We start from the raw sequence: 56,508 nt of genomic DNA on the forward strand, positions 1-56,508 counted from the left end.
CCGCGGGTGCGGCTGCGCAGGCGGCTGGCGTGGGAAACCAGATGTTCCATGCCTGCGTAGATAAAACCCATGAACTGGATTTCCGCCACGGGTTTGAGCCCCTGTGCGGCCATGCCCACGGCAATGCCGGTGATCAGCGTTTCGGCCAGCGGCGTATCCATCACCCGGCGAAAGCCGAAGCGCTCATGCAGACCGACCGTGGCGCGGAATACACCGCCATTGGGGCCGACATCCTCCCCCAGCACCACCACATCCGGATCGTCAGCCATGGCCCGGTGCAGCGCCAGGTTGATCGCCTCCACCATGCAGACAGGTTTGCGTTCAGTCATGGGCCGACCCTCCCAGGGCAGCTGCCCGAATCAGCAATTCATCGCGCTGTTGCCGGTAGCGCTCCGGCAACTCGGCAAACAGGTGGTCAAAGGCGGCGCCCGGATCAGCCTCAGGCAAACTGCGGAACGCCTCCACGGCGGCATTGATCCGCTCGCCGAGGTCCCGCTGCAGTTGCTGCTCCTTCTCCTCGTCCCACAGGCCCTCGCCATGCAGAAAGCGCTGCAGGCGACCGACCGGCTCGTGCTTCCAGGCCTCGCTCAGCTCATCGGCGTCGCGGTAGCGGCTGGCATCATCCGAGGTGGTGTGGTCGCCCAGCCGGTAGGTTACGCACTCCACCAGCGTCGGCCCCTTGCCCGCCCGGGCGCGCTCGATGGCGATACTGATGCGGTCATACACGGCCAGCACGTCATTGCCATCCACCTGCTCACCGGGAATGCCTGCCGCCAATGCCTTGTGCGCCAGCGTCGGCGCAGCGGACTGCAGGCTGCGCGGCACCGAGATCGCCCACTGGTTGTTGTTCACCACGAACACCACGGGCAACTGCCAGACACCGGCCAGGTTCAGGCTTTCCAGAAAATCGCCCTTGCTGGTCGCACCATCGCCGCAGGTGGTCACCGCCACCCGTGGTTGCTGGCGGATACGGAAGGCCGAGGCCACCCCGCAGGCATGGCAGGCCTGAGTCGCAATCGGTACACAGATGGGGAAGTCTTCCAGCGCCCCGGGTGCGGTCCAGGCGCTGCCGCGCTCATCACCGCCCCAGTACGCCAGGATGTCCTGCATCGCAACCCCACGCTGCAGCTGCGTGGCGGTGTCGCGGTAATAGGGAATCAGCACATCGGCCTCGGTCATCGCCCGCCCCAGCGCAGTGCCAATGGCTTCCTGACCGAGGGTCGAGGCATAGGTGCCGATCTGGCCAGTGCGCTGCAGAGCGACGCATTTCTGATCGAAGGCACGGACCAGGGTCATCTGACGATGAAAGTCGAGCAGCAGTTGGGGATCATCGACCCAGCCGGGTAGTTCACCTGATGGCTGGCCGTGATCATCAAGATAACGGGTATAGGGAATGGGTACGGATAAGGGCATGGCTATCCTCCTGACCATTGTGGACGGCCGGCTTGTGACCGGTCTCCCCGCTACCGCCCGGGTAGGGCGGCGACGCTGACGGCGCGAATGCGCTCGTCAGCAGTATAGGTCAGGTTTCGCAGCGGCAAGGTTGCCTCAACGCGGCTCGCTGTTCCCGGCCGCGGTTTGGCGCAGGGCCCTGCGGTTGCGCTGCACGTGGCGCAGCCCCTCGAACACCAGCACGCCCACGGCTATCCAGATTGCCCCATAGGTGAGCCATTCATTCGGTGCAATGCTCTCGCCCAGCAACAGTGCCACCAGTACCAGCAACACCGGCTCGACGTAGCCAAGCAGGCCGAACAGGGTAAAGGTCAGCAGCCGGCTGGCGAGAATGTAGGTCACCAGCGCCAGAGCGCTGAAGGCGCCGAGCAACCCCACCAGCGGATACAGCCGAGGAAACTCGCTGAACAGCGAGGGCGCCGTTCCACCGGCCCAGGCGAACCAGCCGGCGACCGGCAGCAGCAACAGCATGTCGAACCAGAAACCGCCGAGGTTATCGGTGCCCGTCAACCGGCGCAGCACGAAGTAGGCAGGGTAACCCACGGCCACCAGCAGCGTCTCCCAGGCAATGTTACCGGCCTGCAGCAATGCATGGCCGACACCCAGTACGGCGAAGACGATGGCCAGTTTCTGCAGGCGCGAGGGATGCTCGCGGAAGACCAGATACCCCGCCGCCACCATGCTCAGTGGTAGCAGGAAATACCCCAGCGATACTTCCAGCGCCCGACCATTGACCGGAGCCCACATGAATATCCACAGCTGGAGGCCAACCAGCAGGGCGCTCAGCAATTGCACCAGAATCAGCACCGGGCGCCGCCGTATCCGCCTCGCCAACTCCCGCGCCAGCGGCCAGTAACCGGCCAGCAACATGAACAGGGTGACGAAGGGAAAGGTCAGCAACATCCGCCAGCCGAAGATCTGCTCGCCGTCGAGGGGCATCAGCAGGGTGGAGAAGTAATACAGCCCCCCGAATAGCACCGATGCCGACACCGACAGGATTACCCCGATAGACATGTCACCTCCCGGCATATGAGAAAAAAGTGTTGCCCCAGTCCTGCGGGCGGACACAATGCACGCCGGCAAGGCAATTGTCGATCCCTGCCTCTGCTGTCATTCTGACGCTCTTGGACAATGAGTGAGACTGTCGTGCCTGAGTCTGTTGCCGTCAAGGTGGGTATCATCGGTCTGCCGGATGCTTCCCTCTGCAAAATACTGGAAAAGCAGCTGGAGCTGGTGCCGCAGCTCCAGTTGCAAGCGTGCCTGTCGGCAATCAACGGGCTCATCGTGTCGCCGGACAACCACACCAGTGATGGGATCGACGCCACTACATTGGCCTTGGCGCGGCCCGACCTGCCCATCGAAACAGCCGGCGCATTGGCCGATCCGGCGCAGCTGGTGCATTTTCTCATGCGGGTCCACGCCCATGCGGCGTGGCAGGCATTGCACGCCGCGGGGCTGTCGCGCAGCGCACTGGTGGATTTCCACTCCCGCTACAAATACCAGCTCATGGCCTGTTCGCCCCGCGCCTACCGCGCACTCGGTCGCCAGCTCGGTCAGAGCGCAGACCAGCCGCTGCAGCCCTTTGCCAATGACTATTTCCACGCACTGATGGAAGCGTTGCGCACGCCGCCAACGCCGGGGCTGCATTGCAATGTGCTGATGCACCTGAGCGGCTATTTCACCCGTCAGCTGGACGGCACCCAACGGCAGCGGTTGGCACGCAGCATCCTGGCGTATCGTCACGGAGCCGCTTCTCTGACTGAACCTCTGGGATTGCTCCGACAGCATCTGCGCGAACATCCCAACCCGTATCTGTCCCGGCAGGTCTATCTGCAGCCCTATCTCGATGACCTTTGAACAAAGAGCCCTTCACGTAACGGAATCTCCCATGCAACTGATCTGGTTTCGCAATGACCTGCGGGTGCACGACAACACCGCCCTGACCGCTGCACTGGAACAAGGGCCGACCATCGCCCTGTTCCTGCTCAGCCCCGCCCAGTGGCAGGCCCATGATGACGCGCCAGCCAAGGTCGACTTTCGGCTGAGCAACCTGCAGGCGCTGGCCGCCGAACTCCAGCAACTGAAGGTTCCGCTGTTGATCCGTACCGCAGACCACTGGGCGTCGGCGCCGGAGGTGCTGGCCCAACTCTGTGGCCAATACCGTATCGAGCAGGTACACGCCAATGAGGAGTATGGCGTCGATGAAGCCGCGCGGGATGAGGCCGTGGCCAGGCGGCTGGCCGAACAGGGGACCAGGTTTCGAGCCTGTCTTGATCAACTGCTGTTTCGCCCGGGCACTCTGCTGACGCGCTCGGGTGGCTATTTCAAGGTCTTCAGCCAGTTCCGCAAGGCCTGCCTGCAGCAGCTGCGGCTGGCGCCGCCCCGCTGCCTGCCCCGGCCGCAATCCCAACCCGCCCTGACTATCGACAGCGACCCACTACCCACCAGCGTGGCCGGCTATGCTTTTGCGGACGAATCATTGCGCGCCCTGTGGCCCGCAGGCGAAGCGGTAGCGCGGCAGCGCCTTGAGCTGTTTGCCGAGGATCATCTGCACGATTATGCCGAGCGCCGCGACCTCCCGGCCGAGCCCGGTACCAGCCAGCTCTCGCCTTATCTGACCACCGGGGTGCTCTCGCCGCGCCAATGTCTGCATGCCGCGCTGATGTCCAATCAGGGTGAGTTCGACAGCGGCAACGTCGGCGTGACCACCTGGGTCGATGAGCTGCTGTGGCGGGAGTTTTACAAGCACATTCTGGTCGGCTTCCCGCGGGTATCCCGTCATCGAGCGTTCCGTCCGCATACCGAAGCAGTGCCCTGGCGCGACGCACCGGATGAGCTGATGGCGTGGCAGCAGGGGCGCACCGGTTTTCCGTTGATCGACGCAGCCATGCGCCAACTGCTGGCTACCGGCTGGATGCACAATCGCCTGCGCATGGTGGTGGCCATGTTCCTGAGCAAGAATCTGTTGATCGACTGGCGCGAAGGCGAGCGCTATTTCATGCGGCACCTGATCGATGGTGATCTGGCGGCGAACAATGGCGGTTGGCAATGGAGCGCCTCCACCGGAACCGACGCGGTGCCCTGGTTTCGCCTGTTCAATCCGATCACTCAATCCCAGCGCTTCGACCCACAGGGGCGCTTTATAAAGTACTGGCTACCGGAGTTACGCGAGCTGGATCGGCGTGACATTCATGACCCGTCGCCCTTCTCCCGGACGATGTGCGACTACCCTGCTCCGATCATCGATCTGGCGGACAGCCGAGCACGGGCCTTGGCGGCGTTCAGGAATCTGCCACCAGCGGGTTCTGGTCTGGATTGAGAGGTGGGGTGTGGCGCGGTACAAAGGCGAATTGGTCTCTGTACCGCGCCAGAAGGGCACAGCTGCTTAGAAGATGTTCATCGGGAAGTCGACGAAGATGCGCACTTCGTTGCCATCTTGGACGTAACTATTCGACGCACGCAATACCGAACTGCGCAGGCGAACGCTGAGGTCCTTGGCAGCACCGCTCTGAACAACATATTTGAACTGGTTGAATATTTCACGCTCGCTAGCATTGTTATCTACGCGAGCATTGGTCACAGAATCACGGACAGTGATATCAGTACCGCGAACATAAGCGAAGTTATAGCTCAGACCCGGAATACCAAACTGAGTAAAGTCCAGACCATAGCCCAGTTGCCAGGAACGCTCGTCTTCCCCGTTAAAGTCGGACCAGAAGGAGTTGGCCACCCAGATGGTGGTGCCGCCATCGCCTACAGCATCTTGATTCTGGTAGAAGCCATAGTTGTAACCGGTGTCACCGCTGCTGCGCTGGTAGGCCAGAGTGAAATCATGTGGGCCAGTGGCGTAGTTGGCGGACAGGCTCCACAGGTTGTTGCGATCACCCCTGCCATCCCAGTCCTTGTCCTGCTTGGTGCGGTAGCCGCTGAAGCCCATGGTCAGCGTATCGCCGCTGTTCAGCGGACGAATGTAGTTCAGGTTGGCATACTGACGCTTGAGCACATCTTCAACATCAGAGGCGTACAGCGCAGCGCGGACATTGTCGTTGAACTGGTAGCTACCACCCAGTACTTCGATGGAGTTCAGCCCGCCGCTGTCGCGACCCTCATCGCTTTTGCGATGTTGAGCATGGAAACGACCGGCATGTACGGTCAGGCCATCAATCTCGTTGGAGGTGATCATGGTACCGGTATAGGCTTCCGGCAGCAGACGGGAGTCATCGTGACTCAGTACCGGCAGCGACGGACGCTGGTCACCATAGGCCAGGACGGTCTTGGAGAAACGCGCCTTGACCGCAGCACCGGCATGGGCCATGTCACGCTCAACATCACCATTGTTGTCGATCATGAAGAAATCGATACCGCCGGCGCCAGCACGACCATTGCCGCTATCCAGACGCAGTCCGTACATACCAAAGGCGTCCACACCAAAACCCACAGCGCCCTGGGTAAAGCCAGAGTTGAAGGTCAACACTGCGCCCTGACCCCACTCGGCCTTGTCATCGTCACCGTCGCGGTAGTCACGGTTCATATAAGCGTTGCGCAAGAACAGATCAAGACTGCTGTCTTCAACAAAACCATTGGAGTCCGCCTGGCTGGCAGCCAGTGCGGGAGCGGAGGTCATCAGAGCCAGTGCGATGGCGCTCAGTTTGTATTTAGTCATTTGGATGCCATAGATGCTGTTGTATTTAGTGTTGGACCCATCACCGGCCGATGACCGTTGTAACGGGATGGTCACGCATTATCCATATTCTGGAACGTTTTCCTAGCGCGACGAAAAGCCACATTCATGACCAGGTGAGGCGTTGGGGCTAACTGTCCGGCGACCTTCAGTACCCAGGCGGCAGCAGTGGTAACCAGAGCGCCAACGCTACCAGCGTGGCCAGCAGCACTGGCGGCGTGATCAACAGGCCGATTTTCATGTACTGGCCCCAGCCGATCCGGTAACCCTTGCCTGCCAGCACATGCAGCCATAACAGCGTCGCCAGGCTGCCTATCGGGGTGAATTTCGGCCCCAGATCATTGCCGATGACGTTGGCATAGATCATCAGCTCCCGGGTGGCTGCCGGTACCTGGGCCTGGTCGATGGCCAGCGCACCGATCAGGGTCGAAGGCATGTTGTTCATGAGCGATGCAACCAACGCCGAGAGAAAGCCGGTGCCGACGGTAGCGGTGAACTGGCCCTGTTGTGCCAGCCATTCCAGCGCCCGGGCCCCGTAGCTCGTCAGCCCGGCGTTGCCCAGGCCATAGACCACCAGATACATACCGATCGAAAACAGCACTATCTGCCAGGGCGCCCCCCGCAAGGCGGCTGTTACCGGCACCACCGCGCCGCGCCCGAGCCGCCACCAGCGCCCAGCGATGGCCATCAGCAGCACTGCCGCGGTGCCAGTAACCAGGGAGATGGGTACTCCCAGCGGCGCGGTGATGAAGTAGGCGAGCAACAGCAGCGCCAGCAGCGGGAAGGTGGCGCGGAATATCAGCGGGTCTCTGATCGCCGAGCGCGGCGGGTCGAGTTCGGCAATCGAGTAGCGCAGCGGGATCCGCCGGCCGAAGGCGAACCAGAGCGCGACCAGGGTCGCTGCCAGCGAGACCAGGTTGACCGGCACCATGACGGCGGCATAGCGGTCGAAGCCGATATCAAAATAGTTGGCGCTGACGATATTCACCAGGTTGGAGATGACCAGTGGCAGACTGGCGGTGTCAGCCACGAAGCCGGTGGCGATGATGAACGCCAGGGCCGCCGGCGGTGAAAAATTCAGCCGCAGCAGAATGGCAACCACGATGGGGGTCAGCAGCAGCGCCGCGCCATCATTGGCAAAGAACGCCGCCATGACCGCGCCCAGCACCACGATCAGCGGAAACAGCAGATGTCCGCGACCATTGCCCCAGCGGGCCACGTGCAACGCCGCCCAGGTAAAGAAGCCCGCCTCATCCAGAATCAGCGAGATGATGATCAGCGCGACAAAGGTGAAGGTCGCGTCCCAGACGATGTCCCACACCACGCCGAGATCCGACCAGTGCACCACGCCGGCTACCAGCGCTACCAGCGCACCGGCCAGGGCGCTCCAACCAATACCCAGCCCCTTGGGCTGCCAGATCACCAGGATCAGGGTGACGACGAAGATAGCGAATGCCAGCATTGAATCGGTCTGCTCAGAGGGTGTTCTGGTTAACGCGTCGGGATACCGCTTCGGCGCTTTCGACACGCTCCGAATAGCGGTCGGTAAGGTAACTGGAGCGTCCGCGCACCAGCCAGGTGAACTTCACCAGTTCCTCACAGACATCGACGACACGCATATAGAGTGGCGACGGCTTCATGCGTCCGGCTGCATCGAATTCGGTAAACGCCTTCGGTACGGAGGACTGGTTGGGGATGGTGACCATCCGCATCCATCTGCCGAGGATCCGCAGCTGATTGACTGCATTGAAGCTCTGGCTCCCGCCAGACACTTCCATGATGGCCAGCGTCTTTCCCTGGGTGGGCCGAACACCACCCAACGCCAGGGGAATCCAGTCGATCTGCGCCTTCATGATGCCGGTCATCGCGCCATGCCGCTCCGGACTCACCCAGAGCATGCCTTCGGACCACTCCGCCAGATCGCGCAGCTCCCTGACCTTGGGATGATCCGCCTCGGCATCATCAGGCAGGGGCAGGCCGGACGGATTGAACGTGCGCACGTCACAGCCATACCAACGCAACAATCTGGCCGCTTCCTCGGAGAGCAGACGCGAGAAGGAAACCGCGCGCAGCGAGCCATAGAGAATGAGGATTCTGGGGGGATGCCGGGGCGCATCCGGGCCGACCAGGGCGCCGACATCTATCGGCTGCAGCTGCTCCGGATCGATATTGGGCAGGTCAGCGGCGACTGACTCGCTCATTGCGCGCCTCCGGCGTAGCGAATGATTTCACCATCTTCCTTGGTGAAGAGCGCTACCGGGTTGGCCAGCAGGTCAAGTACCCGCTCCGATGGGCGGCACAGACGCGCGCCCCGGTCGGTGACGACGATGGGACGATTGATCAGGATCGGATGCTCCATCATGGCATCGACCAGTTGGTCGTCAGTCAGGGCGGGGTCGCCAAGATTCAGCTCGTCATAAGGCGTCCCCTTGTGGCGCAGCAGCTCGCGCGGCGTGATGCCCATCATGGAGATCAGCTCGATCAGGCGTTGCCGTGACGGTGGCGTGACCAGGTATTCAATCACCTCCGGCGTCTCGCCGGATGCTTCAAGCATCGCCAGCGTATTACGCGATGTCCCACAGTTGGGGTTGTGGTAGATCAACGGTTTCATGAAGTCTTTCTCTCTGCATTGATGGTGGAACAGGCGCCTGGCAGCGTCAGCGATGGCTCGCAGATCTCCGGGTGACCGCCGCAGCAATCGCGCACCAGAAACCGGAGCACGTCCTGCATGTGAGCAAGATCCGCGCGATAGATGATCGAGCGGCTCTGTCGACGCGAGGAAACCCAACCCGCACGCGCCAGCACCGCAAGATGTGCCGACATGGTGTTGTGCGGCACCGCCAGCTGGCGGGCGATTTCACCCGCCGCAAGCCCCTCTGGCTCATGGCGTACGAGCAGCCGGAATGCCTCCAGGCGTGTTTCCTGGGAGAGCGCGGCGAAACTGTCAATGGCACTTTTTATTTCCATGAGTCCAAACATATAGACATATTTAAACCTCGTCAACGAATTGCAGCGCAGCGCGCCTCCCGCCGAGAGCCGGCACGGAAAAATCCCGTAGCAATTGCCCTTCACCACCTTCTTCCAATCGACCTGCGGTCATGTCAGTTTGAATCAGCTCATTCATACTCAGGCGATGGGAAACCTGCTCCCCTTCGTCTTCCAAAGAGGTTTCGGTTCATGTGGTACAACGGTTTGCTCGATCCCTCCGGCTGGCAGCTGCTGGCAATCATCCTGGTGCTGACGCATATCACCATCGTCAGCGTGACGGTCTACCTGCATCGCTATTCGGCGCATCGCTCGCTGGAACTGCATCCGGCGCTGAAACATTTCTTCCGCTTCTGGCTATGGCTGACGACCAGCATGAATACCCGGGAGTGGACCGCCATCCACCGCAAGCACCACGCCAAATGCGAGACGCCGGACGACCCTCATAGCCCGGTGCAGAAAGGCCTATCGACGGTGCTGCGCAAGGGCGCCGAACTCTACATGGAGGAAGCGAAGAACGAGGACACGCTGCGGATCTATGGCAAGAACTGCCCTGACGACTGGATCGAACGCAATCTGTACGGGCGCTTTCGCAATGCCGGGATCATCAGCATGCTGGTGATCGATCTGGCACTGTTCGGCGTGCTCGGTCTGACCGTCTGGGCCGTGCAGATGATCTGGATTCCGCTGCTGGCCGCCGGGGTGGTCAATGGCCTGGGCCATGCGGTGGGCTATCGTAATTTCGAATGCAAGGATGCGGCGACCAACATTCTGCCCTGGGGCATCCTGATTGGCGGTGAGGAGCTGCATAACAACCACCATACCTATCCCAACTCGGCCAAGCTGTCGGTAAAGAAATGGGAGTTCGATATGGGCTGGCTATGGATTCGCCTCTTTAGTGCGCTGGGCCTGGCCACCGTACGGCGCACCGCGCCGATTGCCCACCGCATCGAAGGCAAGCAAACCATGGATATGGACACCGCCATGGCCATTCTCAATAACCGCTTCCAGATCATGGCGCAGTACCGCAAGCAGGTGATCAAGCCCCTGGCGCAGCAGGAGATGCAGCGGGTGGATGAGTCTGTGCGGCATCTGTTCCGCCGGGCCAAGCGCCTGCTCAGTCGCGAAACCAGCCTGCTCGAACCGCAGCAGGAAGCGAAGATCCAGACCATTCTGGAGCAGAGCCAGTCGTTACGCATCATCTATGAAAAGCGCCTGGCATTGCAACAGATCTGGACCCGCACCAGCAGCAACGGCCATGAGATGCTGCAGGCCCTGAGCGACTGGTGCATCCAGGCCGAGGCCACGGGCATCAAGGCGTTGCGCGACTTCGCCGCGCAATTGCGCACCTATTCACTGCAGCCGGCAGTCCCGGCCTGACCAGCATTTTCCGATCCGGGCGCCTGGCAGGGGCGCCCGTATGGATCGAACCGCTTCGCTAGCCAGCGCAGACGGGTGAACTATACTCCGGCAGTATGCCTCCGATTTCCCCGATTCCAGAGCGGGACTCGGCGACCGGATTTCGCTCGCTCAACGAAGAGGAACCCCTCCCGATGGCTACTGTCGACCGAACCTATCTGTATGCTCCCCACCCCCTGCACGCGATACTACTCGCCGGACCCATTCCCCTGTTTCTAGGCGCTCTTCTGAGCGACATAGCCTATTCGTCGAGCCACCACATACAGTGGAATAACTTCTCCTCCTGGCTGATCGCCGGCGGTCTGGTCTTTGCCGGCCTGGCTATTCTGTGCGGGATCATCGGATTGTTCCGGGCCGATGGCCGTCATCGTCACGCCCTGTTGTCATTGTTGCTGCTCGTGGTCACCTGGATTGTCGGCTTCATCAACGCGCTGATTCATGCCAAAGACGCCTGGGCGAGCATGCCGATGGGCCTGGTACTCTCGGTGGTGGTCACACTATTGGCCTGTGCCGCCGCCTGGTTCGGGCTGGCCACTGCACATGGGGGTGACGCATGAAGTATTTCAACCTGTCCCCGGTTTTCCCGCTCTGCACCCTGGCAATTCTGCTCAGCGCCTGTGGTGGCAATGAGGGCGATCAGCAGCAGACATACGGCACGGTCGATGAGTTACCCAAAGCCCAGCGCGGCCTGCTCCCCGACATGACCATTGCCGAGCCGACCGAATGGGGCGACCAGGTTCCCACCGTGCCTGAAGGCTATACCGTCACGGCCATTGCCACCGACCTGAAGATTCCACGCCAGACACTGGTATTACCCAATGGCGACATCCTGGTGGCTGAAGGCCGCGGCGGTAACGCCCAAGCGCTGAAACCCAAGGACGTGATCGCCGGCTACATCAAGGCCCAAGGCAATACCCAGGTGGAAAGCGGTAATCGTCTGACTCTCCTGCGCGATGCCAATGGCGATGGAACCTATGAGGAGCAGACGGTATTCGCTGAAGATCTCAATGCGCCCTACGGGCTGGCGTTGGTGGATAACAATCTGTACGTCGCCAATCAGGATGCCCTGGTGCGCTTCGACTACGAGGAAGGTCAGACCCGGGCCAGCGGGCCGCCGGAAAAAATCACCGACCTGCCGTCTGCGATCAACCACCACTGGACCAAGGCCATGACTGCCAGTGAGGATGGGCGCTTCCTCTATGTGGGCATTGGTTCCAACAGCAACATCACCGAACGGGGCATGGCGGCGGAAGTGAACCGCGCCGAGGTTTGGCAGATCGATGCCGAAACGGGGATGCACAAGCCCTATGCCACCGGCCTGCGCAACCCCACGGCGTTAGCCGTGCAACCGGGTACCGGCGTGCTCTGGTCGGTGGTGAACGAGCGCGACGAGATGGGCCCGGACTTGGTGCCCGACTATCTCACCTCCGTTCAGGAAGGCGGCTTCTACGGCTGGCCCTACAGCTACTGGGGCCAGAATGTGGATCCTCGCGTAAAACCGGGGGATCCGGAGAAGGTCGCCTCGGCAATCGTGCCGGATTACGCCCTGGGTTCCCACGTGGCAGCACTGGGCCTGGATTTCTCCAGCCCGGCGATGGGCGCTGAATATGCCGACGGCGTATTTATCGGCGAGCATGGCAGCTGGAACCGCAAGAACCCGGTCGGTTACAAGGTGATCTTCGTGCCGTTCAGTAATGGTCGGCCGTCTGGCCCGCCGGTCGATTTCGTCTATGACTTCCGTACGGCCGATGGCAAGACCCGTGGCCGGCCAGTAGGCGTGACCGTTGATCCCGAGGGTGCGCTGATCGTGGCGGATGACCTGGCCAATATCATCTGGCGAGTGACGCCTGCCCAGTAACGGCAGGCTTCCGACGAACGTAGCGGCTCGCGCGCCCTAACCTATTTGCGCGGGTCGCTTTCGCGCGCGTCACGGTTTATCCTTGGCGCTCGATCATGATTGACGGTTGCAACGGATGCGTACCTTTTTTCTGGGGGCTGTCCTGCTGCTGGCCAGCCCAGCCCTGCTTGGCTCCACCATCTACAAGTACACCGACGCGAACGGCGTCGTTACCTACACCGATCAGCGTGTGCAGGGCGCCCAGGTGTTCGTGTTCCGCGACCGGATGGTCGAGGACAATGACCGTCAGGTGTATGTCACCACGCGCAAGCATGCCGGCGGCGATACGCTGGTAGTCAACAATGACCTGTACGTGCCGGTCGAAATCGAACTGTCCATCATCGCTGCCGAACATGTGCTGGGCGCACCCGACGCGCCAGTGCGCTGGGTTCTGCCGCCGCGCGGCAATATCCGTCTGCTGACCCTGGCTCCGACTGGCACCGGCACCCCGCGCTACCAGCACAAGTTGCGTTACGCGCTGGGCGACCCCCGCGCCAAACCCAGCCCGCTCGCCTACCCACTGCCCTGGCGCGGCGGCCCCTTCCGCATGACCCAGGGCCCGGGTGGACGCTACAGTCATACCGGTCCGAAAGGGCGCTACGCGGTGGACATCGCCATGCCAGTCGGCACACCCATCGTCGCCGCCCGCGGCGGACTGGTGGTCAAGACCGAGAACCAGCAAAGCGGCCGCGGCACCAACCCGGCCGGCAATTTCGTCCGGCTGCTGCATGACGACGGCACCATGGGCGTCTATCTGCACCTGAAACAGGGGTCGGTCAATGTGCGGGAAGGTCAGCGGGTGCGCGCCGGCGAGCTGCTGGCGCTGTCCGGTAATACCGGCAACAGCACCGGCCCGCATTTGCACTTCGTGGTGCAGAAGAACGTCGGTCTGAACACCGTGTCCATTCCCTTCGAATTCGCCCAGCCCGTGAACAGCATGCCCAACTTTGCGGTGGGTGGGGAGCGCTAGATTACAGGCAACAAAAAACCCGCCGAAGCGGGTTTCTTGTCAGTCAGGCGGATCTTATTTGATCTTGCCTTCCTTGTACATCACGTGCTTGCGTACAACCGGATCGAATTTCTTGATTTCGATCTTGTCGGGAGTAGTACGCTTGTTCTTGTCGGTAGTGTAGAAATGACCAGTACCGGCAGAGGAGATCAGACGAATCAATTCACGCATGGTGCTGCTCCTTAAACTTTAATGCCGCGACCGCGGATTTCAGCCAGAACGGCGTCAATACCACGCTTGTCGATGATACGCATGCCCTTGGCGGACGTGCGCAGACGGACAAAACGCTTTTCGGATTCTACCCAGAAACGATGGTACTGCAGGTTAGGCAGAAAACGACGCTTGGTTCTGTTGTTAGCGTGGGAAACATTGTTCCCAGTCACCGGGCCTTTGCCGGTCACTTGACATACTCGAGACATGGTTAACCCTCTCCAACCACTTGCCCAACCCGAACTGGTTGGAAGTCAAAATAAGAATCTGTTGTCCAGCCGGGGCAACCCATCACGCTTCACTGTAATGTATGGATTACAGGTGCAGCCCCGAGAAGAGCGGAGCTTTATACCAAAATGTGCCACCCCAGGCAATGATTTTTGATGTAACCGCCTCATAAAAGCCCGCGTTCGGCAAAGGACACCGGGTCACCATCACCCACCACCAAATGGTCAAGCACGCGGATATCCACCAGCGCCAGCGACTCCTTCAGCCGCCGGGTCAGCAGCAGGTCGGCCTGGCTCGGCTCGGCCACTCCCGACGGATGGTTGTGGGTCAGGATCAGCGCTGCGGCATTGTGTGACAAGGCGCGCTTGATCACCTCACGGGGATAGACACTGGCACTGTCCAGGGTGCCGCGAAACAGCTCCTCGAAGGCAATCACCCGATGCTGATTGTCGAGATACAGGCAGGCAAAGACCTCGTGGGGCAGCGCCATCAACTTGCTGCGCAGAAAGTTGCGCACCGCACCGGGCGAGGTCAGCGCATCGCCGCGCTTCAGGTCCTCGAACAGATGCCGCCGGGCCATTTCCATGACGGCTTGCAACTGCACGAACTTGGCCGGACCCAAACCCCGATGGCGACAAAAGTCCTGCTGCTCGGCGTGCAGCAGGGCACGCAGGCTGCCAAAGCCCTGCAGCAGATCGCGGGCCAGATCCACGGCGCTGCGCCCCGGCAGGCCCGTGCGCAGGAAGATCGCCAGCAGCTCGGCATCGGATAGGGCAGCAGCCCCTTGCAGCAACAGTTTCTCCCGGGGGCGTTCAGCCTCCGGCCAATCGGTAATGGGCATGACATGCACTCCTTGCGTTCATCAATGCACGTACTGCCCTTTTCGTGCTGGCAAAACCCCGAGTATAGGGTGGGCTCGCATCGATGGTCGAGTCGCGCAGGGGGAGCGCGTGACAGGGTCGCCATATGGTATCGTTAGCGCCATTTGCCAGGCACTCTGGAGTCGATGATGCAGCGGTTGTTGAACAAGCAGGTGGTACTGGGAATCAGCGGCGGGATCGCTGCCTATAAAAGCGCCGAGCTGGTGCGCCGGTTGAAGGACGCCGGGGCCGATGTGCGTGTGGTGATGACCCGCGCTGCCCACGAGTTCATCACGCCCCTGACCCTGCAGGCGCTGTCCGGCAACCCGGTACATGGCGACCTGCTGGACCCCGCGGCGGAAGCAGCCATGGGGCATATCGAACTGGCGCGCTGGGCGGATCTGGTGCTGATCGCGCCGGCCACCGCCGACCTGATGGCACGGCTGGCCACTGGTCGCGGCGATGATCTGCTGACTACCCTGGTATTGGCCACCGATGCCCCGATCGCCCTGGCGCCGGCCATGAACCAGGCCATGTGGCGCGACCCGGCGACCCAGGCCAACCTGCAAACGCTGTTGCAGCGCGACATCAAGGTCTACGGCCCCGCTGCCGGCGAGCAGGCCTGCGGCGATATCGGCCCCGGCCGCATGCTCGAACCCACCGAGATCGCCGCGCGCTGCGCCGAATGCTTCGAGCGCGGGCTGCTGACCGGCCGCCATGTGCTGATCAACGCCGGCCCGACCCGCGAGGCGATCGACCCGGTCCGCTACCTGTCCAATCACAGCTCCGGCAAGATGGGCTTTGCCCTGGCCGAGGCAGCCGCCGAGGCCGGTGCCCGGGTTACTCTGGTGGCCGGCCCGGTCAACCTGCCAACCCCGCCCCGGGTCGACCGGGTGGATGTGACCAGCGCCGCCGAGATGCTGGCTGCCTGCGAAGCCGCCCTGCCCGCCGATCTGTTCATTGCCTCGGCGGCGGTGGCGGATTACCGGCCCGCCAGTTGTGCTCCGGGCAAATTGAAGAAAGAAACCGACAGCGACGCCGGCCTGACCCTGACCCTGATACGCAACCCGGATATCCTGGCGACCCTCGCCGGCCATGCCCAGCGCCCCGGCTTCTGTGTCGGCTTCGCCGCCGAGACCGATGATGTGCTCGGTTATGCCAGTGACAAGCTCACCCGCAAGAACCTGGACCTGATCGTTGCCAATGATGTCAGCCAGCCGGGGATCGGCTTCAATGCCGATGACAACGCCGTCACCCTGATCGACCGCAGCCTGGCTCCACAGCCGCTGCCCCGCGCCAGCAAGCACAAGCTGGCCCGCCAGCTCATCGCTGTCATTGCCGATCGCCTGACTACTTCAGCCTGAGGAAACACCATGCACGCCCTGCAAGTCCGCATTCTCGACCCCCGCCTCGGCCAACAATGGCCGCTGCCCACCTACGCCACCACAGGCTCCGCCGGGCTGGATCTGCGGGCCATGATCGACGCGCCGCTGACGCTGGAGCCTGGCCAGACCACGCTGCTGCCCAGCGGCATGGCCATCCACATCGCCGATCCCGGGCTGGCGGCGATGATCCTGCCACGCTCGGGGCTGGGCCATAAACATGGCATTGTGCTGGGCAACCTGGTCGGATTGATCGATTCGGATTACCAGGGCGAGCTGATGGTGTCCTGCTGGAACCGCGGGCAGCAGGCTTTCACCATCGAGCCGGGCGAACGCATCGCCCAGCTGGTACTGGTCCCGGTGGTCCAGGCGCAGCTGGAGATCGTCAGCGAATTCGACGACAGCCAGCGCGGCGCAGGTGGGTTCGGACACACCGGCAGCCACTGATTTCTTTGATTTGCAGGGAGGCAATACACAAAGATGAAACTGACGAAACCATCCATGACCCGACAGCCCAGCACCGTACCGGGCACCCTGGCACCGCTGCTGGTGATGCTCGCCAGCCTGGCCGCCGCGCTGACGCTGCTGTGGCTGCTGCTGTTCGCCCCGGCGGCGGACAGCTATCGCAGCGACCTCAGTCAGGCCTATGCCATTCAGCAGCAGAGCGCGCTCAATCGCGCGCTGGCGCAGCTCGATACGGATGTGGCCCGGGCTGCCGCCAATCCCCAGCTGCAGGCCCTTCTGCAGCAGCAGGGCAGCCTCCGTCCCGCAGGCACACTGGTTCACCAGTTGGCAACCTACCTGCACCGTCCCGGCGCTGCACGTCACATCAATGATGCGCAGGCGCCGCTGAGCTTTGCGGCGCTGGACATGATCCGCCGCGCCGAACGTGGCCTGCCGGTCCCGGCCGAAGCGCACAAGGTCGGCGAGCACTGGCGGCTGTATCTGGTTGAACCGCTGCGCACCGCGCCCACAGCGCCGATTGCCGGCACCCTGTTGGTAGTATTCGAGTTGCAGCGCCTGACTGCGGCATTGCCGCAGCTGCCCCAGGATGCCGGCAAGGTCGCGCTGATCCAGCAATTCCCGGCTGGGCCGGCACAACCGCTGTATCAGGCCGGTAGCGGCCATGGCGACGTTCTCAGCCTGGCTACTGACAATCCCGCCTGGCGCCTGGAATTCCAGGCCGGGAGCGCCATGGGCGCAGGGGCACCCAATCCGCTGGTACTGCTCGCCGCAGTGCTGCTGGCGCTGGCCGGCGCCCTGGCCAGCCTGCTGTTGCTGCAACGCAGCTGGAACCAGGCACTGGCCGCCGATGCCCAGACCCTCGAGCAACTGACCCAGGGCCACAAGGCCGCTGGCTTGCGGCTGGGCCCGCTGGAGCCTCTGGCGCAGAGCATCATGCAGCTGGTCAGCCGCGGCAGGCAGGCACCGGTAGCGCCTGCTGCCAGTCAACCGGTACGGCCAACGCCACCCGTTGCCGATTCCGCCGCCGCGCCCCTGCCGCCGCTGGAAGATGTACTGGATATCGATATTCTCGATGACCTGCCCGACGAGCCGATGGCCGGCGCGCCTTCCCTGCCGGCAGAAATCTTCCGCGCCTATGACATCCGCGGTGTAGTCGGCCGCACCCTGAGCGCCGAGTACGTCTATTGGCTGGGACGGGCGATCGGCAGCGAATCGCTGGATGCCGGCCAACCCCGGGTTGCCGTGGCCCGTGATGGTCGGCTGTCCGGCCCGGAGTTGCTGGAACAACTGATCCGCGGTCTGACCGACTGTGGCTGTCAGGTGGTCGATCTGGGCATGGTGCCGACTCCGGTGCTCTACTACGCCACCCACACCACCGAGGCCACTTCGGGAGTGATGCTCACCGGCAGTCACAATCCGCCGGACTACAATGGATTGAAGATCGTCATTGCCGGTCAGACCCTGTCTGGCGAGCGTATCAGTGCGCTGCGCCAGCGGCTGGAGCAGAACCTCCTGCATGAGGGCAATGGCGAATGCCAGCCGCTGGACATCCTGGACTCCTATACCCATCGCATCGTCGACGACGTACTGCTGGCCCGCCCACTTAAAGTGGTGGTTGATTGCGGCAATGGCGTGGGCGGAGTGATTGCCCAGAACCTGCTGGAGCAGCTTGGCTGCGAGGTGGTGGCGCTGTACTGCGAGGTCGATGGCAACTTCCCCAACCATCATCCAGACCCGGGCAAACCCGAGAACCTGCGCGACCTGCAATTGATCGTCAAACAACACAACGCCGACCTGGGGCTGGCCTTCGATGGCGATGCCGACCGCCTGGGCGTGGTAATGGCCAATGGCGAAATCATCTGCGCCGACCGGCTGCTGATGTTGTTTGCCGAGGATATAGTGACTCGCAACCCCGGTGCCGATATCGTATTTGACGTGAAATGCACCCGCCAGCTACCACAGTTGATCAGCCGCCTGGGTGGTCGCCCGGTGATGTGGAAATCCGGCCACTCACTGATCAAGGTCAAGATGCAGGAAACCCAGGCCCTGCTCGGTGGCGAGATGAGCGGCCATGTGTTCTTCCAGGAACGCTGGTACGGCTTCGATGACGGTCTGTACAGCGCCTGCCGACTGCTGGAACTGGTCTCGATGCTGACTCAGGATCGCGAGCAGATCAACGCGATGTTCGACCGCTACCCGACCGGCCTGAGCACACCAGAGCTGCATGTCGAGGTTGGCGAAAAGCGCAAGTTCGCGTTGATGAACGACCTGGAAAACACTGCCGAATGGGGCGAGCAGGCCCGCGTCACCACGATCGACGGGCTGCGCGTGGACTACCCTGATGGCTGGGGCCTGGTACGGGCGTCCAATACCACCCCGGTGCTGGTGCTGCGGTTCGAGGCCGAAGACGCCGGTGGGCTGGAGCGCATCCGCCAGCGATTCCGCGAGCAGCTGACCCGCGTCGCGCCCGACCTGACATTGAACAATCTGTAATATCCACAGCCGGGGTTGCCCCGGCGCTGACGATTCCGATCAGGAGAAGAGAACCACCATGTTGAACCGTGACGCCGCTACCCAGGTATCCATGATCCTGACCGAGGCTCTGCCCTATATCCAGCGCTTCACCGGCAAGACCATCGTCATCAAGTACGGCGGCAACGCCATGGAGAGCGAAGAGCTGCAGGCCAGCTTCGCCAAGGATATCGTGCTGATGAAGACCGTTGGCATCAATCCGGTGGTAGTGCATGGCGGTGGTCCACAGATCGGTGACCTGCTCAAGCGCCTGAACATCACCAGCGAGTTCATCGAAGGCATGCGCGTGACCGACGGCGCGACCATGGATGTGGTGGAAATGGTTCTCGGCGGCCAGGTGAACAAGAATATCGTCAACCTGATCAACCAGCATGGCGGCCAGGCGCTCGGCCTGACCGGCAAGGATGCCAACCTGATTCGCGCGCGCAAGCTCAAGGTCACCCGCCGCACCCCGGGCATGGACAAGCCGGAGATCATCGATGTGGGGCAGGTCGGTGAAGTCAGCGAGGTCAATGTGAAGCTGATCAACCGACTGATTTCCGATGACTACATTCCGGTGATCGCGCCCATCGGCGTCGGTGCCGACGGCACCTCCTACAACATCAACGCTGACCTGGTCGCCGGCAAGGTGGCCGAGGCGCTGGGCGCCGAGAAGCTGATGCTGCTGACCAATATTGCCGGGCTGATGGACAAGACAGGCAAGGTGCTGACCGGCCTGACCACCGCACAGGTCGACGAGCTGATCGCCGATGGCACCATCTACGGCGGCATGTTGCCGAAGATCCGCTGCGCACTGGATGCGGTGCAGGGCGGGGTTGGCAGCGCCATCATCGTCGATGGCCGGGTACCCAATGCGGTACTGCTGGAAGTCTTCACCGACACCGGTGTTGGCACTCTGATCACCAATCAGCAGCCGGAGTGAACCACATGCAGCAGAGCGACTTCCGGTTCAGCTGCCCGCTGCGCGTGCGCTGGGCCGAAGCCGACCCCCAGGGCATCGTGTTCAATGGTCATTATCTGACCTATGCCGATGTGGGCATTACCGAGTATTTCCGTGCTCTGCGGGAGGTGCACCCTGACACCGGTGTCAGCGGCAGCGACTTCTTTGCCGTACGGACCTTGCTGGAGTATCAGGCGCCAGCCTGCTTCGACGATGTGTTGCAGATTCATGTGCGTATCGCCCGGCTGGGCAACAGCAGCATGCAGTTCGCCATCGGTATCTACCGCGAACAGCAACTGCTGGTAACCGGGGAAATCGTCTACGTGCATGCGGATATGACAACCCGGCGGCCGCAAGCCATCCCGCAAGCGTTCCGCGAGGCCATCGCTGCCTTCGAGAAAACCAGCGTTCAGCTATAACTTGCGCTGGCAGCTTGAAGCGCTGAATCGCCTCAGTCTGCCAGCAACAACTGCAACCGCTGACGGCGATTGGCGAAGGTGTCATTGACCGTCGCGATATCCTGACGGTTGTTATTGATCAGCCGCTGCAGGCGCTGCTGCTCCGCTTCTACTTCCGCCAACTCCCGGAGAATCTGCGGGTCTACCTTGCGACCAGCCCGCTCCTGCACCGCCGCCCGGCTCAGCAAGTCTTCGCGCTGGTTGTTCAGGGTGAGAATGCCCGTTTCGGAAGTGGCAATCAGGTTCTCGATCTGCTGGACCTGGCGACTGTAGGCACGGTCGAGGTCTTCCACACTGGAATACAACCGCAGCAGGGTCTCGTCGGCGCTGCGGCGCTGCTGCTGCTCGCGCTCGGCGGCCCGCGCCGCCTCCCGTTCCTCGGGCGTGAGCGCCGCCGGCACCACCTGCTTTACCCGGCCATCGCCATCGAGCACCTCATAACCGCGACTGACATGCTGGGGCGGCACGCTGCGGTCCAGCACCGTGATGCCCTTGTCATTGACGTAGCGATACAGGTCGGCGGACTGGGCCTCGGCGGCAAGCGCAATACTGCCGAGAACCACGGCCATAGCTCGATACCCAATCCTTTTCTGCATAACTGGACCACCCTGTCCTGGCTTGGTTGACGGCCTCCGTTCAGATGCCGTACTGCTCGCGATACGCCTGCACTGCAGGCAGGTATTTGCGCAATTGCGCGTCGTCTTCAAGAAACGCAAGAATCTGGGTCAGCGACACGATGCTCACCACCGGGATGCCGAAATCACGCTCGACTTCCTGAATAGCTGACAGCTCGCCCTGGCCCCGCTCCTGGCGATCCAGCGCTACCATCACCGCGGCCGGCTCGGCGCCTGCCGCCTGGATAATCTGCATGACCTCGCGGATCGCGGTCCCGGCGGTGATGACATCATCGACGATTACCACCCGACCCTGCAGCGGCGCGCCCACCAGAGAACCACCTTCACCGTGGTCCTTGGCTTCCTTGCGATTGAAACAGTATGGCAGATCGATATCAAAGCTGTCAGCCAGGGAAACGGCCGTAGCCGCCGCCAGCGGAATACCCTTGTAGGCCGGCCCGAAGATCATGTCGAACTCCTTCGGACCATTGTGGATCAGCGCCTGGGCATAGTAGCGCCCCAACCGGGCCAGCGAACTGCCAGTATTGAACAAGCCGGCATTGAAGAAGTAAGGGCTCTGGCGTCCGGACTTGAGGGTAAATTCACCGAAGCGCAAAACATTGCGATCCAGCGCAAACCGAATAAATTCCCACTGATACTCATGCATCTATTCTATTACCCTCATCTATAACAAAATTCCTTTCAGCTCGGGTATCATACACGCACGAATTTGAGGGAGCCATGTATGCGAATAATCAGTCTTAATGTCAACGGTGTCGAGGCCGCTGCGGCCCGGGGTCTGTTTGACTGGCTGCGCACGCAGGATGCGGACGTCATCTGCCTTCAGGACATACGCGTCACCGCTCCCGAGCTGGAACAGGACCCCTATTGGCTTGAAGGCTACTGGCAATATTGCTTCGAAGCGGAAGTGCCCAGCCAGGGCGGCGTAGCCATTTATACCAAGACCGCACCCAAGGCGATCATCATGGGGCTCGGCTTCGAGCTGGCCGATCGTTACGGGCGCTATATCCAGGCGGATTTCGACAAGGTCAGCATCGGTTGCCTGCTGCTGCCGTCGGGCCGGGACGGGGATGCCAGTCTGAACCAGAAATTCAAGTTCATGAATGACTTCACCACCTACCTGACCAAGCAGCGCCGCAAGCGCCGCGAGTTCATCTATTGCAGCTCGCTGCACACCGCACATCTGAAACTGGACGTGAAGAACTGGCGCGACTGTCAGCACCAGCCTGGCTTCATGGCGCCGGAGCGGGCCTGGATGGATGAAATCTTCGGCACCCTGGGCTATGTCGATGCCCTGCGCGAAGTCACCCGCGAGTCCGATCTGTACAGCTGGTGGCCGGATAGCGAACAGGCCCAGGACCTGAATCTCGGCCTGCGCATGGACTACCAGATCCTGACCCCCGGCCTGCGCCGTTTCGTGAAGCATGCGGCAATTCCGCGCAAGGTGCGCTTCTCGGAGCATGCTCCGGTCATCATCGACTACGATTGGGTGCTGAGCATCTGATCGCTGGCGGGCGCTGTCTCGGCGCCCGTTTCCCCTGCCTGCCGTTCTTGATATTGATCAATTACTGATCATTTCGCTCGCGCTAAACTCAATCCGGCTTATTACCACTTCCCCTTATATGAATGCATCTGGCTGCCCTGTGCGGCTGTCTTGCATTTCACAGGAATTGTCGTATGTCCGAATCGTTGAAGCAGGATTGGGACCCCCGGTCCGATAGCGTTCTGCGTGACCAGCGCGCCGCCTATGACGCCATGCGCGAGCACTGCCCCGTCGCTCACAGCGACTATGCGGGCTGGAGCCTGTTTCGCCATGCCGATGTCAGCCGCGTTCTGCTCGATCATGTCAGCTTCAGCAACCGGGTATCGCGTCACGTGTCCGTACCCAACGGCATGGACCCGCCGGAACATACAGCCTATCGGAAAATCATCGAGCCCTACTTCAACGCCGAACGCATGGCCGAGTTCGAGCCCATTTGCCGGGCGATCGCCGAGGACCTGGCGACCAGCGTCCTGCACCAGGACCACATCGAGGTGATGGCTGGCTTCGCCCAGCCCTTCGCCCTGCGCATTCAGTGCGCCTTCATGGGCTGGCCGCTGAACCTGCAGGACCCGCTGCTCAGTTGGGCTACCCGCAACGCCCGGGCCACCCTGGCTCGTGACCGTGCGGCACTGGAAGAACTGGCGCAGGAGTTCGATGCACTGATCGCGAATCTGCTGAGCATGCGCCGCCAGGCTGGCAGCGAAGCCGATGACGATGTCACCACCGCGCTGATGCAAGAGCAGATCGATGGCCGGCCGCTGAGCGATCAGGAAATTGTCAGCATCCTGCGCAACTGGACGGTCGGCGAAGTCGGTACCATCGCCGCCTCGGTCGGTATCCTGGCGCAGTTTCTGGCTGTGCATCCCGAGGTCCAGCAGCAACTGCGCGACAACCCCGAACTGTTGTGGCAGGCCAACGATGAGATCCTGCGCCTGCACGGCCCGCTGGTCGATAACCGCCGGCGCACCACTTGTCCGGTTGAGTTTGACGGCCAACACATCGAGGCAAAGCAAGCCATCACCATCAACTGGATCGCCGCCAACCGAGACCCTGCCGTGTTCACCCAGCCGGAACGCTTTTCCCTGGACCGCGACCCGTCGCTGAACCTGCTGTATGGCGCAGGCATACATGTGTGCCCCGGCGCGCCGCTGGCCCGCATGGAGCTGGTCATCATCATGCGCAGCCTGTTACAGCACAGCCGTGAACTCAGCCTGGTCGCCGGGCAATCCGCAGTGCTGGCAACCTACCCTTCGAGCGGTTACGCTCGCCTGCCGCTGCGCCTGCGCTGACCCCACTCCTCCCGATCTGATGCCGGGCGCGACAGATTGCCGCCCGGGCAGCGCCTTCAAAGGGGCGACAGCCGCTACGCATAGGCGTATGATGCGATTGATATTACTTCCCATTATCATAAAAACCTCACCATTGGCAGCAACGAGTCAGCGACTCTTGCCGCAGCCCCCGTGGACCTCACTCTCTTTCAGTGCAGCAGTCAGGCACCGTCAGACCGCGTCACTATCCATCCATGAACGGGCCGCAGCAGCCTTGCCGGTGTGGTTGAGAATGCATCGATCAGGACAATGGTAAAAACTGCAATCAATCTGCCCACACACCAGTGGGCGCTGCTGGCAACCGGTGCCGCCCTACTCACCGCTCTGCTCATGCTGTCCATGGCCACCGGCGCGGGCGTGTATGGCGCCGCGCAGGTATTCGGCTATTTCCGTGGCGACGCCGCCCTGCTCGCCGATGACAAACTGGCAATGATTATCCATACCCTGCGCATGCCGCGTACCCTGGCCGCACTGTTGGTGGGGGGTAGCCTGGCGGTAGCAGCCAGCCTGCTGCAGAGTGCCACGCGCAACCCCCTGGCCGAGCCGGGTCTGTTGGGGGTCAACGCCGGAGCGGTCATGGGGCTGGTGATCGGGCTGATCTATTTCGGAGTCGAATCGACCCAGGGCTATCTGGTGTGGTCAAGCGCCGGCGCACTGCTCGGCAACCTGGTGGTGTTGGGCATCGGGTTGATGTTGGGGCAGGCCAGTCCACTGAAACTGATCCTCGCCGGAGTGGCGCTCAGCGCGGTTTTCGGCGGGCTGTCGAACTATCTGCTGCTGGCCAACCAGACGGCGCTGGAGCAATTCCGCTTCTGGAACCTGGGCTCGCTATCCGCCTCCGAGCTGGATGCAGTGCGCATCATCACCCCCGTCGTCCTCGTCGCACTGGGTCTGGCGGCCATGCTCTGTCGGCAACTGACCTTGATGCAAATGGGCGACTCGCAGGCCAAGGCGTTGGGCATCCATACCACCCGGGTGCGCATCGGCGTGCTGGTGGCGTCCACTCTGTTCACCGCCTGCGCTATTTCCCTGGCCGGCCCGATCGGCTTCGTCGGCTTCCTGGCGGCCTACTGCGCGCGCCTGGTGGAACCGGTGAAACTGATCACCCAGATGGTATTTTCCGCCCTGTTCGGCATGTTGTTCCTGCTGGCCGCCGACATCCTGGCGCGCTGGGTGATCCAGCCCTTCGAGATGCCGGTGGGTACGCTGTTGGCGGTGATCGGCGCGCCGGTGCTGATTGCCATTGTGTTGCGCGGCGGCTTCCGCTCGCTGTTGACGGTGAGGTGACGATGAACACAAGCATCCCTTCCGGCGTATGGCGTCTGCAGCTGGGCAAGGCCACCGTGCTGCTGCACCGCCGCACCTGGCTGATGACCTTGCTGATGCTGGTCACCCTGCTGTTGTTATTCGTCCTGTCGGTGAGTATCGGCTCGGCAGACATGAGCATGCGCGAGGTCATTGCCACCCTGAGCGGTCAGGGCAGCAAGCTGCATGAGATCATGGTGTACAAGATCCGCCTGCCACGGGTCACCGGGGTGGTAGTGGCCGGGCTGGCGATGGGTATGGCCGGCAGCCTGATCCAGACGCTGGTGCGCAACCGGCTGGCGACCCCGGACATGGTTGGGGTCAACGAGGGCGCTTCGCTGGCAGTCATCGTATTCGCTCTCTATCTCACCCTGGGCAGCTGGCCTTGGTGGGCATCGCCGCTGGGTGCGGCATTGGCCGCGGTGGCGCTGTTCGTACTGTGCCGTCGGCCGGGGGAGCAGGGCTATCTGTTCATCATCATTGGCATCGCGATTTCCGAGCTGTTCAATGCCGTCGGCGAGTTCGCTATGTCCACCCAGCCCCTGACTCACCTGGGCAGCGTCTATCTATGGACCATGGGGCACTTCGCCCATGTCAGCTACCAGACCACCCAGCCCATCACCCTGATTCTGCTGGCGCTGTGCCCGCTCATGGCACTGATCAACCGACCGCTGGCGCTGCTGCGCTTCGGCGACGCCACGGCGCGTAATCTGGGCGTGAACGTGCCGCTGGTACAGCTGGGCATACTCGGGCTGGCGATCCTGGTGGCCTCGCTGGGCACCGCGATCGGCGGGCCGGTAATCTTCGTGGCGATGGCCGCGCCCATCCTGGCCTCCTGGCTTACCCGCGATAATCTGGCGCCGATCTGGCTGGCGGCGCTGTGCGGCGCCGTAATGCTCATGGGCAGCGACATTCTGGTACGGGTGCTGGCCCAGCCCAATGAAATTCCGACCGGCATCATGACCCGCATCCTGGGCGGCTTCCTGCTGCTCTTCCTCCTGATCAAAGACAGACAGTGGTCCGACTGATGACAGTTCTGCAAGTACGCAATCTGCAATTTGGCTATCACCAGAAACCGGTTCTGCACGATGTATCTTTCAGCCTGCCCCGGGGCAAGCTGATTGGCATCGTCGGGCCAAATGGCAGTGGCAAATCCACCCTGCTCAAATTGCTGGCGGGACAACTGCCGCTGCAGCAAGGCGAGGTGGATATCCAGGGCCAGGCGCTGGCCAGTTTCTCCACCAAGGCACTGGCCCGGCAACTGGCATTCCTGCCCCAGCGGCCGGTAATGGCCGAGGGTATACGGGTAGAGCAACTGGTGCAGTACGGTCGCCACCCGCATCAGGGGTGGTTCAACCAATGGAGCGCAGAGGATGCCCGGCAGGTGGCCCGCGCCCGGGACATCATGCAGCTGGAGCCTTTATGGCAGCGCATTGCCTCTTCCCTGTCCGGCGGCCAGGCCCAGCGCGCCTGGCTGGGCATGATCCTGGCGCAGAATACCAACCTGATCCTGCTGGACGAGCCCACCAGCGCGCTGGATATCGGCCTGCAGACCGAAGTGATGGAGTCGATCCGCCACATCACCACCGAGAACCGCACGGTACTGATCGTGATCCATGACCTGGGCATGGCGGCGCGCTACTGCGATGAGCTGATCGCCCTTGATGAAGGGCGGGTCGCCGCCATGGGTCCTGCGCGGGAGGTCATCACAAAGGCATTGGTGGATCGGCTGTACAACACCAATGTGGATATTCTCGCCGCGCCGGATGACGGTGCGCCGGTGATCGTACCGCGTCGGCGGACGTCCTGACGTGGGTGAGACAATTTGACCCTTTAATGAGAATCGTTATTAATATCAACAAGTGATATCATCCCCTCACTTTCCCCGTCACAGGACATTCCCATGACCACATCAATCTATCGCAGCGCCCTGGCGCTGCTGCTGGCCGGGCTGGCCAGCGTCGGTGCCTTGGCCGAGACCCGTCAGGTCGAAGACGCCCAGGGCAACCAATTAACGGTCCCCGCCGAGCCCAAGCGTATCGTGACCCTCAGTGAACTGGACCTCGATACCGCGCTGGCTCTGGGTATCACCCCGGTGGGCACCACCGATGGCCGTGGCCAGGCGTCGCCACCACGCTATCTGGAAGGCAAGGTACCGGCGCAGACCCGCTCGGTCGGCCTCCTCAACGATCCCAACCTGGAAGCCCTGCTGGAGCTGCAGCCGGACCTGATCCTCACCGGCCCGCAGAAACCCGAGCAGCTGGCGATTCTCAATGAAATCGCACCGACCGCCGTGTCCTATGCGCTGGGAGAATACTGGATGGACGCCACGCTGCGCGTCGCCAATATCCTCAACCGAGAAGCCGAAGGCCAGCAACTGCTTGAGCGCTACAAGGCCCGCGCCGCCGAGGGCCGCGACAAGCTCAGCGAGCATCAGGGCGAAACGATCAGCATTGCACGCTGGAACCCCAAAGGGCCGGCCTACATGCTCAAGGATTCCTTCGCCAGTACCGTTGCCCATGACCTGGGTCTGGTGCGCCCGGCTCATCAGCAGGAGCCGGGCACCACCCACTCCATGTCGCTGAGCCTGGAATCACTGGCCATGCTGGACGCGGATTGGCTGGTCGTCGGCACCCTGGCCACCACTGGCGATGCGGTAAACGCCATGCGTCAGGCGGAGCAAACCCCCATGTTCCTGCAAATGGAATCGGTCAAGGCCAATCAGTACAGCGCCGTCGACGGTTCCGTGTGGACCTCCACTGGCGGCCCGCTGGCTGCATTGCAGGTGATCGAGGATATTGAAACCATGGTGCTGGACAGCGAAGCGAACGCCACCGCGGTCGCCGCTACCCCCTGATCCGCCCTGCCACGCCCGGCTCGTTCAGCAAGATCGGGCCGGCGCGATCAGCAAGCGCCGCAAGAATCGAGGGAATCGGATAACACTGGAAAAGCCGACCACCGGGCGGTGGCCGGCCAGGCCTTACTTGATCAAGCGCAGGCAGAACGGATAACGATAGGCCGTACCTTCGTTGGCCTTGATCGCGGCGATGATCATCAGCACGATCGCACCGATCCCCACCACCCAGATCAGCAGAAAGCCGATCGCCACGATCATCAGCAGCAGGCAGACCAGCACCGCGATGGCGACCGTAATCTGGAAATTGAGCGCCTCCTTGCCCTGGTCATCGACAAAGGGATGCAGCTCCTTCTTCATCTGCCAGATGATCAGCGGGCCGATCAGGCTGCCGATTACCGGAAGGAAATAACCGAGAAACCCGGCCAGATGCGCAATCATCGCCCACAGGCGAGCATCCTTATCCGGTTCCAGCGTCTCGATGCGCGACTCATCATCAATCATGCTCGCGGCTCCTCATAGTATTGATGGGTATCATGCTTAGCGTCAGGATAGTCGAACACCACAAGACTGTCTTAACGCCGGTCAAGAATCAGTCCGCCAACGCTACCAGCTGCGCCGCGAAGAGGTCGTTGATGCCCGCGGTGGCCAGCTCCAGCATGGCAGTCAGCTCCTGGGGCGTGAACGGCGCCGCCTCGGCAGTACCCTGCACCTCGATAAAGCCGCCTTTATCGGTCATGACCACGTTCAGATCGGTATCGGCTGCGGAATCTTCCGGGTAGTCCAGATCCAGTACCGGCGAGCCCTGGTAGATACCCACCGAAATCGCCGCGATCATCTGCACCGAAGGTACCTTCTTGATTGCGCCACGCTGCTTCATTGACCGCAGCGCATCGACCAGCGCCACGCAGGCTCCGGTAATGGACGCAGTGCGGGTGCCACCGTCGGCCTGGATCACGTCACAATCGATATAAATGGTGTTTTCACCCAGCGCCTTCAAATCCACCGCCGCGCGCAGCGAACGTCCTATCAGCCGCTGGATCTCCAGGGTCCGCCCACCCTGTTTGCCCTTGCTCGCCTCCCGTTGCATGCGCTCACCGGTCGCTCGCGGCAACATGCCGTATTCAGCAGTGATCCACCCCTGGCCGGTGCCGCGCAGAAAACGCGGCACGCCGCCTTCCACGCTGGCCGTACAGATCACCTTGGTATCGCCGAACTCAACCAGCACCGAACCTTCGGCATGCTTGGTGTAATGGCGGGTCAGGGTTACCTGACGCATCTGGTCTGCCGCGCGGCCGCTGGGTCGTATCATCTGTTCAATTCCTTACTGCATGTGTGAGCGGCGATTATACGGAGCCTGCCCGGCGGTACAACAGCAGCCTGTACCCCCGAGCCGACTGGCGGAGTACAATGCCCGCCGCCGAGCAATAAATAGACAAATTGGAGTGGACCCATGGTATTCAGCATGACGGCCTTCGCCCGCAGCGAACTCAGCACCGATCAGGGGAATCTGGCCTGGGAGTTGCGTTCGGTGAATCATCGCTACCTGGAATCCACCCTGCGCCTGCCCGACGCCTTTCGCGATCTGGAAGGCCCGCTGCGCGAACGCCTGCGCAAACACATCGCCCGCGGCAAAGTGGAATGCACCCTGCGCTTCAACCCGGCCACAGACGCCGCACCCGACCTGAGCCTCAACCAGCCCCTGCTTGATCAACTGATCGAGGCTGCCGGGCGCATCGGCAAGCAACTGGACAATCCGGCGCCCATCAACCCGCTGGAACTGCTGTCCTGGCCAGGCGTGCTCGGTGGCGAGGGCCGTGACCAGGTAGACCTCAAGGCGCAGGCCGACCAGTTGTTCAATCAGGCGCTGGAAGAACTCAAAGCGCACCGCGCCCGCGAAGGCGCCGAACTGCGCGAGCTGATCGAAAGCCGCCTCGACAGCATGGCCGAACGGGTCATTACCCTACGCGAGATGATGCCCACCCTACTCGCCGCCCACCGCCAGAAGCTGATCGATCGCTTCAATGAAGCCAAGCTGGAATTGGACAGCACCCGCATCGAACAGGAGCTGGTGATACTGGCGCAGAAGATCGACGTCGCCGAAGAGCTCGACCGCATCGACACCCACATCAACGAAACCCGCCATGTACTCGACAGCAAGGCCGCCATCGGCCGCCGCCTGGACTTCCTGATGCAGGAATTCAACCGCGAAGCCAACACCCTGGGCTCCAAGGCCATCGACGCCCGCAGCACCCAGGCAGCGGTGGATCTGAAGGTGTATATCGAGCAGATGAGAGAGCAGGTTCAGAATATCGAGTGAGCCAAGCGGCCTGACCTGATGCCCTCGAAAAGGGTGATATCACTAGATACATCCTGGTAATGACCCCGCAACACCAGGCCAGGCCGACGTTTGCTCCGATCACCCCCTTCCCTTTCCTGAAACTTCTCCAGGCCAGCTCCCTTCCTTATAGCCACCTGCCTTGACACCTCCCCGGCATCAATCGTAGCGTGAAGCTGACAGCTGTCAGGAAAGCAAGATGAGCTCTTCTCTCCGGCTAAACCTGTACCCCCTCCCATTGCCGGCGGAACCATATCTGAATGAGTCGATTCCCATCGGCCCCGAACCAAAGCCGTGCTACCGATATCCCAAGGAGAACTGCACGTGAATAATGACAATAACCGTGATGACCTCAATAACCTCGCCATATCAGAGAAGGCCAAGCCGCTGCTTGAAGCTGTAATCAAGCATGTGCGCGAGAACGTGGATCCGATACTGGAAGAATACGATCGGCTGGGCGAAGGTCGGGCAGATCGTTTCAGTTATGTGCCGGGACAGTTGGAGTTGATCGAAGGTGCCAAGGCCAAGGCAAAGGCCGCCGGGCTCTGGAATTTCTTTCTGCCTAATGCGGAAACCGGTGAAGGGCTATCCAACCTCGACTATGCCTATATCGCGTTCGAGCTGGGTAAGAACCCTCTGGCTTCCCAGACGCTGAACTGCTCTGCGCCCGATACCGGCAATATGGAAGTCCTGGAGCGGGTCGGGACCCCGGAGCAAAAGGAAAAATGGCTGAAGCCGCTACTGGCTGGCGAGATCCGTTCCTGCTTTGCGATGACCGAGCCGGATGTAGCATCGTCCGATGCGCGCAATATTGGCACCACCGCTGTATTAGAGGGCGATGAGTGGGTCATCAATGGCGACAAGTACTATATTTCCGGGGCAGGCGATCCGCGCTGCAAGATAATGATCTGCATGGTCAAGACCAGCCCAGACGCAGAGGCGTTCCGGCAACAGTCGCAGATCCTGGTGCCCATGGATACCCCTGGCGTCCAGATACTGGGGCCCATGAACGTGTTCGGCCATGACGACGCTCCCCACGGCCATATGCACATCAAACTAGACAATGTCAGGGTGCCCAAAGAGAACATTCTGTGGGGTGAGGGCCGGGGTTTCGAGATATCTCAGGTCCGCCTGGGGCCAGGTCGCATCCACCACTGCATGCGCTCCATCGGTGCCGCCGAAAAGGCGCTGGACCTGACTCTGGAACGCGGTATCTCGCGCGAGGCTTTCGGCAAACGCATTATCGATCTCGGCAAGAACATGGAGACCGTTTCCCGGGCCAGAATCGAGATCGAGGCGATGCGCCTTATGGTCCTGAAGGCAGCAAAAGCCATGGATGTGCTGGGCAACAAAGAAGCCCGTATCTGGGTCTCCATGGCCAAGGCGATGGTCCCGGAGAAATGCTGCAAAATCATCGACGAGGCCATTCAGATTCACGGCGCAACAGGCGTGAGCCAGTGGTCACCACTGACCGAAATGTATATGAAGCAGCGCACCCTGCGGCTGGCCGATGGACCAGACGAGGTGCATCATAATGTTGTTGCACGGGCTGAGGTGAAACGCGTCGAAAATCTCGGCTAATTCTGAGAGAAATCGGAGCGGCCGCCGACCAGCCAGATAGCCCACCGTCTGTTGCGAGCACGCCGGACAGGCGGACAAGGCTCGCTTCAGCGGCCAATCCATTTCGACAAACAAATCAAATAACAGGATTATCAACCATGGATATAAGAGGTCGTATTGTCGTCGTTACCGGCGCGGCTGGTGGTATTGGCCGGGCCCTGGCTCTGCGTTTCCACGAGGCCGGAGCCAAGCGCATCATTTGTGCAGATATTGATGGTGCGGGAGCAGCCGCTACCGCCGAAGCCGTTGACGGCATAGCCCGGCAGGTCAACGTCGCCTCCGAGCAGGAGATAAAGGCACTGATTGATGACGTCGAGACGCAGGAAGGTCCTATCGACCTGTTCTGCTCCAACGCGGGCATCTTGCTGCGGGGCGGTCCGGAAGTTCCCAACGATGATTGGCAGCGTATTTGGGACATCAACGTCATGTCCCATATCTATGCCGCACGACATCTCGCGCCCCGCATGAAAGCACGCGGCGGCGGTTATTTGCTCAATACGGCTTCCGCCGCGGGCCTGCTTTCGCAGGTCGGCTCCGCTCCCTACGCAGTAACCAAGCATGCCGCGGTTGGTTTCGCCGAATGGCTGGCGCTCACCTATGGTGACGATGGGATCAAGGTCTCTGTGCTGTGCCCCCAGGCTGTGCGAACCGCAATGACCCAAGGTAAAGAAGACAGCGTTGCCAGCATCGACGGCCTGCTCGAGCCTGAACCGGTGGCAGAAGCCTGCCTCAAGGCAATCGAAGAAGAAACCTTCCTGATCCTGCCCCACCCAGAGGTACTTGGTTACATGCGTAACAAGGTGGAGAACTACGACCGCTGGATTGGCGGAATGCGTAAACTCAACCGCCGTTACGCTCCGTCGAAAGACTAACGGACAGCGCGCCCGTCAAAAACGGGTAGCGCGGCATTAGCGGCCATTTCTCCAAAGTTGTGGGCAAAGTCTGTGCCGAACGTCGCTGGCACATGCCCAACATGACGGATAAACTGACAGGCATCAGGATTGTCATTATTGCCTGTCAGTCCCCCACCGCTGCAGCGCAATACTGATACGTATCAGAACCTTTCCGTAATGGATTAAATAATGTCCGATAATAAAAACAGTTCGGGGTCAGCGGAACATGCTCCGGATCCGCTGTTCGAAGCCAGACTCGTAGGTATTCAGGACTCATCCCTTGCCGAACAACGTCGGGACCAGATATGCGACGCGGCGCTTGAACTCTTTTTGCAGAAGGGATTTGCCTCAACAACGATCCGTGATATCTGCGCGCTCTCGGGCGTCAACCAGGCGAGCATCTATGACTACATCGCCAACAAGAACGACATTCTTCGGCGCCTACTGAACAAGCTCTGGTTTCGGTCCGGGGTGCCCAATCTGCATGAACTACTGAAACAGGACCCCGAGGCCTCGCTGGAGGACTGCCTGCGCCTGTATCTGCGTGAATCCTGGACGACAAAACGCAAGGGTACGATACTCGCTTACCGTGCGGTTCCTCATTTGCAGAAGGACGACCGCGCTGCCATGCGCGCCCGTGACCAACTCGTGATTCAGGAAATGGCGATGGAGCTGCGGGAACGAGCGGATCTTGCGGAGAATGACCCAAGAGCCGACATCATTGCCAACCTGATCATGTACCTTGCCGGCTTCGGTCCCCTGCGCGACTGGTTGCATCAGGACATTGACGACGACGTCATCGTTGACACGATTGCGGCAGGTGTCACTGCCATGATCGAAAAACTCTCCGAACACCAGCGCTAGCCAAGCCCCTCCTACCGGTTCAGCCAGCGTAAGCTGGCCGCAATCCGGAGCCATCAAGAATCTCTGCCTCCGGATTGCCTGGCCAGATACGCCGGTCAGGCCAGACTCGGGCTCAGCCGATTCTGGCGCCAAATGATCGCTACCAGCAGGGCCGATGCCAGGCCGCCGACAATAGTCGTTATCACTCCCGGGAAGCTGAAGACAAAGCCGGCGACAATCAGCGGCAACCGCTGCCACGGTTTCACCAGACCCGCACCCAGCAAGTAGCCCTCAAGACCGCCAGAAATCAGCATGATACCGGCAATGATTGATGGCAGAACGTACAACAGCGGCGTCAGGTCTCCCTGCAGCACCAGAGCAGGCTGGAACAGGAAGAACAGCGGGATAAAGTAGATAACCACCCCGAGACGCATGGCTGTGAACGAGGTTTTCATCGGCTTCGCCCCAGCCATCGTGCCAGCCAGGAACGCCGCAGCGCCGACAGGCGGTGTGATCACCGACAGCATTGCGTAATACACGATGAAGAAATGCACGGCGATGGTATTCAGCCCGCCAACTTCAATGATCGCTGGAGCCAGTGTCACCGCCAGGAAGATATAGGCGACGATAGCGAGGCCGGCCATGCCCATGATGAAACAGGCCGCGATACCGAAGAGAATGACCAGGAAAACGTTATCGCCACCGAGCCCCACCAGACCGGAGGTCAGTGACCCGGTCACGCCCGTAATGGTCAAGGCACTGACGACAAAGGCAATGGGCAAGATGATCGCGGCAGTCTGGGTGATCAATACGCCAATCTGCCGTATCGCACTGTATAGCCGCTTTGGCGTCAGGCGTGTCTCTTTACGCAGGAAGGACAGGCCAATCATCAGGATGCAGGCATACCAGGGCGTATAGTATTCCCACCGCATATACAGCAGACCCCAGATGAGGAATACCATCACCAACAGGAACGGCCACCCGCGCAGCAAAACCTTGCGCGCCGACGGAATGTCCTCTTTGGCCATGCCCTTCATACCGGTGCGGGCGGCGTAGGCATCCACCTGCAAGATCAGGCCGAAGTAGAAGAGCAGCGACGGCAGGATCGCAGCAATCATGATGACCGCGTAATCCACCCCAATGGTGATCGCCATGACGAAGGCGATCGCCCCCATGACTGGCGGCATTACCACGCCACCGGTCGATGCGCAGGCCTCAATCGCTCCAGCGTAATGCGCGGGATACCCAGCCTTCTTCATCGTCGGAATGGTGATCGAGCCCGTCCCGGCGATATTGGAGAAAATGGAACCGGAGAGACTTCCCATGAAAGCACTGGCGACCACAGCCACTTTGGCGGGGCCGCCGCGGTAGCGCCCGAAACTGGCGTTGGCCAGGTCAATAAAGAAGTCGCCCGCGCCCGTGGCCAGCAAGATGCCGGCGAACACCAGAAACCCCAGGATAATCTCAGCGACAATCTTGGTAGTGATGCCCATCATGCCTTCGGTGCGGAAGATATGGGCGTCAATCATGTGCTCGAACTGATAGGGGAGGCCCATGAACAAGCCCGGGAAATAGTCCGCAATCAGGGGATACAGCCCAATGAGCACAACCACCAGCAGGAAAGGCACTCCACCGCTGCGCCGGGCAAGCTCCATCATCAGCAGCCAGACCACAATGCCCATGTACAGGTTGCTCCACCCTGCCTGAGCCATATCCCAGGCATTGGCGGCAAAGTAGAAACTCACGCCCACTACCAGCACGGCCGCGATCAAATCATAGAATGGCACCTTGTACTGGCCGGACTTCCCGGGCAGCGCTATAAACGCTGCCGCTGCGAAGAGGCCGATAAAGATCCAGTAGTACTCTCCTTCGAGCAACCGATGACCGGCAAATGTGAGCCCGAAAATATAGGCAATACCCGCTAGCAGCCCACAGACACAGAGTGTGACAAAAACGATACTCTGCCACGAGTTCGCGTCGCCAAGCCGAGTTACCTCAGAACTATGCTCAACACTTTCAGGAGCGACGGCATCAGACTTCATGAGTTTTCTTCCGAAGATAAGGGAATGTTGTGAGGCGTGGCCCGGCCACGCCCTGCTGCTTAGAGGCGGGTGCGGAAATGCTCCAGCCCTTTCGTATGCTCGTTCATGATTGCCATGAACTCTTCGTTGTTATGACTCGCCGGGATCCGACGCTCCCTTGCTTCATCCAGCGCCGCCTGGCGTGCCTTGTTCCAGAGATCCATCTTCTCGATTGCGGCCTGATTCCATTGATCGTCTTCGGCGGTCCAGGCGCCAACTTCTTTCAGGTAGCGGATGGTGCCTTCATGAACCGGCAGCGGTGAGCGATCCAGGTATTCCCGGAAAACGGCCAGATCCATACGAGAGGATAAAGGGTGCGTGTTCTTGTACTTGTCAAAGGACTGATGGAGCCACTTGGCCATGTTGTAAGCGAACTCTTCATCGGCATCCGCCGGAACGGCATACAGGAAGTTGGACGCCAGACCATCGACACCTCTTGCCGTTGAAACCCCCAGATTGATGGTGGTGGGCACAACCATCGTGCGGTGCTCCAGGAACCGGTCCCACGCTTCCTTGTTGTCCCTGTCCATCGGCAGCCAGCGAATTCCTCCGGGGGCGCCTTCCATTTCCGAGAGGATGGAACTGGTGGGCGCGCAATAGGCGACGTCAGCCCGGCCTTCCACAACAGAACGACAGCTCTGGGCGTAGCTGCTTGCAGACACGTAGGAGAATCTCTCAGAGACCTCTTCATCCGTCATGTCCAGGTAGGCAGGGAGTGCTTTCGTTACAGCGACTACCATGGGAGGCGAGAATTCACCCTGCGCGACGGAGATCTTGCCTTTTTTCAGATCATCCATGGTATGCAGGTTAGAGCTACCCGCAACGACAAACCCCCACGGCGTGTCGTTATGGTGCCAGATCACGCGCTGGGCCACCGGCTTCATGCTGGCATAGGCCCCAATGCCTTCGATCTGAAAGCGCATTTCCGCAGATGACACCGAACTGATGCTCAGATCCCTGCGATCAGTCAACCGCCGGTAGCGCTGGGCTTCGTTATCCACCGGGACTATACGGACGTTCGAGCCAGTCTCTTTCTGAAAAACCGGGCCCCAGCCATTGGTCGAGGCAAAGCTACCGCTGGAGGTACCGGATGTACCTATCGCCAGCAGGCGCGGCATTTTGTATTCCGCCGCATTCGCCAGACTGGCACTGCTTATTGCAAGGACGGCTGCGATCGATATGCCTGAGCTCAGGATACCTTTGAGAAACGTGGTTTTCATGTGGATCTTCTCCGGTTTTATTATTTTCACGACCCAGGGGGTAGCGTATGGAACAGGCCGTCCTTGGCGGGCTTCTTGCCCCACTTTCAATCTGGCTGACACTTGTCAGGCTAAGATCGAAAGGGGCATCAGGTCAAGCAAAGCTTGTGCTCTTTCGGTCATCGGGGATTCTGGCGTAGCCCTAGATCAGGCCTTGCTCCGCGGCCATTGTGGCTATCTGTTCACGCAGGGATTTCTTCAGTATTTTGCCCACACCACTGCGAGGTAGCGCCTCAACGAAAACGATGCCGCACGGCGTTTTATATTTCGCCAAGTGCTCGTGGCAGTAGTCCAGCAATTCGGCTTCAGTCACCATGGCACCCGGGACAGGTACAACCACGGCGATTACCTCCTCACCCATGCGTTCCGACGGCACGCCCACCACCGCTACTTCCGCCACGCTTGGATGAGCAATAATCAGCTCCTCCAGATCGCGGGGATAAATATTGAAGCCGCCCCGCAGAATCAGATCCTTCTTGCGGTCGACGATATAGAGATAGCCGTCTTCATCAAGGCGTCCAACATCACCAGTATGGAGCCAGCCGTTCTGAATCGCAGCTCTGGTTGCTGCCTCGTTTTGGTAGTACCCAGGTGTGATATTTTCGCCGCGCACCAGTAATTCGCCGATCTCTCCTACGGGCAGAGGCTGCCCGGCCTCATCAGCGATGCGTAGCTCGACGCCCGGGAAAGCGCGCCCCACCGATCCAGGCTTGAGCGGCTCACCGGTACGGTGCGCTGATACTGTCGGAGCGGCCTCGGACAAGCCGTAACCTTCGTACACATCGACACCAAACCGCTGTTTAACCGCGGCTATCAAGGCTACTGGCATGGGAGCGGAGCCGGACCCCACTATCTCCAGGCTCGAAAGGTCGTAGTTATCCGTCGCGGGATCGGCCATCAGTGCCTGAATCATGGCCGGCACGGCGCTGAAGCGGCGGATCCTGTGTTCCTGAATCGCCTGACAGGCTTCGGGGACACTGAACTTCGCCAGCACGACGATCGTCCCCCCTCGCAGAAACAACGTATTGGCAGTGGTAAAACCATAGATATGCGCCAACGGCAGTACACCCAGGGTAACGCCAGCCGGCTCGCCGGACTGTTCAGCCAGAGCCGCCGCCGCAGCGGCATTGCTGTAGAGGTTACGGTGAGTGAGCATGACGCCTTTGGGCTGGCCTGTTGTGCCGGAGGTAAACAGAATCACCGCCGTATCGTCCGGTTGCAGATCGGGTTTTTGAACCAGCTCTGGCGCCAGTTCCACCAGCGTCTGAAGGTCCATAGTCCGCTCACTCACCAAGCCGGCATTCGCCGCATCCAGCCCAGCAACCAGCAGTAGCGGCTGCACTGCAAGGCCCTCTACCGCTTGCTGCACATTGGGCAGCGCCGAGGCACTGGTAATGATCGCGCAGGCCTCGGACGCGCTCGCGATAAATCTGATTTCCTTGGGGTGGAGCACGTGCATCACCGGCAGCACAATCGCACCGGCGCGCATGACTGCCTGGTAGGCGATAAAAACCTCTGGCGAGTTCGCCATGCAGACAATGACCCGATCACCAGGCTTGACGCCCTGCGCCTGGAGCCCCGCCGCCATGCGATTAGCCGTGCCCAGAAGATAGCGATTGCTCAAGGCCTGACCATTGAAGTACAGGAACGGGTATTCGCCAAAGCGCTTCAGGTTGTGTTCAGGCAGGTCAGTCAGAATCATAGTGAAGCCTCAGACCGCTACAGCGACCAGTATTGTTGTTGTCGACTTTTCTATTCACTCCACGTCATGTCAGGCTATGTTCAGCCTCAGTACAAGGAGAATCCATAATCCTGATAACGGTAACTAAGGAAAAGCAAAGTGGCCGAGAGGGCAGCGTTCTGCCAGGAAGCTCAAGCTTGGTTAGAAAAACTGCCCGTACAGCATGTGCTCCCGCTTCAGGAATGAGAGAGACTTGCCGCTGGCCTGCTGCGCTTGCCAAGACTGACGGCGAAGCCGGTCTCGAACAGGCCACCAATGATCAGCATGCTCCAGTTGATGCTCATGATTTCCCCTCTGCCCGCCCGCGCTGACGCCATGGGCGTCCGCTGCTATCATGTGCTGCTCATCCATCCCGCACCGAAGATGTCACCTTGGCTCTCTCCGCTTCCCGCTTGAACGTCTACCGTCAGCCGGGCTTCATGCCCTTCGTCATCGCCCGCCTGCTGGCGGTATTTGCCATGCAGATCCAGGCCATTGTGGTCGCTTGGCAGATCTACGAAATTACCGGTGATCCGTTGTCGCTGGCATGGGTCGGGCTGGCGCAGTTTTTGCCGATGCTGTTTCTGCTGATGCCTGCGGGCGACCTGATCGATCGCTACAGCCGCAAACTGATTCTCGCTCTCTCTTGGGCTGGCGCGGCGGGCTGCAGTGGCATCCTGCTGTGGCTGACCGCACGTGGCGAGCATGAGCCGGGCTGGTTCTATGGTGCGCTGGTACTGTACGGCTGCTCGCGGGCGTTCATCGGGCCGGCCCTACAAAGCCTGTTGCCGCAAATCGTGCCGCGGGATCAGTTGGCCCAGGCGATCGCCGCCAACAGCACCATCATGCGTACCGCGACCATCCTCGGTCCGGTGTTGGGGGGCGTGCTCTACGCCGTCGGCGGCGGTGAGCTGACCTATGCGATCTGCCTGGTGTGCTTTGCCGGCGGGTTGTTGCTGCTCAGCCGCGTACCGGTGCTCTATGCCGAAGCCATGCAGATTACCGAAACCTCCGGCTGGCAGCGCTTTACCGCCGGGCTGCATTTCATTCGCACCCGGCCGATCATTCTCGGCACCATTTCCCTGGATTTGTTCGCCGTGCTGCTGGGCGGTGTGGTCGCTCTGCTGCCGATCTATGCCAGCGATGTGTTGCACGTCGGCCCCGAGGGCCTGGGCATTCTGCGCAGCGCCATGGCCGTGGGTGAAATCTGCGTGGGCCTGTACCTGAGCGCCAGGCCATTCAACAGCAATGTCGGGCGCACCATGTTTATCGCGGTAGCGATCTTCGGTGTGGCCAATCTGGTGTTCGCGCTGTCGACGCTGTTCTGGCTGTCCTTCGTTGCGCTGCTGATAGCCGGCGCCGCAGACATGGTCAGCGTGTATATCCGCTCGGCGCTGATCCAGTTCTCCACGCCCGATGCCATGCGTGGCCGGGTCAATGCGGTCAACATGTTGTTTATCGGCTCGTCCAACGAACTGGGCAATTTCCGCGCCGGCACCAGCGCGGCCTGGTTCGGCGCGGTACCGGCCGCCTTGATCGGTGCCTTCTGCACCCTGGGCGTGGTGGCCGGCTGGGCCGCGGCATTCCGCACGCTGCGCCAGGTCGATCGCTTCGAGGATGCCTCGCCCGAGAGCCGGACCGCACGTAGCTGATATTCATGGCCGGCACTAGTCGGCCGCACCTCGCCGGTCGCACCTAACCGGCCATACCGAAATGACGGCGCCGGCCAATGCCTTTATAATCCCGCCACTTCGTTGATCCCGTCAGGAACCTGCCATGAGCCAAGCCACCGGTACTCTTTATATCGTTTCCGCCCCGTCCGGTGCGGGCAAGACCAGCCTGGTCGAGGCCTTGATCGAGCAGATCGACAGTCTGCGGGTGTCGGTATCCCATACCACCCGGGCGATGCGCCCTGGCGAAGTGGATGGCGTGAATTATCACTTCACCAGCCGCGAACGCTTCCTCGAACAGGTGGGCCAGGGTGATTTTCTCGAACATGCAGAAGTCTTCGGCAATCTGTATGGCACCTCCCAGAGCACGGTGGAACAGACTCTGGCCGAAGGTCATGATCTGATTCTGGAAATTGACTGGCAGGGTGCCCAGCAGGTGCGGCGGGCGCTGCCCCAGGCCCGCTCGATCTTCATCCTGCCGCCAAGCAGCTCCGCCCTGCAGGATCGCCTGAGCAATCGCGGGCAGGATAGCGACGACGTGATCGCCGGACGCATGGCGCAGGCGGTGGAAGAAATGAGTCATTACGTGGAATATGACTTCATTGTCATCAACGATGACTTCCATACCGCCCTGGATGACCTCAAAGCAATCCTGCGCAGCGGACGTCTGACCCTCGCCCACCAGCAGGATCTGCACCGGCACCTTCTTACCGGCCTGTTGTCAGACTGACTGGTTAACCGGTAAACTGTTCGGTCCCGCGTTTTTACCAAGCGCTTCCCGATTTTCTTTTTTCTGCCGTTCGGAGTACACCATGGCCCGCGTCACTGTTGAAGACTGCCTGGAAAATGTAGACAACCGCTTTGAGCTGGTCATGCTGGCCACCAAGCGTTCGCGTCAGATCGCTACTGGCGGCAAGGAACCCAAGGTTGCCTGGGAAAATGACAAGCCCACCGTCGTGGCTTTGCGTGAAATCGCCGAAGGCCTGATCACCGACGCGATCATGGCCGAAGAAGCTCTGCGTGAACAGCAGGAGCCGCTGTACTCGCTGGAAACCGAACTGCCGGAGTAAGCGGTTGCGATGGCCATGCGACCTCGTTCAAACTGCTCTGACAGCAGGGTGCAGGAGAGTTGCATGTCCGGTATAGAAGTCTTTGCCGATCGGCTGGATGACTACCTCGAACCCGATCAGGTCAACCTGGTACGCCGCGCCTATTTCTATGCGGAGCAGGCCCATGACGGCCAGACCCGCCGCAGCGGCGAGCCCTACGTCACCCATCCGCTGGCGGTAGCCAACATCCTTGCTGATATGCACATGGACCATCAGAGCCTGATGGCCGCCATGCTGCATGATGTGATCGAGGATACCGGCATCCCCAAGGAAGCCCTCACCGCGCAGTTCGGTGATACCGTGGCGGAGCTGGTCGACGGCGTCAGCAAGCTGACCCAGATGACCTTCGAGACCAAGGCCGAGGCCCAGGCTGAGAACTTCCAGAAAATGGCCCTGGCCATGGCCCGCGATATCCGGGTCATTCTGGTCAAGCTCGCTGACCGCCTGCACAACATGCGCACCCTCGGCGCCCTGAAGCCGGAAAAACGCCGCCGCATCGCCCGGGAAACCCTGGAAATCTACGCGCCCATCGCCAACCGCCTGGGCATGCACAGTCTCAGCACCGAGTTCGAAGACCTGGGCTTCAGCGCCATGTATCCGATGCGCTCGCGGATGATCGCCCAGGCTGTGCGTGACGCCCGTGGCAACCGCAAGGAGCTGCTGAACAAGATCCTCGACTCCCTGGAAGCCTGTCTCGAGCGCGAGGGGCTGCAAGGCAAGGTGCTGGGCCGCGAGAAGCATCTGTACGGTATTTACCAGAAGATGCGCGAGAAGCGTAAAGCGTTCAACGAGATCATGGATGTCTACGCCTTCCGGATCATCGTCGACAAGGCCGATACCTGCTATCGCGTGCTGGGCGCCGTGCACAGCCTGTACAAGCCCTTCCCTGGCCGCTTCAAGGACTACATCGCGATTCCCAAAGCCAACGGCTATCAGTCCCTGCATACCACCCTGTTCGGTATGCATGGCGTACCGATCGAGATCCAGATCCGCACCGAAGAGATGGAAGAGCTGGCCAATAACGGTATCGCCGCACACTGGGTGTACAAGTCCAAGGACGAGGTGATCAACGGCAACCATGCGCGCACCCGTCAGTGGCTCAAGGGTGTACTCGAACTGCAGCAACGCGCGGGTAATTCGCTGGAGTTCATCGAGAACGTCAAGATCGACCTGTTCCCCGATGAGGTCTACATCTTCACGCCCAAGGGCCGGATCATGGAACTGCCCAAGGGCTCCACACCGGTCGACTTCGCCTACGCCGTGCATACCGATGTGGGCAACAGCTGTATCGCCTGCCGTATCAATCGCCGCCTGGCGCCGCTGTCCGAGCCACTGGAAAGCGGCCAGACCGTGGAAATCATCACCGCCCCAGGCGCCCGGCCCAACCCGGCGTGGTTGAACTTCGTGATCACCGGCAAGGCGCGCAGCAATATCCGTCATGTACTCAAACACCAGCGCCACTCCGAATCCATTGCGCTGGGCGAGCGGCTGCTGGACAAGGTGCTGGCGAGCTTCGATACCAGTCTGGAGCAAATTCCCGAGCGGCAGATCAAGCGCGTGCTGGCTGACTGCCGCATGGAGACGCTGGAAGATCTGCTGGCGGACATCGGGCTGGGCAATCGCATGGCCTATGTGACTGCACGCCGCCTGCTGGCAGGCGATACCGCGGCCGAGGCCGAGGCAACGCGCAGCGACGCCGTTATCCAGCAACCCCGCAGCGAAGAGAAACCCCTGGCCATTCGCGGTACCGAAGGGCTGGTGGTCAGTTTTGCGCGTTGCTGTAATCCTATTCCGGGCGATCCCATTGTCGGCTTCCTCACTACCGGCAAGGGCATGGTCATTCACCAGGAAAACTGCAAGAACCTGGCGGAACACCACGACAATAATGAAAAGATTCTGCAACTGACCTGGGATAAGAATGTCAGTGGCGAATTCACCGTGGAGCTGCGCGTGGAACTGGAGCATCAGCGCGGCATTATTGCCCAGCTCGCTACCAGCATCACCGTAGCCGATGCGAGTATCGACAAAATCAGCGTGGACGAACGCGATGGTCGCATCAGCGTGGTGCAACTGGTGCTGCGCGTGCGCGGCCGGCTGCACCTTTCCCAATTGATCAAGCGGATCCGTGCGCTGCAAGGCGTGCTACGGATTACCCGCCTTAAAAACTGAATCCAGATGGAGACCTTCATGAACAAGCAAGTCATCACCAGCGAACACGCTCCCGCCGCCATCGGCACCTACTCCCAGGCCATCAAGGTCGGCAACACCGTTTACCTGTCCGGCCAGATCCCGCTGGACCCGCAAACCATGGAAGTGGTTGAAGGCTTCGAGGCCCAGGTCTGCCGCGTATTCGACAACCTGGCACTGGTAGCTGAAGCGGCTGGCGGCAAGCTGCAGGACATCGTCAAGCTGAACATCTACCTGACCGACCTGGCCAACTTCGGTACCGTCAACGAAATCATGGGCCGCTACTTCGAACAGCCCTATCCGGCCCGCGCCGCCATCGGCATCGCTGCGCTGCCCAAGGGTGTGCCGGTAGAGATGGACGGTATCCTGGTCGTCGGCTAAGCGATCGCCGTGGTGTCCCGTGGAGCTCCTACCGGGCCCGCCCCACAGGTACACCCATAGCTGGACGTTTGCCGCTGAGGTTACTCGAGCATGCTCGAGTAACCCTCCCGGTAGCTGGGATACACCGGCTCCCACCCCATCTCCCGCGCCAGCGCATTACTGCAGCGCTTGCTGCCAACCCGATTGGCCGTAGGCCCTTCGGCCAGCAGTTCCACACCCACCTGCTCTGCCAGCCACTGCGCCACGTCGTGCAAGGGCGCCGGCTCATCGTCTACGCCCAGATAGCAGGGCGCCAGCAACTCGCCCTGGTCAGCAGCCAGTAACAGGCATTCCAATAACGTAGCGGCATCATCCCGATGGATGCGATTGGTGTATTGCACCGGCGTTTCCGGCACATGCAATCCGCTGCGCACCTGTTCGATCAGTCGCGTGCGCCCAGGCCCGTAGATACCAGCCAGACGCACCACCGATGCCGGGACGCCGCTGCGCAGCGCCACGTCCTCGGCCTGGATCAACAAGGATGCGGTTGCTGACTGGGCCAGCGCCGGGCTGTTCTCGGTTACCCATTCACCCTCGCTCTGGGCATAGACCGCCGTACTGGACACCTGCAGCAGGTGACGCAGCTTATGCCGACTGTCCTTCAGCCAGCCCAGAACATGCTGCAGCCCATCGATATAGAGCTGTTGGTACAAGTCGGGATCACGCCGCCCGGCGGCCGGACAGTAAACCACATAGTCGACCCGCTCCGGCCAGTCAGCCGGCTTCTGCGGCTGGGTCAGGTCAGCAGCGATCCGGCCAATATCCCCGGGTAAAGCCGAGGGGTCGCGGCGCAGTCCACTGACCTGCCAACCGCGCTGCAACAGACGCTCGGCAAGCGCCGTTCCCACATCACCGCAGCCGGCAATAACTACATGTTTCATGCTGATTGTTTTCCTCTATCGATCAACCCGCTATGCTTGCTGAAAATCTCCGCGAGCAGTATACGACATGACCCTGACCGAACTCCGTTACATCGTCACTCTGGCCCAGGAACAGCATTTCGGCCATGCCGCCGAGCGCTGCCATGTTTCCCAGCCGACGCTCAGTGTCGGCGTCAAGAAACTGGAGGAAGAGCTGGGCATCATGCTCTTCGAACGCACCAAGAGTGCCGTGCGGGTCACCCCCGTGGGTGAGAAGATCGTCGCCCAGGCCCAGCGGGTACTGGAAGAGGCAATGGCCATCCGCGAACTGGCCAGCGCCGGCAAGAATCAGCTGTCGGCCCCGCTCAAGGTCGGCGCCATCTATACCATCGGGCCGTATCTTTTCCCGCACCTGATTCCACAGCTGCACCGGGTGGCCCCGGAAATGCCGTTGTACATCGAGGAGAACTACACCCACATCCTGCGCGACAAGCTGCGCAATGGGGAGCTCGACGCGATCATCATCGCGTTGCCATTCAGCGAGCCGGATATTCTGACCAAGCCGCTGTATGACGAACCCTTCAGCCTGTTGATCCCGGCCGATCACGCCTGGGCCAAGCGCGACTACGTGTCGCTGGATGACCTGGATGATGATCGCCTGCTGCTGCTCGGCGAAGGTCACTGCTTCCGTGATCAGGTCCTGGAAGCCTGCCCCACCACCCGCCGCAGCGATGAACAGCTCAAGCACACCACCATCGAATCCAGCTCCCTAGAAACCATCCGCCACATGGTTGCCTCGGGCATGGGCATGACGGTGCTGCCGATGTCGGCCGCCGATGATCGTTACTACAGCTCCGATCTACTGCTGACCAAACCATTCAGTTCGCCGGTCCCCTTCCGCACCGTGGCGATTGCCTGGCGCGCCAGCTTCCCACGCCCACGGGCAGTGGAAATTCTCAGCGACTCGATTCGCCTGTGCTCGGTTGGCGACCCCGCCGATAAGCGCCGGGCTTGATGACACCATGACGTTGCAGCTGGAACGCACACCGCTGACGGTGTTCAAGGGTATCGGCCCGGCGCTGGCGGACAAGCTGGACCGTCTCGGTCTGAGCAGCGTGCAGGATGTGCTGTTTCATCTGCCGCTGCGCTATCAGGACCGCACCCGCATCACGCCAATCGGTGCTCTGCGCCCAGGCATGGACGCGGTCATTGAAGGTGTCGTGCTGGGGGCAGAGGTGGTGATGGGGCGACGTCGCAGCCTGTTGTGCCGCATCCAGGATGGCAGCGGCACCTTGAGCCTGCGTTTCTATTATTTTTCCGCCGCACTGAAGTCCAACCTGCAGCGCGGCAGCCGCTGGCGCTGCTACGGTGAGGTGCGCCCCGGCGCCTCCGGGCTGGAGATCTACCATCCGGAAATGCAAAACCTGGACAGCCAGCAGGCAGCGCCGGTGGCCACCACCCTGACGCCTATCTACCCGGCGACCGAAGGCCTGTCGCAGCAGCGTTTGCGCAGCCTCACTGATGCTGCCCTCGCCTGGCTGGATCAAGGCAACAGCCTGCCTGACCTGCTGGCCCCCGAACTCACCGAGCAGTATCAGCTGCCGCCCCTGCGCGAGGCCATCCACACGCTGCACCGACCGCCGCCCGATGTCGACTTGCAGGCACTGGAAGATGGTCGCCATTGGGCCCAGCATCGGCTGGCCTTCGAGGAGCTGCTGGCCCACCAGTTGACCATGCTCAAGCTGCGCGCCGAGGTGCGTGCCCATCGGGCACCGGTAATGCAGGCCCCCGGCGAACTGGCGCAGACCTTCATCAGCCAGTTGGGCTTTCCGCTGACTGGCGCCCAGCAGCGAGTAGCGGAGGAAGTCCGCGCTGACCTGCGCCAACCCCAGCCCATGCTGCGCCTGGTCCAGGGCGATGTGGGTGCCGGCAAGACCGTCGTCGCGGCGCTGGCGGCATTGCAGGCGCTGGAAGCCGGTTGGCAGGTGGCCCTGATGGCGCCAACCGAGATCCTTGCCGAGCAGCATTTCAACAACTTCCAACGTTGGTTCGCGCCGCTGGGCATTTCCGTCGCCTGGATGGCCGGCAAGCTCAAGGGCAAGGCCCGCAGCAATCAGCTGCAGATGATCGCGACGGGTGATGCTGCCATGGTGGTCGGCACCCATGCGCTGTTCCAGGCCGAAGTGCAGTTTCACAACCTGGGGCTGGCGATCATCGACGAGCAACACCGCTTTGGTGTGCAACAGCGGCTGGCCCTGCGTGACAAGGGCGCGGCTGGACGCTTCTCCCCGCATCAGCTGATCATGACCGCCACCCCCATCCCGCGCACCCTGGCGATGAGCGCCTATGCTGATCTGGATACCTCGATTCTCGATGAGCTGCCGCCGGGGCGCACCCCGATCAATACCGTGCTGGTGTCCGACAGCCGACGCGATGCGGTGGTCGAACGGGTGCGCGCCGGTTGCGCCGAGGGCCGCCAGGCCTATTGGGTCTGCACGTTGATCGAGGAGTCCGAGCAGCTGCAGGCCCAGGCCGCCGAAGTGACGTGGCAAGCGTTGTGCGAACAGTTGCCGGACCTGTCGATCGGTCTCATTCATGGGCGTATGAAGGCAACGGAAAAGGCCGAGATCATGCAGGCGTTCAAGGATGGCGACCTGCACCTGCTGGTCGCCACCACCGTGATCGAGGTCGGCGTGGATGTGCCCAATGCCAGCCTGATGATCATTGAAAACCCCGAGCGCCTCGGCCTGGCGCAACTGCACCAGCTGCGCGGCCGGGTCGGCCGCGGCAACACTGCCAGTCACTGCGTCCTGCTGTATCACGCCCCGCTGTCGGCACTGGGCCGCGAACGCCTGGGGATCATGCGGGAAAGCTCGGATGGCTTTGTCATCGCCGAAAAGGATCTGGAACTGCGCGGCCCCGGCGAAGTGCTCGGCACACGCCAGACCGGCCTGGTACAGTTCCGCGTCGCTGATCTGGTCCGCGATGCCGATCTGCTCCCACAAATACAGGAAGCCGCAGTGGTCTTTACCCGGCAGCACCCGCAGCGGGTCGATCTGGTTATTGATCGCTGGCTGGCTGATGCACAACAGTTCGCTCAAGTGTGACGCCTAGGGCCCCAGCTTGCGATGCTACGTGGACACCCCCTAAGATCACTTCAATCAAGCCATTCCGATTGTCCAGACAAGGAACTTTCTGATGACCGATCACGCAGCCATGCCGTCAGCCAGCGCCAGCTTGCCCGACCTGCTGGAAAAGCAGCTGCAGCGACAGCAGATTACCTACCGGCTGCGGCCCCAGGGCGCAGCCGGCCCGCTGTGCCAGCAGATTCGGGTGTGCCTGCTCAGCGACGCCGATGGCATGTTGTTGACGCTGTTTCCCGCTGACCATCTGCTGGACCTGCGGGAACTGACACGGGTGACCGGTCGGGAACTGCAGCCGGTGCGCGATCAGCAGCTGCAGGCGCTCCTGCAACGCTACCAGCTGGCGCAGTTGCCGGGCTTGCCGGTGTTGGTGGATTCACCCTGTCTCATCGAGCAACAGCTGCTGGCCCACGCCCAGGTGTGGATGCCCAGCGGCCTGTCCGGTTGGTGTCTGGAACTTGAGCAGAGCGCATTGGCCAGCCTGGCGGCAACCGCCACCGCCGCCGCCTTCGCCGTCCCGCTGAGCACCATCGAATGTACCGCTGAAGATGCCGAACAGGACCGGCACGACATCAACCTGGCGGTGAAGAACTTCACCGCCCTGCGCATGCGCCAGCGTCTGGAAGAGACCATCGAGATTCCGCCGCTGCCCAACACCGCCCAGCAGATCATGAAACTGCGGGTGAACCCCGATGCCACCGTCGAGCAGCTCACCGATGTGGTGGAAACCGACCCCAGCCTGGCTGCCCAGGTGGTCAGTTGGGCTTCCTCTTCATTCTATGCCGCACCGGGCAAGATTCGCTCGGTGGAAGATGCCATCACCCGTGTGCTGGGCTTTGACCTGGTGATCAATCTTGCGGTGGGCCTGTCCCTGGGCAAGACGTTCAGCCTACCCAAGGATGCGCCCGAGTGCAGCACGCCCTACTGGGAACAAGCCATCTATACCGCCGCGGCGATCGAAGGGCTGGCCAGGGCGATGCCGCGTGAACATCGCCCCGAGCTGGGCCTGAATTATCTGGCCGGGCTGCTGCATAACTTCGGTTATCTGCTGCTGGCTTATATCTTCCCGCCCTACTTCAACCTGATCTGTCGTCATGTGGAAGCCAACCCGCATGTGCCGGCCCACCTGGTGGACCAGCATCTGCTCGGCGTCAACCGGGATCAGATCGGTAGCTGGCTGATGCGCTACTGGGACATGCCGGCGGAAATTTCCAGCGCCATCCGCCATCAGCATGATCCGCATTACGCCGGTGAGCATTATCAATACGCCAACCTGGTTTATCTCAGCCTGGCGCTGCTGCGTGAGCGGGAACTGGGTGGCGGGCCGGAGATGGTTATCCCCGAGCTGCTGCTGGAGCGTCTGGAGCTGACCCGTGAACAAGCGGACAAGGCGGTGGACAAGGTACTGGACGCGCGCGATGCGCTACGCAAGCTGGTGAATGAGTACCAGCTGGGCTGGAATCGCTGAAAGATCGCTGAATCAGCTACCGGGGGCTATACAGCCCCCGGCCTTTCCGTTCAATTGACGGAATCTTTCAATCCCTTGCCGGGCTTGAAGGACACGGTGTTGCTGGCCTTGATCTGAACAGGCTCACCGGTTTGCGGGTTTTTGCCGGTCCGGGCACCACGATGCCGCTGCAAGAAGGTTCCGAACCCGACGAGGGTAACCGTATCCTTGCGGCTCAGGGCCTGGGTGATTTCATCGAGAATCGCGTTGAGCGCGCGGTTTGCCTGGTCCTTGCTCAGGTCAGCCTTGTCGGCAATAGCCGCTGCGAGTTCCGGTTTACGCATATAGAGCCTCACTATGTGTTGTTTTTGTTTTTCGCTGCCTGCTGCAACGATGCTTGGCGACCGCCCCGCCGCTCCTGGCTCAAGGCTGTCAAAGCCTGCCCAGCATGGCACGACTCGGGCGCCTGCGCCAGCCAGAAACCGGGCTGACAGTGAGAGTTATCGCTGATTTCCCGGAAAAAGGCAAAACTGTCTCATTGCCATAATGATCAACCGATAGCGATCATCTCGAAGTCTTCCTTGCCGACTCCGCAATCCGGGCATTGCCAATCAGCCGGTACGTCTTCCCAGCGAGTCCCTGGCGCGATGCCGTCATCCGGCCATCCTTCCGCCTCGTCATAGATGAACCCACATACGATGCATTGCCATTTTTTCATCAATGATTCCTGAATAGTGCGCTGTAAAATCGGCTTCCGAGACTACCGCAAAGCTCTGACGCCGGCCAACCGCTGCGCCAGGGCGGGTGAATAACCGCCAAGTCATGATACCCTCTGCACCAGACACCCGCAGCGACAGTGAGATCCGTGAGTATTCCCGACTGGCAACTGGTAACCGATCATTCCGATATTTCCGACAGCGTTTTGCTCGATTGGCTCCGCGACACGGGGTCACTGACCCGGCGGCTGATGGCGGCCGGCAATGATGATTTCCGGGTCGAAGTACTGGCCGAGCAGCAGCAACCGGCGCGCGCAGATGAAGCCGCAGCGCTCGGATTGGCTGAGGCCCATCCGGTATGGGTCCGCGAAGTCCTGCTGCACACGGCGGGAGCGCCCCGGGTATTTGCCCGCACGGTAGCCGATTTGCAGGCTTTCAACGCCGCTGGCGTGCATCTGGAAAACCTGGGCAGTCGCAGCCTCGGCGAGCTGTTGTTCAATGATCCGCGGATCCGCCGCGAGCCGATCGAGATCAGCCGCTACCCGGCCCGTTGGTTGCCAGTGGATCGGCAGCAGCCTGGTTGCTGGGCTCGGCGCTCGTTGTTCGCCAGCGAGCGACTGCAGCTGTTGGTATGCGAGGTTTTTCTCCCCGGCTGGCCTCCGGCCGCCTGAGTCCATCACCGTTTCGGAGACTATTGTGTCTGGCCTGTTGATCAAACCCCTGTCGCGCCTCCATCCTCGCGCCATCGACTTCATCCAGCTCATGCGGCTGGACCGCCCCATCGGTATCTATCTGCTGCTGTGGCCCACGCTGTGCGCGCTGTGGCTGGCCGCAGGCGGCGTTCCGGATCTGCTGTTGCTGGCAGTGTTTGTCACCGGTGTGGTGTTGATGCGGGCAGCTGGCTGCGCCATCAACGACTTCGCCGATCGCAAGGTCGACGGTCATGTCACCCGCACCCGCAACCGGCCTCTGGCCACCGGCAAGGTCAGCCCCCGGGAAACCCTGCTGGTCTTCGCCATTCTGGTGGCGCTGAGTGCCTCTTTGCTGCTGTTCACCAATCTGCTGACCTTCAAGTTGTCACTGGTGGCACTGGCACTGGCAACCGTTTACCCCTTTTGCAAACGCTTCACCTTCTATCCCCAGGTGGTGCTGGGCGCCGCCTACTCCATGGCCATCCCCATGGCCTTCGCTGCACAGACCGGCGAACTGCCGGTGGCGCTGTGGCTGCTCTACATCGCCAATCTGCTGTGGACTGTGGCTTATGACACCGAGTACGCCATGTGTGACCGCCCCGATGATCTGGTCATCGGCGTCAAATCCACCGCCATCGTATTCGGCGAAGCCGACAAGTTGATTATCGCGCTGCTGCAGGGGCTGACATTGCTGTGCCTGCTGCTGGTCGGCAGCCGCTTTGAGCTGGGCGCCTTTTACTACCTGGGGTTGGTAGCCATGTTGTTGAGCTTCGGCTGGCAACACTGGTTGATTCGCGACCGTGAACCACAGGCGTGCCTGGCCGCATTCCTGTCCAACCACTGGAGCGGACTGCTGGTATTTGCCGGCCTGGTGCTGGACTACCGCCTGGGTTAAATGGTCAGCGGTCACACAACTGCAATATTCTTGTTATCTAATCGGTGTATGTCAGACACTGCAACTGGACGGAGTACCATGGCAGACAAGACCATACTGATCGTAGACGACGAAGCCCCTATCCGGGAAATGATTGCCGTTGCGCTGGAGATGGCCGGATACCGCTGCCTTGAAGCAGAGAATACGCAACAGGCCCATGCTGCCATCATAGATGCCAAACCGGACCTGATCCTGCTGGACTGGATGCTACCGGGCACGACCGGCATCGAGCTGGCAAGACGCCTCAAGCGCGACGAGTTGACCAGCGACATTCCCATTATCATGCTCACCGCCAAGGGTGAGGAAGACAACAAGATCCAGGGGCTGGAAGTCGGTGCTGATGATTACATCACCAAGCCGTTCTCACCCCGGGAGCTGGTTGCCCGCCTCAAGGCTGTACTACGCCGCGCCGGTCCGGTGGACGAGGAAGCCCCCATCGAAGTGAATGGTCTGCACCTGGATCCGATTAGCCATCGCGTCACCATTGACGGCGCACCAGCGGAAATCGGCCCGACCGAGTACCGACTGCTGCAGTTCTTCATGACCCACCAGGAACGCGCCTATACCCGCGGCCAGTTGCTGGACCAGGTCTGGGGCGGCAATGTCTATGTCGAAGAGCGTACCGTGGATGTGCACATTCGTCGTCTGCGCAAGGCTCTGGGTTCCGCCTATGAAGGTTTGGTGCAGACTGTGCGCGGCACGGGTTACCGTTTTTCCACCAAGGGCTGAGGCGCTGCATTGCGGCAGTGTCTACCCATCTGATCCAGGATAATACCAGTGGAAAACAACTGGTTCCGCGCAATCTCAGGCAGACTGTTCTGGCTGCTGCTGGGCTGCCTGCTGATCGGCCTGCTGGTGGGACAACCTGCCTGGGCTCTGGTCATCGGGCTGGCCATCTATCTAGGTTGGATGCTACGCCAACTGCAACGTTTTCAGCACTGGTTGCAAACGCACCCGGGTGAGCCGCCACCGGAAGCCTCCGGCATCTGGGGCGAGATTTTCGATGGCATCTACCGCATGCAGCGCCGCGACAAGCGCATGCGTGGGCGCATGCAGACGGTCATTGAACGCATCCAGGCATCCACCGCAGCACTGAGCGATGCCGTGGTCATGATCGACAAGGATGGTCATCTCGAGTGGTGGAATCACGCCGCCGAAAGCCTGCTCGGCCTGCGCGCGCCCGACGACAGCGGACAGCATGTGCATAACCTGCTGCGCGATCCGCGTTTCGTCCACTATTTCGACCACGGCAATTACCGCGAGCCGCTGGATATTCCCTCTCCGCTGAATATCAACACCTGGCTGCAGTACAACATCACCCGCTACGGCAATGGCGAGCGGCTGTTGCTGGTCCGCGACGTTACCCGGCTGCATAACCTGGAGCAAATGCGCAAGGATTTCGTCGCCAACGTATCCCACGAGCTGCGCACTCCGCTGACCGTGGTAGTCGGTTATCTGGAAACCATGATCGATAGCGATGACGGCAGCAATCCGCGCTGGATGCGGCCGCTGCACCAGATGCAGCAGCAGGCCCGGCGCATGCAGAGCCTGCTCAACGACCTGTTGATGCTCTCGCGCCTAGAGACCTCAGAGGCCCGCGCCGAGGAAAAACCGGTCGATATCGCTCTCATGCTGCCCGGCATCCGCAAGGACGCCCTCGCCGTGTCCGGAGAACGGCAGCACAGCATTTCCATCGACTGCGCCACCCAGGCCCGCATCATGGGATGGGAGTCGGAGTTGCGCAGTGCCATCTCCAACCTGGTGTACAACGCAGTGAAATATACCCAGGATGGCGGTGAGATTCAGATCACCTGGGTGCAGGATGACCGCGCGCGCGCCTGAGCGTAACGGATAACGGGCCGGGAATCGCCGCCGAACACCTGCATCGGCTGACCGAGCGCTTCTACCGTGTCGACTCCAGCCGCAACAGCACTACCGGCGGCACCGGCCTCGGACTGGCTATCGTCAAACACGTGCTGATGCGCCATCACGGCGAGCTGCAGATCAGCAGCACACCCGGCAAGGGCAGCAGCTTTACCTGCGTATTCCCGGCCGAACGGCTTATCTGAAGAATGAGCCGTCGTTGACGGCTCAGTGACCGCCCTCGGCAATCAGCATCGACAACCACTCCAGCTTGGCCGGGTCCTGGTCGACGAATTTCAGCGTCACCAGCACCCACTCGCAATCCATGCGATCCTCCAGTGCCGCCAGGGTATGCACGTAGCCGTTGATACGGGCCACGCCCTGCCCACCTTCCTGCTCCAGATCCAGCACCGCGCTGTCGAACACTGCCGGCAATTGCTCACCCCGGCGCACCACCAACCGTGCATCGCGCAGGCTAAGGCTCCGGATGACACAGGCGAACTGCTGACCAGCCACGCGCAGTTGCGCCCGAGCCGTTGAGCGTGCTGCTGTCCGGTTATCCACCGGCACGGCCGGCTTCGGGGTTGTGGGTGGGACAGGCGCCGGGCGCGAGCCCAGCAGGCTGGTGATGGTCTCCTGGGCGTGTCCGCCGGTGGCAACGGGACGGGCACGCAACTGCTGCAGCTTGCCAGCCCGCTGCAAGGCCTTGCGCACCTTGGAAATCAGCTGTTCGTTGCTGAACGGCTTACCAACATAGTCGCTGACACCCGCCTTGATGGCCTCGACTACATTGTCGCGGTCACCCCGGCTGGTCACCATGATGAAAGGCGTCTTCTCCTGACCGGATTGGGTGCGAAACCACTGCAGCAATTCCAGGCCGCTCAGCTCTGGCATTTCCCAGTCGCACAGGATCAGGTCGAATGAGGTTCGGGCAAGCAGCTGACGTGCCTTGCTGCCATTCACCGCCTCTTCGATCTGCAGACCCGGGAAATGACTGCGCAGGGCTTTCTTGATCAGGTCACGGATAAAGGGGGCATCATCCACAACCAGAACGGATACACTCGCCATTGAGATTCTCTCTGTCAGTTACCGCCACAGCTTACCCCAGAGTGATGGCAAATACCCAGCAAAGGGCGGCGGCGTGAGACAGCAGAAGGCAGCTGAAGGCAGCAAGAACGTCCGCTGACGCCACGTCAGACTCGACGTGGCGTAGCGGTGAGTCGACTCAGAGCTTGCCGGTCAGAGCATTGAGGAACAGCTGTTGGTATTCAGCGGCGGTCAACTGACGCGCATTGGTGCGAGCAGTGACGTCCTTGATCGACATTTCGCCGATCAGCTCGGCCTTGGAATCATCCACACCGATCTCGGCCAGGGTATGCGGCAGGCCCAATTCGGCGCGCAAATCCAGTACCCAATCCAGCATGCCATTGAAGTCCGCATGGGGCAGGCCCAGGTAGCGGGCAGCACGGGCCATCTCCGGCTCGATCACCGAGCGGTTGGCCTGCATGACATAGGGCATGACGATGGCATTGAGCAGACCATGATGCGAGTCATACAACGCGCCGATGCTATGGGACACCGCGTGAATCGCGCCCAGGCCGCGCTGGAAAGCAGTTGCACCCATGCTCGACGCTACCAGCATCTGCAGCCGCGCATCGATGTCATTGCCGTTGCGTACAGCGCGCGGCAGGTATTCCTTGACCAGGCGCATGCCTTCCAACGCGATGCCTTCAGCCATCGGATGGAACGTCGGCGCGAGGAAGGCCTCCAGGTTATGTGCCAGAGCGTCCATCCCGGTAGCCGCAGTCAGCTTCGCGGGCAAGCCCAGGGTCAGCTCAGGGTCCAGAATGACGATCGCCGGGGTCATCTTGGGATGGAAGATAATGCGCTTGGCATGATTCTCCTCATCGGTAATGACCGAGGCATTACCCACCTCGGAGCCGGTACCCGCCGTAGTCGGGACCGCGACGACCGGCAGCATCAGGCTGGCATCGATAGTGGCCGGGTTACGCGCTTCCCACAGAGAGCAGTTCTGTCTGCCCACCAATGCCACCGCCTTGGCCGCATCGATGGCCGAGCCACCGCCGAAGGCGATCACGCCGTCATGATTGCCCGCCTTGAGCGCAGCGATGCCATCGGCCACGTTGCCGCCGGTGGGGTTGCCTTTGATCGCGCTGAACAGACCGATTTCCAGTCCGGCTTCACGGCATACCTGCAAAGCCTGCTCGACAATCGGCAGCGCGGCCAGACCCGGGTCAGTGATCAGCAACGGCGCCTTCATCCCCAACTGCCCGCAACATTTGGCCAGTTCACGAATACGCCCAGCGCCGACACGAACGTTGGTGGGATAGCTCCAGTTGTTGCTGTAGGACGTGATTTCCATTTACTCTCCTGAGATATCAGATAAATGACGCGGCCGCGCGATCAATCCAGCATAAATAGATCGTTCGGATACACATTGAATTTATGTACCGCAAAATACCCAAACATGCGCCCCGCGTCCAACCAAATCCACCTGCGGCAATCTGAC

55 protein-coding genes and 1 pseudogene (1 of these 56 running past the window's edge) are annotated in these 56,508 nt (G+C 61.1%); 33 read left to right on the plus strand and 23 right to left on the minus strand.

Annotated elements, in window-relative coordinates; all coding sequences use genetic code 11:
• The 3 genes from QAO71_RS16045 to rarD all read right to left on the minus strand — a co-directional run.
• Positions 1–329 carry the 5' end (the start) of an alpha-ketoacid dehydrogenase subunit beta gene (locus tag QAO71_RS16045; RefSeq protein WP_280164885.1) on the minus strand. Its footprint begins 667 nt before the window's first position, so only the first 329 of its 996 coding nucleotides appear in the window; it begins with the start codon at positions 327–329; its stop codon lies beyond the left edge, outside the window.
• The gene (gene pdhA, locus QAO71_RS16050; RefSeq protein WP_280164886.1) at positions 322–1,413 is read right to left on the minus strand and encodes a pyruvate dehydrogenase (acetyl-transferring) E1 component subunit alpha; all 1,092 of its coding nucleotides are present in this window, start codon (positions 1,411–1,413) and stop codon (positions 322–324) included. Before pdhA ends, QAO71_RS16045 begins: the two co-directional genes overlap by 8 nt.
• Positions 1,414–1,548: 135 nt before the next feature.
• Complete coding sequence (gene rarD / locus QAO71_RS16055; protein WP_280164887.1) at positions 1,549–2,466, minus strand: EamA family transporter RarD; 918 nt, start codon at positions 2,464–2,466, stop codon at positions 1,549–1,551.
• 132 nt (positions 2,467–2,598) lie between these two features.
• On the opposite strand from rarD, the gene QAO71_RS16060 reads away from it, so the two are divergent.
• Together QAO71_RS16060 and phrB are read left to right on the plus strand one after the other, a co-directional pair.
• Entirely contained in the window at positions 2,599–3,309 is a 711-nt protein-coding gene (locus tag QAO71_RS16060) for a DUF1722 domain-containing protein (RefSeq protein WP_074778818.1), read from the plus strand.
• Positions 3,310–3,340: 31 nt separating this feature from the next.
• A complete protein-coding gene (gene phrB, locus QAO71_RS16065; protein WP_280164888.1) occupies positions 3,341–4,771 on the plus strand; it encodes a deoxyribodipyrimidine photo-lyase in 1,431 nt (476 codons plus the stop codon).
• Positions 4,772–4,837: 66 nt separating this feature from the next.
• Here phrB and QAO71_RS16070 read toward each other — a convergent pair whose 3' ends face one another.
• From QAO71_RS16070 to QAO71_RS16090, 5 genes are all read right to left on the minus strand, one after another.
• Complete coding sequence (locus QAO71_RS16070) at positions 4,838–6,115, minus strand: OprD family outer membrane porin (RefSeq protein ID WP_280164889.1); 1,278 nt, start codon at positions 6,113–6,115, stop codon at positions 4,838–4,840.
• Positions 6,116–6,281: 166 nt separating this feature from the next.
• A complete protein-coding gene (locus tag QAO71_RS16075) occupies positions 6,282–7,595 on the minus strand; it encodes an arsenic transporter (RefSeq protein WP_280164890.1) in 1,314 nt (437 codons plus the stop codon).
• Positions 7,596–7,608: 13 nt separating this feature from the next.
• Positions 7,609–8,334, minus strand: coding sequence for an arsenical resistance protein ArsH (gene arsH / locus QAO71_RS16080; RefSeq protein ID WP_074778825.1), 726 nt, complete (start codon positions 8,332–8,334; stop codon positions 7,609–7,611).
• Entirely contained in the window at positions 8,331–8,744 is a 414-nt protein-coding gene (gene arsC, locus QAO71_RS16085) for an arsenate reductase (glutaredoxin) (protein ID WP_280164891.1), read from the minus strand. Before arsC ends, arsH begins: the two co-directional genes overlap by 4 nt.
• Positions 8,741–9,205, minus strand: a complete 465-nt coding sequence (locus QAO71_RS16090) for a helix-turn-helix transcriptional regulator (protein ID WP_280164892.1) — start codon at positions 9,203–9,205, stop codon at positions 8,741–8,743. Before QAO71_RS16090 ends, arsC begins: the two co-directional genes overlap by 4 nt.
• A 105-nt stretch (positions 9,206–9,310) precedes the next feature.
• Between QAO71_RS16090 and desA the strand changes: the two genes are divergently transcribed.
• The 4 genes from desA (at position 9,311) to QAO71_RS16110 (ending at position 13,404) form a co-directional block, all read left to right on the plus strand.
• Positions 9,311–10,498, plus strand: a complete 1,188-nt coding sequence (gene desA, locus QAO71_RS16095; RefSeq protein WP_036991883.1) for a delta-9 fatty acid desaturase DesA — start codon at positions 9,311–9,313, stop codon at positions 10,496–10,498.
• A 173-nt stretch (positions 10,499–10,671) separates the two neighbouring features.
• The gene (locus tag QAO71_RS16100; protein WP_280164893.1) at positions 10,672–11,094 is read left to right on the plus strand and encodes a DUF2231 domain-containing protein; all 423 of its coding nucleotides are present in this window, start codon (positions 10,672–10,674) and stop codon (positions 11,092–11,094) included.
• On the plus strand, positions 11,091–12,395 hold the full coding sequence (locus QAO71_RS16105) for a sorbosone dehydrogenase family protein (RefSeq protein ID WP_074778833.1): 1,305 nt from the start codon (positions 11,091–11,093) through the stop codon (positions 12,393–12,395). Before QAO71_RS16100 ends, QAO71_RS16105 begins: the two co-directional genes overlap by 4 nt.
• A 115-nt stretch (positions 12,396–12,510) precedes the next feature.
• Positions 12,511–13,404, plus strand: coding sequence for a M23 family metallopeptidase (locus tag QAO71_RS16110; protein ID WP_074778835.1), 894 nt, complete (start codon positions 12,511–12,513; stop codon positions 13,402–13,404).
• Positions 13,405–13,458: 54 nt separating this feature from the next.
• Here QAO71_RS16110 and rpmG read toward each other — a convergent pair whose 3' ends face one another.
• The 3 genes from rpmG to radC form a co-directional block, all read right to left on the minus strand.
• Positions 13,459–13,614 carry a 50S ribosomal protein L33 gene (gene rpmG, locus QAO71_RS16115; protein ID WP_022960960.1) on the minus strand — a complete coding sequence of 52 codons (156 nt, stop codon included), beginning with the start codon at positions 13,612–13,614 and terminating at the stop codon, positions 13,459–13,461.
• An 11-nt stretch (positions 13,615–13,625) separates the two neighbouring features.
• Positions 13,626–13,862 (minus strand): 50S ribosomal protein L28, encoded by a 237-nt coding sequence (gene rpmB, locus QAO71_RS16120; protein WP_036991876.1) that lies wholly within the window; start codon positions 13,860–13,862, stop codon positions 13,626–13,628.
• 185 nt (positions 13,863–14,047) lie between these two features.
• Positions 14,048–14,722, minus strand: a complete 675-nt coding sequence (gene radC, locus QAO71_RS16125) for a DNA repair protein RadC (protein WP_074778837.1) — start codon at positions 14,720–14,722, stop codon at positions 14,048–14,050.
• Between the two features lie 168 nt (positions 14,723–14,890).
• Between radC and coaBC the strand changes: the two genes are divergently transcribed.
• From coaBC to QAO71_RS16150, 5 genes are read left to right on the plus strand one after another with little or no spacing between them, the layout of a single operon-like run.
• Entirely contained in the window at positions 14,891–16,105 is a 1,215-nt protein-coding gene (coaBC, locus tag QAO71_RS16130) for a bifunctional phosphopantothenoylcysteine decarboxylase/phosphopantothenate--cysteine ligase CoaBC (protein WP_074778839.1), read from the plus strand.
• Between the two features lie 9 nt (positions 16,106–16,114).
• Complete coding sequence (dut, locus tag QAO71_RS16135) at positions 16,115–16,570, plus strand: dUTP diphosphatase (protein ID WP_280164894.1); 456 nt, start codon at positions 16,115–16,117, stop codon at positions 16,568–16,570.
• A 33-nt stretch (positions 16,571–16,603) separates the two neighbouring features.
• Complete coding sequence (locus QAO71_RS16140; protein WP_280164895.1) at positions 16,604–19,081, plus strand: phosphomannomutase/phosphoglucomutase; 2,478 nt, start codon at positions 16,604–16,606, stop codon at positions 19,079–19,081.
• A 58-nt stretch (positions 19,082–19,139) separates the two neighbouring features.
• Positions 19,140–20,042 (plus strand): acetylglutamate kinase, encoded by a 903-nt coding sequence (argB, locus tag QAO71_RS16145; RefSeq protein ID WP_036991871.1) that lies wholly within the window; start codon positions 19,140–19,142, stop codon positions 20,040–20,042.
• Positions 20,043–20,047: 5 nt separating this feature from the next.
• Complete coding sequence (locus QAO71_RS16150) at positions 20,048–20,479, plus strand: thioesterase family protein (RefSeq protein ID WP_036991869.1); 432 nt, start codon at positions 20,048–20,050, stop codon at positions 20,477–20,479.
• A gap of 32 nt (positions 20,480–20,511) precedes the next feature.
• On the opposite strand, the gene QAO71_RS16155 is transcribed toward QAO71_RS16150, so the two are convergent.
• Together QAO71_RS16155 and pyrE are read right to left on the minus strand one after the other, a co-directional pair.
• The gene (locus tag QAO71_RS16155) at positions 20,512–21,087 is read right to left on the minus strand and encodes a hypothetical protein (protein ID WP_036991867.1); all 576 of its coding nucleotides are present in this window, start codon (positions 21,085–21,087) and stop codon (positions 20,512–20,514) included.
• 67 nt (positions 21,088–21,154) lie between these two features.
• Positions 21,155–21,799, minus strand: a complete 645-nt coding sequence (pyrE, locus tag QAO71_RS16160; protein ID WP_036991865.1) for an orotate phosphoribosyltransferase — start codon at positions 21,797–21,799, stop codon at positions 21,155–21,157.
• Positions 21,800–21,877: 78 nt separating this feature from the next.
• Here pyrE and QAO71_RS16165 point away from each other — a divergent pair, with 78 nt between their 5' ends.
• The 6 genes from QAO71_RS16165 (at position 21,878) to QAO71_RS16190 (ending at position 28,186) form a co-directional block, all read left to right on the plus strand.
• Complete coding sequence (locus tag QAO71_RS16165; RefSeq protein WP_280164896.1) at positions 21,878–22,657, plus strand: exodeoxyribonuclease III; 780 nt, start codon at positions 21,878–21,880, stop codon at positions 22,655–22,657.
• A gap of 173 nt (positions 22,658–22,830) precedes the next feature.
• Positions 22,831–23,985 carry a cytochrome P450 gene (locus QAO71_RS16170; protein ID WP_280164897.1) on the plus strand — a complete coding sequence of 385 codons (1,155 nt, stop codon included), beginning with the start codon at positions 22,831–22,833 and terminating at the stop codon, positions 23,983–23,985.
• Positions 23,986–24,273: 288 nt separating this feature from the next.
• Positions 24,274–25,311, plus strand: coding sequence for an iron ABC transporter permease (locus QAO71_RS16175; protein ID WP_074778849.1), 1,038 nt, complete (start codon positions 24,274–24,276; stop codon positions 25,309–25,311).
• A gap of 2 nt (positions 25,312–25,313) precedes the next feature.
• Complete coding sequence (locus QAO71_RS16180; protein WP_280164898.1) at positions 25,314–26,357, plus strand: iron ABC transporter permease; 1,044 nt, start codon at positions 25,314–25,316, stop codon at positions 26,355–26,357.
• Complete coding sequence (locus QAO71_RS16185) at positions 26,357–27,139, plus strand: ABC transporter ATP-binding protein (RefSeq protein WP_280164899.1); 783 nt, start codon at positions 26,357–26,359, stop codon at positions 27,137–27,139. The genes QAO71_RS16180 and QAO71_RS16185 overlap by 1 nt, the downstream gene beginning before the upstream one ends.
• Before the next feature lie 93 nt (positions 27,140–27,232).
• Entirely contained in the window at positions 27,233–28,186 is a 954-nt protein-coding gene (locus QAO71_RS16190) for an iron-siderophore ABC transporter substrate-binding protein (protein WP_280164900.1), read from the plus strand.
• A gap of 123 nt (positions 28,187–28,309) precedes the next feature.
• Here the strand turns inward: QAO71_RS16190 and QAO71_RS16195 are convergent, their stop codons facing one another.
• Together QAO71_RS16195 and rph are read right to left on the minus strand one after the other, a co-directional pair.
• Complete coding sequence (locus QAO71_RS16195) at positions 28,310–28,687, minus strand: DUF4870 domain-containing protein (protein WP_036991855.1); 378 nt, start codon at positions 28,685–28,687, stop codon at positions 28,310–28,312.
• 88 nt (positions 28,688–28,775) lie between these two features.
• Positions 28,776–29,495 (minus strand): ribonuclease PH, encoded by a 720-nt coding sequence (gene rph / locus QAO71_RS16200; RefSeq protein ID WP_136868634.1) that lies wholly within the window; start codon positions 29,493–29,495, stop codon positions 28,776–28,778.
• A gap of 141 nt (positions 29,496–29,636) precedes the next feature.
• On the opposite strand from rph, the gene QAO71_RS16205 reads away from it, so the two are divergent.
• The 4 genes from QAO71_RS16205 (at position 29,637) to QAO71_RS16220 (ending at position 33,898) form a co-directional block, all read left to right on the plus strand.
• Entirely contained in the window at positions 29,637–30,503 is an 867-nt protein-coding gene (locus QAO71_RS16205) for a YicC/YloC family endoribonuclease (protein WP_280164901.1), read from the plus strand.
• A 342-nt stretch (positions 30,504–30,845) separates the two neighbouring features.
• Positions 30,846–32,102 (plus strand): acyl-CoA dehydrogenase family protein, encoded by a 1,257-nt coding sequence (locus QAO71_RS16210; RefSeq protein WP_036991804.1) that lies wholly within the window; start codon positions 30,846–30,848, stop codon positions 32,100–32,102.
• A gap of 137 nt (positions 32,103–32,239) precedes the next feature.
• Positions 32,240–33,013 (plus strand): SDR family oxidoreductase, encoded by a 774-nt coding sequence (locus tag QAO71_RS16215; protein WP_136868632.1) that lies wholly within the window; start codon positions 32,240–32,242, stop codon positions 33,011–33,013.
• Between the two features lie 210 nt (positions 33,014–33,223).
• A complete protein-coding gene (locus tag QAO71_RS16220; RefSeq protein ID WP_036991801.1) occupies positions 33,224–33,898 on the plus strand; it encodes a TetR/AcrR family transcriptional regulator in 675 nt (224 codons plus the stop codon).
• Positions 33,899–33,993: 95 nt separating this feature from the next.
• Here QAO71_RS16220 and QAO71_RS16225 read toward each other — a convergent pair whose 3' ends face one another.
• From QAO71_RS16225 to QAO71_RS16235, 3 genes are all read right to left on the minus strand, one after another.
• Positions 33,994–35,919: a TRAP transporter fused permease subunit gene (locus tag QAO71_RS16225; protein WP_280164902.1), complete on the minus strand. Its 1,926-nt coding sequence runs from the start codon at positions 35,917–35,919 to the stop codon at positions 33,994–33,996.
• A gap of 59 nt (positions 35,920–35,978) precedes the next feature.
• Positions 35,979–37,178 carry a TAXI family TRAP transporter solute-binding subunit gene (locus tag QAO71_RS16230; protein WP_074778865.1) on the minus strand — a complete coding sequence of 400 codons (1,200 nt, stop codon included), beginning with the start codon at positions 37,176–37,178 and terminating at the stop codon, positions 35,979–35,981.
• Positions 37,179–37,359: 181 nt separating this feature from the next.
• Positions 37,360–38,919: a long-chain-fatty-acid--CoA ligase gene (locus QAO71_RS16235; protein ID WP_280164903.1), complete on the minus strand. Its 1,560-nt coding sequence runs from the start codon at positions 38,917–38,919 to the stop codon at positions 37,360–37,362.
• A gap of 410 nt (positions 38,920–39,329) precedes the next feature.
• Between QAO71_RS16235 and QAO71_RS16240 the strand changes: the two genes are divergently transcribed.
• The 5 genes from QAO71_RS16240 (at position 39,330) to QAO71_RS16260 (ending at position 44,284) form a co-directional block, all read left to right on the plus strand.
• Positions 39,330–40,589 (plus strand): MFS transporter, encoded by a 1,260-nt coding sequence (locus QAO71_RS16240; RefSeq protein ID WP_280164904.1) that lies wholly within the window; start codon positions 39,330–39,332, stop codon positions 40,587–40,589.
• Positions 40,590–40,713: 124 nt separating this feature from the next.
• Positions 40,714–41,337: a guanylate kinase gene (gene gmk, locus QAO71_RS16245; protein WP_036991789.1), complete on the plus strand. Its 624-nt coding sequence runs from the start codon at positions 40,714–40,716 to the stop codon at positions 41,335–41,337.
• Positions 41,338–41,419: 82 nt separating this feature from the next.
• Positions 41,420–41,677 (plus strand): DNA-directed RNA polymerase subunit omega, encoded by a 258-nt coding sequence (gene rpoZ, locus QAO71_RS16250; RefSeq protein ID WP_036991788.1) that lies wholly within the window; start codon positions 41,420–41,422, stop codon positions 41,675–41,677.
• A gap of 63 nt (positions 41,678–41,740) precedes the next feature.
• Positions 41,741–43,885 carry a bifunctional GTP diphosphokinase/guanosine-3',5'-bis pyrophosphate 3'-pyrophosphohydrolase gene (spoT, locus tag QAO71_RS16255; protein WP_036991786.1) on the plus strand — a complete coding sequence of 715 codons (2,145 nt, stop codon included), beginning with the start codon at positions 41,741–41,743 and terminating at the stop codon, positions 43,883–43,885.
• Between the two features lie 18 nt (positions 43,886–43,903).
• On the plus strand, positions 43,904–44,284 hold the full coding sequence (locus QAO71_RS16260; RefSeq protein WP_036992108.1) for a RidA family protein: 381 nt from the start codon (positions 43,904–43,906) through the stop codon (positions 44,282–44,284).
• An 80-nt stretch (positions 44,285–44,364) separates the two neighbouring features.
• Here QAO71_RS16260 and QAO71_RS16265 read toward each other — a convergent pair whose 3' ends face one another.
• On the minus strand, positions 44,365–45,204 hold the full coding sequence (locus tag QAO71_RS16265; RefSeq protein WP_280164905.1) for an SDR family oxidoreductase: 840 nt from the start codon (positions 45,202–45,204) through the stop codon (positions 44,365–44,367).
• Positions 45,205–45,271: 67 nt separating this feature from the next.
• Here QAO71_RS16265 and QAO71_RS16270 point away from each other — a divergent pair, with 67 nt between their 5' ends.
• The 3 genes from QAO71_RS16270 (at position 45,272) to QAO71_RS16280 (ending at position 49,794) form a co-directional block, all read left to right on the plus strand.
• Positions 45,272–46,198, plus strand: coding sequence for a hydrogen peroxide-inducible genes activator (locus tag QAO71_RS16270; RefSeq protein ID WP_036991782.1), 927 nt, complete (start codon positions 45,272–45,274; stop codon positions 46,196–46,198).
• Positions 46,199–46,205: 7 nt separating this feature from the next.
• Positions 46,206–48,290 carry an ATP-dependent DNA helicase RecG gene (gene recG / locus QAO71_RS16275; RefSeq protein ID WP_036992105.1) on the plus strand — a complete coding sequence of 695 codons (2,085 nt, stop codon included), beginning with the start codon at positions 46,206–46,208 and terminating at the stop codon, positions 48,288–48,290.
• Between the two features lie 91 nt (positions 48,291–48,381).
• Positions 48,382–49,794, plus strand: a complete 1,413-nt coding sequence (locus QAO71_RS16280) for an HDOD domain-containing protein (protein WP_280164906.1) — start codon at positions 48,382–48,384, stop codon at positions 49,792–49,794.
• A 50-nt stretch (positions 49,795–49,844) separates the two neighbouring features.
• On the opposite strand, the gene QAO71_RS16285 is transcribed toward QAO71_RS16280, so the two are convergent.
• Both QAO71_RS16285 and QAO71_RS16290 read right to left on the minus strand, forming a co-directional pair.
• Complete coding sequence (locus QAO71_RS16285) at positions 49,845–50,117, minus strand: HU family DNA-binding protein (protein ID WP_036991779.1); 273 nt, start codon at positions 50,115–50,117, stop codon at positions 49,845–49,847.
• Between the two features lie 206 nt (positions 50,118–50,323).
• On the minus strand, positions 50,324–50,491 hold the full coding sequence (locus QAO71_RS16290) for a rubredoxin (RefSeq protein ID WP_036991777.1): 168 nt from the start codon (positions 50,489–50,491) through the stop codon (positions 50,324–50,326).
• A gap of 138 nt (positions 50,492–50,629) precedes the next feature.
• Here QAO71_RS16290 and QAO71_RS16295 point away from each other — a divergent pair, with 138 nt between their 5' ends.
• The 4 genes and pseudogenes from QAO71_RS16295 to phoR all read left to right on the plus strand — a co-directional run bounded on the left by QAO71_RS16295 (position 50,630) and on the right by phoR (position 54,184).
• Positions 50,630–51,160 carry a chorismate lyase gene (locus QAO71_RS16295; RefSeq protein WP_051611217.1) on the plus strand — a complete coding sequence of 177 codons (531 nt, stop codon included), beginning with the start codon at positions 50,630–50,632 and terminating at the stop codon, positions 51,158–51,160.
• Positions 51,161–51,185: 25 nt separating this feature from the next.
• The gene (ubiA, locus tag QAO71_RS16300) at positions 51,186–52,076 is read left to right on the plus strand and encodes a 4-hydroxybenzoate octaprenyltransferase (RefSeq protein ID WP_074778876.1); all 891 of its coding nucleotides are present in this window, start codon (positions 51,186–51,188) and stop codon (positions 52,074–52,076) included.
• A gap of 78 nt (positions 52,077–52,154) precedes the next feature.
• Entirely contained in the window at positions 52,155–52,844 is a 690-nt protein-coding gene (gene phoB / locus QAO71_RS16305) for a phosphate regulon transcriptional regulator PhoB (RefSeq protein WP_036991775.1), read from the plus strand.
• A gap of 48 nt (positions 52,845–52,892) precedes the next feature.
• Positions 52,893–54,184 (plus strand): annotated as a pseudogene (gene phoR, locus QAO71_RS16310) (phosphate regulon sensor histidine kinase PhoR).
• 22 nt (positions 54,185–54,206) lie between these two features.
• Here the strand turns inward: phoR and QAO71_RS16315 are convergent.
• Both QAO71_RS16315 and QAO71_RS16320 read right to left on the minus strand, forming a co-directional pair.
• A complete protein-coding gene (locus QAO71_RS16315) occupies positions 54,207–55,046 on the minus strand; it encodes a response regulator (RefSeq protein WP_280164907.1) in 840 nt (279 codons plus the stop codon).
• 157 nt (positions 55,047–55,203) lie between these two features.
• On the minus strand, positions 55,204–56,361 hold the full coding sequence (locus QAO71_RS16320) for an iron-containing alcohol dehydrogenase (protein WP_280164908.1): 1,158 nt from the start codon (positions 56,359–56,361) through the stop codon (positions 55,204–55,206).
• Positions 56,362–56,508 lie beyond the last annotated feature (147 nt).

The organism is Halopseudomonas sp. SMJS2, from assembly GCF_029866945.1.
GTDB lineage: Bacteria > Pseudomonadota > Gammaproteobacteria > Pseudomonadales > Pseudomonadaceae > Halopseudomonas > Halopseudomonas bauzanensis.

Bases quoted from the DNA above. Each gene is read 5' to 3' on its own strand.
- pdhA (WP_280164886.1), bottom strand. From the start codon at position 1,413: ATGCCCTTATCCGTACCCATTCCCTATACCCGTTATCTTGATGATCAC.
- rarD (WP_280164887.1), bottom strand. From the start codon at position 2,466: ATGTCTATCGGGGTAATCCTGTCGGTGTCGGCATCGGTGCTATTCGGG.
- phrB (WP_280164888.1), top strand. From the start codon at position 3,341: ATGCAACTGATCTGGTTTCGCAATGACCTGCGGGTGCACGACAACACC.
- QAO71_RS16070 (WP_280164889.1), bottom strand. From the start codon at position 6,115: ATGACTAAATACAAACTGAGCGCCATCGCACTGGCTCTGATGACCTCC.
- QAO71_RS16075 (WP_280164890.1), bottom strand. From the start codon at position 7,595: ATGCTGGCATTCGCTATCTTCGTCGTCACCCTGATCCTGGTGATCTGG.
- arsH (WP_074778825.1), bottom strand. From the start codon at position 8,334: ATGAGCGAGTCAGTCGCCGCTGACCTGCCCAATATCGATCCGGAGCAG.
- arsC (WP_280164891.1), bottom strand. From the start codon at position 8,744: ATGAAACCGTTGATCTACCACAACCCCAACTGTGGGACATCGCGTAAT.
- desA (WP_036991883.1), top strand. From the start codon at position 9,311: ATGTGGTACAACGGTTTGCTCGATCCCTCCGGCTGGCAGCTGCTGGCA.
- QAO71_RS16100 (WP_280164893.1), top strand. From the start codon at position 10,672: ATGGCTACTGTCGACCGAACCTATCTGTATGCTCCCCACCCCCTGCAC.
- QAO71_RS16105 (WP_074778833.1), top strand. From the start codon at position 11,091: ATGAAGTATTTCAACCTGTCCCCGGTTTTCCCGCTCTGCACCCTGGCA.
- QAO71_RS16110 (WP_074778835.1), top strand. From the start codon at position 12,511: ATGCGTACCTTTTTTCTGGGGGCTGTCCTGCTGCTGGCCAGCCCAGCC.
- rpmG (WP_022960960.1), bottom strand. From the start codon at position 13,614: ATGCGTGAATTGATTCGTCTGATCTCCTCTGCCGGTACTGGTCATTTC.
- rpmB (WP_036991876.1), bottom strand. From the start codon at position 13,862: ATGTCTCGAGTATGTCAAGTGACCGGCAAAGGCCCGGTGACTGGGAAC.
- radC (WP_074778837.1), bottom strand. From the start codon at position 14,722: ATGCCCATTACCGATTGGCCGGAGGCTGAACGCCCCCGGGAGAAACTG.
- coaBC (WP_074778839.1), top strand. From the start codon at position 14,891: ATGCAGCGGTTGTTGAACAAGCAGGTGGTACTGGGAATCAGCGGCGGG.
- dut (WP_280164894.1), top strand. From the start codon at position 16,115: ATGCACGCCCTGCAAGTCCGCATTCTCGACCCCCGCCTCGGCCAACAA.
- QAO71_RS16140 (WP_280164895.1), top strand. From the start codon at position 16,604: ATGAAACTGACGAAACCATCCATGACCCGACAGCCCAGCACCGTACCG.
- argB (WP_036991871.1), top strand. From the start codon at position 19,140: ATGTTGAACCGTGACGCCGCTACCCAGGTATCCATGATCCTGACCGAG.
- QAO71_RS16150 (WP_036991869.1), top strand. From the start codon at position 20,048: ATGCAGCAGAGCGACTTCCGGTTCAGCTGCCCGCTGCGCGTGCGCTGG.
- QAO71_RS16155 (WP_036991867.1), bottom strand. From the start codon at position 21,087: ATGGCCGTGGTTCTCGGCAGTATTGCGCTTGCCGCCGAGGCCCAGTCC.
- pyrE (WP_036991865.1), bottom strand. From the start codon at position 21,799: ATGCATGAGTATCAGTGGGAATTTATTCGGTTTGCGCTGGATCGCAAT.
- QAO71_RS16165 (WP_280164896.1), top strand. From the start codon at position 21,878: ATGCGAATAATCAGTCTTAATGTCAACGGTGTCGAGGCCGCTGCGGCC.
- QAO71_RS16170 (WP_280164897.1), top strand. From the start codon at position 22,831: ATGTCCGAATCGTTGAAGCAGGATTGGGACCCCCGGTCCGATAGCGTT.
- QAO71_RS16175 (WP_074778849.1), top strand. From the start codon at position 24,274: ATGGTAAAAACTGCAATCAATCTGCCCACACACCAGTGGGCGCTGCTG.
- QAO71_RS16180 (WP_280164898.1), top strand. From the start codon at position 25,314: ATGAACACAAGCATCCCTTCCGGCGTATGGCGTCTGCAGCTGGGCAAG.
- QAO71_RS16185 (WP_280164899.1), top strand. From the start codon at position 26,357: ATGACAGTTCTGCAAGTACGCAATCTGCAATTTGGCTATCACCAGAAA.
- QAO71_RS16190 (WP_280164900.1), top strand. From the start codon at position 27,233: ATGACCACATCAATCTATCGCAGCGCCCTGGCGCTGCTGCTGGCCGGG.
- QAO71_RS16195 (WP_036991855.1), bottom strand. From the start codon at position 28,687: ATGATTGATGATGAGTCGCGCATCGAGACGCTGGAACCGGATAAGGAT.
- rph (WP_136868634.1), bottom strand. From the start codon at position 29,495: ATGATACGACCCAGCGGCCGCGCGGCAGACCAGATGCGTCAGGTAACC.
- QAO71_RS16205 (WP_280164901.1), top strand. From the start codon at position 29,637: ATGGTATTCAGCATGACGGCCTTCGCCCGCAGCGAACTCAGCACCGAT.
- QAO71_RS16215 (WP_136868632.1), top strand. From the start codon at position 32,240: ATGGATATAAGAGGTCGTATTGTCGTCGTTACCGGCGCGGCTGGTGGT.
- QAO71_RS16220 (WP_036991801.1), top strand. From the start codon at position 33,224: ATGTCCGATAATAAAAACAGTTCGGGGTCAGCGGAACATGCTCCGGAT.
- QAO71_RS16225 (WP_280164902.1), bottom strand. From the start codon at position 35,919: ATGAAGTCTGATGCCGTCGCTCCTGAAAGTGTTGAGCATAGTTCTGAG.
- QAO71_RS16230 (WP_074778865.1), bottom strand. From the start codon at position 37,178: ATGAAAACCACGTTTCTCAAAGGTATCCTGAGCTCAGGCATATCGATC.
- QAO71_RS16235 (WP_280164903.1), bottom strand. From the start codon at position 38,919: ATGATTCTGACTGACCTGCCTGAACACAACCTGAAGCGCTTTGGCGAA.
- gmk (WP_036991789.1), top strand. From the start codon at position 40,714: ATGAGCCAAGCCACCGGTACTCTTTATATCGTTTCCGCCCCGTCCGGT.
- rpoZ (WP_036991788.1), top strand. From the start codon at position 41,420: ATGGCCCGCGTCACTGTTGAAGACTGCCTGGAAAATGTAGACAACCGC.
- spoT (WP_036991786.1), top strand. From the start codon at position 41,741: ATGTCCGGTATAGAAGTCTTTGCCGATCGGCTGGATGACTACCTCGAA.
- QAO71_RS16260 (WP_036992108.1), top strand. From the start codon at position 43,904: ATGAACAAGCAAGTCATCACCAGCGAACACGCTCCCGCCGCCATCGGC.
- QAO71_RS16265 (WP_280164905.1), bottom strand. From the start codon at position 45,204: ATGAAACATGTAGTTATTGCCGGCTGCGGTGATGTGGGAACGGCGCTT.
- QAO71_RS16270 (WP_036991782.1), top strand. From the start codon at position 45,272: ATGACCCTGACCGAACTCCGTTACATCGTCACTCTGGCCCAGGAACAG.
- recG (WP_036992105.1), top strand. From the start codon at position 46,206: ATGACGTTGCAGCTGGAACGCACACCGCTGACGGTGTTCAAGGGTATC.
- QAO71_RS16280 (WP_280164906.1), top strand. From the start codon at position 48,382: ATGACCGATCACGCAGCCATGCCGTCAGCCAGCGCCAGCTTGCCCGAC.
- QAO71_RS16285 (WP_036991779.1), bottom strand. From the start codon at position 50,117: ATGCGTAAACCGGAACTCGCAGCGGCTATTGCCGACAAGGCTGACCTG.
- QAO71_RS16290 (WP_036991777.1), bottom strand. From the start codon at position 50,491: ATGAAAAAATGGCAATGCATCGTATGTGGGTTCATCTATGACGAGGCG.
- phoB (WP_036991775.1), top strand. From the start codon at position 52,155: ATGGCAGACAAGACCATACTGATCGTAGACGACGAAGCCCCTATCCGG.
- QAO71_RS16315 (WP_280164907.1), bottom strand. From the start codon at position 55,046: ATGGCGAGTGTATCCGTTCTGGTTGTGGATGATGCCCCCTTTATCCGT.
- QAO71_RS16320 (WP_280164908.1), bottom strand. From the start codon at position 56,361: ATGGAAATCACGTCCTACAGCAACAACTGGAGCTATCCCACCAACGTT.